The sequence below is a fragment of the Eubacterium oxidoreducens genome, assembly GCF_900104415.1.
GTDB lineage: Bacteria > Bacillota > Clostridia > Lachnospirales > Lachnospiraceae > Eubacterium_C > Eubacterium_C oxidoreducens.
In genome coordinates this window covers 1-57671 of record NZ_FMXR01000020.1, presented here as the reverse complement: position 1 = coordinate 57671, position 57671 = coordinate 1, and the positions used below count along the sequence as shown (strand labels likewise).

At 41.8% G+C, this 57671-nt stretch carries 44 protein-coding genes and 1 pseudogene; 42 read left to right on the top strand and 3 right to left on the bottom strand.

Annotated features, from left to right (window positions below; genetic code table 11):
* Nucleotides 1-326 precede the first annotated feature (326 nt).
* On the bottom strand, nucleotides 327-1244 hold the full coding sequence (locus tag BLS20_RS12195; protein WP_090174647.1) for a LysR family transcriptional regulator: 918 nt from the start codon (nucleotides 1242-1244) through the stop codon (nucleotides 327-329).
* Nucleotides 1245-1500: 256 nt separating this feature from the next.
* Between BLS20_RS12195 and BLS20_RS12190 the strand changes: the two genes are divergently transcribed.
* From BLS20_RS12190 to BLS20_RS12110, 17 genes are all read left to right on the top strand, one after another.
* On the top strand, nucleotides 1501-3558 hold the full coding sequence (locus BLS20_RS12190; protein ID WP_090174646.1) for an FAD-dependent oxidoreductase: 2058 nt from the start codon (nucleotides 1501-1503) through the stop codon (nucleotides 3556-3558).
* Nucleotides 3559-3560: 2 nt separating this feature from the next.
* Nucleotides 3561-3902 (top strand): 4Fe-4S dicluster domain-containing protein, encoded by a 342-nt coding sequence (locus BLS20_RS12185; protein ID WP_090174645.1) that lies wholly within the window; start codon nucleotides 3561-3563, stop codon nucleotides 3900-3902.
* Between the two features lie 14 nt (nucleotides 3903-3916).
* Nucleotides 3917-5230 (top strand): NADH-ubiquinone oxidoreductase-F iron-sulfur binding region domain-containing protein, encoded by a 1314-nt coding sequence (locus tag BLS20_RS12180; RefSeq protein ID WP_176762405.1) that lies wholly within the window; start codon nucleotides 3917-3919, stop codon nucleotides 5228-5230.
* Entirely contained in the window at nucleotides 5227-6582 is a 1356-nt protein-coding gene (locus BLS20_RS12175; RefSeq protein ID WP_090174643.1) for a 2Fe-2S iron-sulfur cluster-binding protein, read from the top strand. The genes BLS20_RS12180 and BLS20_RS12175 overlap by 4 nt, the downstream gene beginning before the upstream one ends.
* 113 nt (nucleotides 6583-6695) lie before the next feature.
* Nucleotides 6696-7217: a TRAP transporter small permease gene (locus tag BLS20_RS12170; protein WP_090174642.1), complete on the top strand. Its 522-nt coding sequence runs from the start codon at nucleotides 6696-6698 to the stop codon at nucleotides 7215-7217.
* Nucleotides 7218-7229: 12 nt separating this feature from the next.
* On the top strand, nucleotides 7230-8576 hold the full coding sequence (locus BLS20_RS12165; protein ID WP_090174641.1) for a TRAP transporter large permease: 1347 nt from the start codon (nucleotides 7230-7232) through the stop codon (nucleotides 8574-8576).
* 65 nt (nucleotides 8577-8641) lie between these two features.
* The gene (locus BLS20_RS12160; protein ID WP_176762404.1) at nucleotides 8642-9718 is read left to right on the top strand and encodes a TRAP transporter substrate-binding protein; all 1077 of its coding nucleotides are present in this window, start codon (nucleotides 8642-8644) and stop codon (nucleotides 9716-9718) included.
* 247 nt (nucleotides 9719-9965) lie between these two features.
* The gene (locus BLS20_RS12155; RefSeq protein ID WP_090174639.1) at nucleotides 9966-10259 is read left to right on the top strand and encodes a hypothetical protein; all 294 of its coding nucleotides are present in this window, start codon (nucleotides 9966-9968) and stop codon (nucleotides 10257-10259) included.
* Nucleotides 10260-10651: 392 nt separating this feature from the next.
* Entirely contained in the window at nucleotides 10652-11803 is a 1152-nt protein-coding gene (locus BLS20_RS12150) for a CapA family protein (protein ID WP_090174638.1), read from the top strand.
* 64 nt (nucleotides 11804-11867) lie between these two features.
* Nucleotides 11868-12515 (top strand): HAD hydrolase-like protein, encoded by a 648-nt coding sequence (locus BLS20_RS12145; protein WP_090174637.1) that lies wholly within the window; start codon nucleotides 11868-11870, stop codon nucleotides 12513-12515.
* A gap of 2 nt (nucleotides 12516-12517) precedes the next feature.
* Nucleotides 12518-13783, top strand: a complete 1266-nt coding sequence (locus BLS20_RS12140) for a M18 family aminopeptidase (RefSeq protein ID WP_090174636.1) — start codon at nucleotides 12518-12520, stop codon at nucleotides 13781-13783.
* 33 nt (nucleotides 13784-13816) lie between these two features.
* Nucleotides 13817-15349, top strand: coding sequence for a 4-alpha-glucanotransferase (gene malQ / locus BLS20_RS12135; RefSeq protein WP_090174635.1), 1533 nt, complete (start codon nucleotides 13817-13819; stop codon nucleotides 15347-15349).
* A 131-nt stretch (nucleotides 15350-15480) separates the two neighbouring features.
* On the top strand, nucleotides 15481-16767 hold the full coding sequence (locus tag BLS20_RS12130; RefSeq protein WP_090174634.1) for an alpha-amylase family glycosyl hydrolase: 1287 nt from the start codon (nucleotides 15481-15483) through the stop codon (nucleotides 16765-16767).
* Between the two features lie 86 nt (nucleotides 16768-16853).
* Nucleotides 16854-17267, top strand: coding sequence for a Fur family transcriptional regulator (locus tag BLS20_RS12125; protein ID WP_176762403.1), 414 nt, complete (start codon nucleotides 16854-16856; stop codon nucleotides 17265-17267).
* Nucleotides 17264-17971, top strand: coding sequence for a metal ABC transporter ATP-binding protein (locus BLS20_RS12120; RefSeq protein ID WP_090174632.1), 708 nt, complete (start codon nucleotides 17264-17266; stop codon nucleotides 17969-17971). Before BLS20_RS12125 ends, BLS20_RS12120 begins: the two co-directional genes overlap by 4 nt.
* 2 nt (nucleotides 17972-17973) lie before the next feature.
* Complete coding sequence (locus BLS20_RS12115; protein ID WP_090174631.1) at nucleotides 17974-18813, top strand: metal ABC transporter permease; 840 nt, start codon at nucleotides 17974-17976, stop codon at nucleotides 18811-18813.
* On the top strand, nucleotides 18810-19790 hold the full coding sequence (locus BLS20_RS12110) for a metal ABC transporter substrate-binding protein (RefSeq protein ID WP_090174630.1): 981 nt from the start codon (nucleotides 18810-18812) through the stop codon (nucleotides 19788-19790). The genes BLS20_RS12115 and BLS20_RS12110 overlap by 4 nt, the downstream gene beginning before the upstream one ends.
* Here the strand turns inward: BLS20_RS12110 and BLS20_RS12105 are convergent.
* Nucleotides 19771-20709: a DMT family transporter gene (locus tag BLS20_RS12105; RefSeq protein ID WP_176762402.1), complete on the bottom strand. Its 939-nt coding sequence runs from the start codon at nucleotides 20707-20709 to the stop codon at nucleotides 19771-19773. The two genes, BLS20_RS12110 and BLS20_RS12105, sit on opposite strands and share 20 nt — an antisense overlap.
* 538 nt (nucleotides 20710-21247) lie before the next feature.
* On the opposite strand from BLS20_RS12105, the gene BLS20_RS12100 reads away from it, so the two are divergent.
* The 9 genes from BLS20_RS12100 to larB all read left to right on the top strand — a co-directional run bounded on the left by BLS20_RS12100 (nucleotide 21248) and on the right by larB (nucleotide 31184).
* On the top strand, nucleotides 21248-22075 hold the full coding sequence (locus BLS20_RS12100) for a formate/nitrite transporter family protein (RefSeq protein ID WP_242870582.1): 828 nt from the start codon (nucleotides 21248-21250) through the stop codon (nucleotides 22073-22075).
* Nucleotides 22076-22222: 147 nt separating this feature from the next.
* The gene (locus BLS20_RS12095) at nucleotides 22223-22771 is read left to right on the top strand and encodes a nucleoside-triphosphatase (RefSeq protein WP_090174628.1); all 549 of its coding nucleotides are present in this window, start codon (nucleotides 22223-22225) and stop codon (nucleotides 22769-22771) included.
* Between the two features lie 49 nt (nucleotides 22772-22820).
* Nucleotides 22821-25415 carry a carbohydrate-binding domain-containing protein gene (locus tag BLS20_RS12090; RefSeq protein WP_090174627.1) on the top strand — a complete coding sequence of 865 codons (2595 nt, stop codon included), beginning with the start codon at nucleotides 22821-22823 and terminating at the stop codon, nucleotides 25413-25415.
* A gap of 275 nt (nucleotides 25416-25690) precedes the next feature.
* Nucleotides 25691-26665, top strand: a complete 975-nt coding sequence (locus tag BLS20_RS12085; protein WP_090174626.1) for a hypothetical protein — start codon at nucleotides 25691-25693, stop codon at nucleotides 26663-26665.
* Entirely contained in the window at nucleotides 26655-27320 is a 666-nt protein-coding gene (locus tag BLS20_RS12080; RefSeq protein WP_090174625.1) for an AIR synthase-related protein, read from the top strand. The genes BLS20_RS12085 and BLS20_RS12080 overlap by 11 nt, the downstream gene beginning before the upstream one ends.
* Nucleotides 27321-28088, top strand: a complete 768-nt coding sequence (locus BLS20_RS12075) for a class I SAM-dependent methyltransferase (RefSeq protein WP_090174624.1) — start codon at nucleotides 27321-27323, stop codon at nucleotides 28086-28088.
* Between the two features lie 10 nt (nucleotides 28089-28098).
* Nucleotides 28099-29283: a nickel pincer cofactor biosynthesis protein LarC gene (gene larC / locus BLS20_RS12070; protein ID WP_090174623.1), complete on the top strand. Its 1185-nt coding sequence runs from the start codon at nucleotides 28099-28101 to the stop codon at nucleotides 29281-29283.
* A complete protein-coding gene (locus BLS20_RS12065; protein ID WP_090174622.1) occupies nucleotides 29270-30406 on the top strand; it encodes an aldo/keto reductase in 1137 nt (378 codons plus the stop codon). The genes larC and BLS20_RS12065 overlap by 14 nt, the downstream gene beginning before the upstream one ends.
* Nucleotides 30407-30419: 13 nt before the next feature.
* Complete coding sequence (gene larB, locus BLS20_RS12060; protein WP_090174621.1) at nucleotides 30420-31184, top strand: nickel pincer cofactor biosynthesis protein LarB; 765 nt, start codon at nucleotides 30420-30422, stop codon at nucleotides 31182-31184.
* 113 nt (nucleotides 31185-31297) lie between these two features.
* Here the strand turns inward: larB and BLS20_RS12055 are convergent, their stop codons facing one another.
* Nucleotides 31298-33829, bottom strand: a complete 2532-nt coding sequence (locus tag BLS20_RS12055) for a hypothetical protein (protein WP_090174620.1) — start codon at nucleotides 33827-33829, stop codon at nucleotides 31298-31300.
* A gap of 188 nt (nucleotides 33830-34017) precedes the next feature.
* On the opposite strand from BLS20_RS12055, the gene BLS20_RS12050 reads away from it, so the two are divergent.
* The 16 genes and pseudogenes from BLS20_RS12050 (at nucleotide 34018) to BLS20_RS11970 (ending at nucleotide 57275) form a co-directional block, all read left to right on the top strand.
* Complete coding sequence (locus BLS20_RS12050; RefSeq protein ID WP_090174619.1) at nucleotides 34018-37038, top strand: DUF6240 domain-containing protein; 3021 nt, start codon at nucleotides 34018-34020, stop codon at nucleotides 37036-37038.
* A 95-nt stretch (nucleotides 37039-37133) separates the two neighbouring features.
* The gene (locus tag BLS20_RS12045) at nucleotides 37134-38216 is read left to right on the top strand and encodes a flagellin N-terminal helical domain-containing protein (protein WP_090174618.1); all 1083 of its coding nucleotides are present in this window, start codon (nucleotides 37134-37136) and stop codon (nucleotides 38214-38216) included.
* Nucleotides 38217-38226: 10 nt separating this feature from the next.
* The gene (locus BLS20_RS12040) at nucleotides 38227-38700 is read left to right on the top strand and encodes a flagellar export chaperone FliS (protein ID WP_090174617.1); all 474 of its coding nucleotides are present in this window, start codon (nucleotides 38227-38229) and stop codon (nucleotides 38698-38700) included.
* Between the two features lie 243 nt (nucleotides 38701-38943).
* Nucleotides 38944-46491: a fibronectin type III domain-containing protein gene (locus BLS20_RS12030; protein WP_143010268.1), complete on the top strand. Its 7548-nt coding sequence runs from the start codon at nucleotides 38944-38946 to the stop codon at nucleotides 46489-46491.
* Between the two features lie 10 nt (nucleotides 46492-46501).
* Entirely contained in the window at nucleotides 46502-47629 is a 1128-nt protein-coding gene (gene srtB, locus BLS20_RS12025) for a class B sortase (protein WP_090174614.1), read from the top strand.
* Nucleotides 47630-47636: 7 nt separating this feature from the next.
* Nucleotides 47637-49322, top strand: coding sequence for a leucine-rich repeat domain-containing protein (locus BLS20_RS12020; protein WP_090174613.1), 1686 nt, complete (start codon nucleotides 47637-47639; stop codon nucleotides 49320-49322).
* Nucleotides 49323-49523: 201 nt separating this feature from the next.
* On the top strand, nucleotides 49524-50225 hold the full coding sequence (locus tag BLS20_RS12015) for a F0F1 ATP synthase subunit A (protein ID WP_090174612.1): 702 nt from the start codon (nucleotides 49524-49526) through the stop codon (nucleotides 50223-50225).
* Between the two features lie 18 nt (nucleotides 50226-50243).
* Nucleotides 50244-50465, top strand: a complete 222-nt coding sequence (atpE, locus tag BLS20_RS12010; protein ID WP_479723614.1) for an ATP synthase F0 subunit C — start codon at nucleotides 50244-50246, stop codon at nucleotides 50463-50465.
* A gap of 37 nt (nucleotides 50466-50502) precedes the next feature.
* Nucleotides 50503-51003, top strand: a complete 501-nt coding sequence (gene atpF / locus BLS20_RS12005; RefSeq protein ID WP_090174610.1) for a F0F1 ATP synthase subunit B — start codon at nucleotides 50503-50505, stop codon at nucleotides 51001-51003.
* On the top strand, nucleotides 50984-51496 hold the full coding sequence (atpH, locus tag BLS20_RS12000) for an ATP synthase F1 subunit delta (RefSeq protein ID WP_176762401.1): 513 nt from the start codon (nucleotides 50984-50986) through the stop codon (nucleotides 51494-51496). Before atpF ends, atpH begins: the two co-directional genes overlap by 20 nt.
* Nucleotides 51497-52999, top strand: coding sequence for a F0F1 ATP synthase subunit alpha (gene atpA / locus BLS20_RS11995; RefSeq protein WP_090174608.1), 1503 nt, complete (start codon nucleotides 51497-51499; stop codon nucleotides 52997-52999).
* A gap of 6 nt (nucleotides 53000-53005) precedes the next feature.
* Nucleotides 53006-53893, top strand: a complete 888-nt coding sequence (atpG, locus tag BLS20_RS11990) for an ATP synthase F1 subunit gamma (protein ID WP_090174607.1) — start codon at nucleotides 53006-53008, stop codon at nucleotides 53891-53893.
* Between the two features lie 16 nt (nucleotides 53894-53909).
* Nucleotides 53910-55301, top strand: a complete 1392-nt coding sequence (atpD, locus tag BLS20_RS11985) for a F0F1 ATP synthase subunit beta (RefSeq protein WP_090174606.1) — start codon at nucleotides 53910-53912, stop codon at nucleotides 55299-55301.
* A gap of 12 nt (nucleotides 55302-55313) precedes the next feature.
* Entirely contained in the window at nucleotides 55314-55727 is a 414-nt protein-coding gene (gene atpC / locus BLS20_RS11980) for an ATP synthase F1 subunit epsilon (protein ID WP_090174605.1), read from the top strand.
* A gap of 84 nt (nucleotides 55728-55811) precedes the next feature.
* Nucleotides 55812-56486 (top strand): carboxymuconolactone decarboxylase family protein, encoded by a 675-nt coding sequence (locus BLS20_RS11975; RefSeq protein WP_090174604.1) that lies wholly within the window; start codon nucleotides 55812-55814, stop codon nucleotides 56484-56486.
* 57 nt (nucleotides 56487-56543) lie between these two features.
* A pseudogene (locus BLS20_RS11970) lies at nucleotides 56544-57275 on the top strand (FadR/GntR family transcriptional regulator).
* Nucleotides 57276-57671 lie beyond the last annotated feature (396 nt).

Below are 57671 nucleotides of genomic sequence, written 5' to 3'. Positions count from 1 at the left end.
TGATATTTTGGGACGTGAAGACACCCTGAATAACCTGATGTTTTCTTTCACCCATCGGTCCTCGAGAGAGGACTTTTTTTATAACCGGCATTCCGGTCTGATCAATACGGCACAGGCAATAACAATGATCCTGTGGTCTGTGACACTAACCGTATAGATGAGCGGCAATTGCCTCGTGATAATGTAAAAAAATATCTGAATTCATGGTATGAATCATCTCCTTTCAGCAAAATCAAAATAAGACGGATTTTGTTTCCGGAGAAAATTGTAGCATAGAAATGAAGCATAAAAATGAAGCATAAAAATGACAGATTACAGTACAGAGGCTATTCCATCATGTCATCTTGTTCATGTGGATTTTTAAACATATTAACTAACGTAGAGGCAGCCAGACTTAAAGGAATATCATTTGAATATAAAATACAAGTAGGGCGTTGAAGCAGTTCTTCATTCTGGATATCTGCTATGAAAAGTTTTCCTTCTTCACATTTTTTGTGAATGTTGGATAGTGGGAGAAAACTGTATCCAAGTCCTGATTCAACAGCATATATTTGCATATTTAAGGTTGGGGCTTCAATGTGTGGCTGGAAGTCAAGATTATATTTGGCATAAAGTCGTTTGTAATATTTGCTCACTTCGTAACTCGGATCAACGAAAATTAAAGGATATTCAGCCAGTTCATAAAGGGAGATAGGTGATTGGGCTAAATGTTTATATTTTGCGCCAACAGTTGCAACACTAGGCATAATATTTAGAGTACGAGTTTTGAGATCTTTACAATCTTCAGGAAAAACACCGTGAACGCCAAAATCAATTTCGCCACTTAAAATCATATCGTGTGTTTCTTGAAAAGAAAGATGTTTCATGATAATGCTTATGCCGGAGTATTTTTGAGTGAATTTTGTGAATTCATCAGAAATAATAAAGGCATTAGCGGCGGCCTCGCTTAGTCCAATTCGTATTGTACCGCGTTCTAGGGAGTTAATCATGTGTATTTCTTCTTCGCCGGAAAGTAACATATTCATACCGGGTTGTACTTTTCGTAAAAGAGCTTCACCGGCGGAAGTTAGGCGAACTCCTTTTACAGAGCGAAAAAAAAGTTGGCAGTTAAGCTGTTCCTCAAGGAGTTGGATTGTTTTGGTAATAGTTGGTGGTGTAAGGCACATGTGTGAAGCAGCCTTGGACATGCTTCCTAGTGTAGCTACGTAATAAAAAGTTTTGTAATATTCCAGATTAACAGACATGATGCGCTCCTTTTGTTAAGTAATATCTAATGCTAGCGGTTGCTTAATTTCAATTAATATAAGCTTATTGGGATATTATAATTAATAATATAAATAGATGCAAGGGAGGTGACTGTGGCTATGCAAAGGGTATTTCTGCGTGATTTATGCAATTATATTGGGAGCTATCTTTTTTAAAAATCTTTAATATTAGATTCTATCTAATATTATCTTAAATTTATTTCAATTTTCCGAATGCTATACAAGTAATATAATAATGATAAATAAAACACAACTAAATGATTATGGAAATATGACATCCAGAATTCTAGGAGTTATTGCAGGCGAAAATACATTTTGTGAAACGGGGAAGCGTATGGATTTTCAAAGAAATAGAGGAAATGAATTTTATGAGTGGCCCTATCCGGTAAAGTACGATAAGACAACGCATGTTTATACAGATGTATTGGTCATTGGGGGAGGACTTGCTGGTGCAAGTGCCGGAATAAGGGCAGCAAAAAGAGGAGTAAAGGTTGCGGTATGTGATAAAGCTCCGATTAAAAAGAGTGGTTGTGGTGGAGCCGGAATGGATCACTGGAATACAGTGCTGGAATGTCCGGGGAGTCCAATTACGACGGAAGAAAATATTGAAAGAAGTAAGGATACGGGATTAAATCATCGGAATTATATAGCAGAAAAAGGAACCTGGGACGCGCTGCTCGAACTTGAAAAATTGGGACTGAATATCCGAGATGACTTGGATGAATTTAAAGGAGCCGCTACACGTGATGAAGAGAGTAAGCTATTGAAAGCATATGACTATAGAGAGATGGTTTCGGTTAAGCTTCACGGTGGAAATTATATAAAGCCGGTTTTGTATGAAGGTCTTATCGATTATGGAGCAGAATTATATGAAAGAATCATGGTTACATCGCTTTTAACAAATCACGGAAAACAGGGAGCCGATGTTGTTGGAGCGACGGGGTTTTCATTGGAAACGGGAGAATTTTATGTATTTCATGCAAAGGCAGTCATCATATCTACCGGATACGCTTGTAGCATGTGGATCTATAACATGGAAATAACCGGAAACAGTTATCGATGGGATCCAAATGAAATTGGAGAAGGGCTTGCGATGGCGTGGATGGCAGGCGCAGATGTTTATAACATGCATAAGGCAGGTAGTACAAAAGGAAATACTCCGTTTGCATGGCCAAGATTTGGTGTTGGGAATCCGGCGAATACATGGTTTCCATGCTCAATGGTTGATAATAACGGAAAGGAAATTCCATGGGAAGATATTCAAGGGAATATTCTAAAAAATGTTCATGACAGGAATTATCCCGCAAAGGGGCAACCGTATATCGGTTCTAAAAAAAGTGATAATATGCCGGGAATCGATCAAGCGAATCTGATTCATAACCTTGCCGAGAAGATTCGAGATGGTGAATATGAATTGCCATTTTGGGCAGATTTAGCCGGAATGCCGGAAGATGAAAGAAGGAGCATTTGGGGTGTAATGATCGGGAATGAAGGAAAGAGCCGATTTACACTTTATGATTTGTATACAAGAAGCGGATTTGACCCGGAAAAAGATATGTTGATGGCACCGATAGAGTTGCCGGAAAATTACATGAAGTTCGGTGCATGGTTTCATGGTGAACCTGACGTAGTAAAGCCATGGCGAACAGAGAATGGGGGACAAGGTGAAATTGCTTGCGATTGGAAATTGATGACAAATGTCCCTGGTCTGTTTGTAGCTGGAGCTTCGGGAGGGCTTGAGGGCTGTAGCTTCGCAGTATCTTCAGGATTTTATGCAGCAGATAGAGCCGCTGATTATGTGAAGGACGCGAATGAGGGTGCTGTGAGTGAGAAACAGCTTGCTGCTGAGAAACAAAGAGTATATGCACCGGTAAAAAGGAATGGAAGAAAAGAAGCTTATATAAGCTGGAAAGAACTGTGGGGTGGAATATGTAGGGTGATGCAGCAGTGCTGCGGAGAATATAAAACAATTCCAATATTAAAGCAGGGGCTTGTGTGGCTTGACAGTATAAAAAATACAGAAGGACAGATGACATATGCACGAAATCCACATGAACTTGCAAGAGTGTTGGAGTGCGATACCAGATTTACGGTGGCATCAATATTTCTAAACGCGTGTATATCCAAGATAGAAAATGAAGAATTTATGATGTCAGGAGATGGATATTTGTTTAATCGATTAGATGGGGACAAGATCTTGACCATAAAGAAAGAGAAAGAATATTGGCTTAAAGGTCAAAATGCACCTTCTTATAAGGAAAATTATTTGAGATATCAAAAAAGGAGCGAATAGAAATGGAAGATAAGTGCTATATTGTACCGAATCCATCGGGGCCTACGCTTGCCGTATCAATAGATGAGGACAAATGTGTGGCGTGCAATTCTTGTGTAAATATATGCAGAATACAAACGCTTTTACCCAATCCGGAAAGAGGAAAACCTCCAATAGTCGCTTATCCGGATGAGTGCTGGTATTGTGCATGTTGCGTAGAAGCCTGTCCAAGAGGAGCGTTAGAGATGCACCTTCCAATTAATCAGAGAATATTTTTTAAAAGAAAAGAAACCGGGGAAGTATTTCGTATAGGTGAGGCAAAATGCCCGAAAAAAGGATACTTTAAGCCGCCTGTGGGATGGTAAGGAGGTAAATGCTCGTGGAACTGATACCAACTCTTATGGAAAAACAAAAACAAAACGGTGGGTATCTTGGAGAAAAAGAGATCTTAGATACAGCCTGTGATTGTAATCTGTCTGTTTCAAAAGTGATTGGAATAGCAAGCTTTTATGAGTTTTTCAACCTAAAAAAGGCTGGAATGCAAACTCATATTGAAAGGATATATGAGAAGAAAACAAAGGGGAACATATTAGATTTTAAAAGAGAAGACGCAAAAAAAGCAAACGAGATTGCAAAAGAAATAGACGTTCTTACTCTTATAGAAAAATCAGGCTTGTGTGGACGTTCCGGTAGTGGTTTTCCAACAGCGAAAAAGTGGGAAATTGTCAGAAATGAAAACGAGATGGAAAAGTATGTTGTCTGTAATGCGGATGAGGGCGAGCCGGGAACCGGAAAAGACAGGATTATTTTAGAAGAAGTACCATATAGTGTTATATGTGGAATGCATATCTGTGCACAAATCATTGGGGCAAAAAAAGGATTTATATACCTAAGAGGTGAGTACGAGGATTTAAAAGAAAAAATAGAGAAAACAATTGAGGAATTTAAATCGGACGGATTTGAAATAATAATTAGACTTGGTCAAGGTGCTTATATATGTGGAGAGGAAACTGCACTTATAGAGAGCCTCGAAAATAAAAGAGGAGAGCCAAGGCTTAAGCCACCGTTCCCAGGAAATAAAGGATACTTAGGAAAACCAACGGTAATAAATAACGTTGAGACATTTGCGAATGTTCCATTAATCGTAACGGAACATAAAAGTTATGAGAAAACTAGATTATTTACGGTGTGTGGGGATGTGATGGAACCGGGAGTATACGAGGAAAAAAGTGGCATATCCTTGGAGCAGTTGTTAATAAGAGCCGGGGGAATGGAGAACCATAGCAAGCCTTACGCCATACAAATAGGAGGCGGAAGTGGAAATATAGTATCCGGTAAGTTTTTGGATTTGAAGTTGAGTGAGGAAGAAACAAAAAAAATAAATATAAGGATTGGAACCGGATCGGTTTATTTTATATCAGATAAAGAAAAGCTTATAAAGACAATTTTGGAGAGACTTTCTTTCTATGTAAAAGAGTCTTGTGGAACGTGTGTCCCTTGTAGGAGTGGTTTATCGCAATTACGAATGCTTGTCATGAAAATAGAGGAAAAAGATTTTGACAATGATGACATCAATAAGATTACGGAATTAATAGGATACATAGAAGATAACAGTAGATGTCCGATGGCCAGAGCCGCAGTAGCTCCGCTTAAGTCAGTGATAAAAAATTTTCCGGAGGTTGTTGGATTATGAACATTGCGATAAATGGACAAAAGATTAAGATATCCGAGGAAAAGACGATTCTGGAAGTTGCAAGAGAAAATGGGATAGGGATTCCGACATTATGTTACATGAAGGAACGAAACAATATAGCAGAGTGTCGTATGTGTGTAGTGGAAATTATGTCAAGACCGGGACTTTATCCGGCATGCTCGACGTACCCATCGGATGGAATGGAAATCTTAACGAATTCTACGAAGGTTATTTCGGCAAGAAGAAAAGCATTGGAATTAATGTTTGCAGATCATGTTACCGATTGCACAAATTGTAGCAAGATGGGGCTGTGTAAACTTAGGGAATATGCTTCGATTTACGGAGTTGATGACCGGTATTATGGGGTTGGGAAAAGGGAGAAATTAAAAGATAACAGTACATCATTTTTGGTTAGAGATAATACAAAATGCATATTATGTCGCAGGTGTGTTGCTATTTGTGAAAAGGAGATAAGAGTTACAGCGATTGGGGTAAATCAAAGATCGACGGCTACCAATGTAGGGTTTGGAATTGAGTTGGCAAAAACGGAATGTATTTCATGCGGAAGATGCATAAAAGTTTGTCCTACAGGTGCACTTAATGTGGCAGATGATACAAAGCGTGTTTGGAAAGCCATATACGATAAGAAAATCAAAACGGTCGCGCTATTATCGGATGAAACAATATCAAATTTTGGAGAATTTGTTGAGGACACAAATCATGATGTAGCAAATAAAATCGTTACGTTACTTAAAAATATAGGAATCGATAAAGTGTATCGATTAAGCGATTTTGACAGCTATTATAAGCAACAGAAAAAAATTGCATTTGAAGAAAAGCGTAAGGATGAAATGATATTGGATGGGATGTGTGAGGGCTTTAAGTATTATTTGGAAACTTACCACAAGGAATTAAAGCGGTTTTTGTTAGAGATTCCTGATAAAAAAACAATGCTTGCTGAATTGCTCAAACGTGATTGCGATATTTTTGTAATCAATATTGATAATTGTGTGGCAAAAAAACGTAGAACGAACGAAAGTATCGATTATCCAATAGACGTATCCATAACGACTCGTGAGCTTTATGAAATATATGTAAGATCATGCGTGTCAACATATACAGCGGCATCTGTTTGGGAGTGTTTATCAGAAAAGGAACCGGATCGATTACCAGATGAATTAACAAAATGTGCACATATTGAAGTAGAAGAGGAACGTGACGTTACGATCATAGACGGATTAGACAGGTTCGAGCAGATTGTCATCAATCATGGACTGCTAAAGTATATGAGAGTAAGGGTTTGTCCTGAAGGTTGCAAGTCAGGAGGAGGTGGTTATTTTATGAAGGAGTAGACGTGGCCTATCTTCGATACGATGAAAAGCATATCTTAGAGAAGGCTCAATAGTTAGAAGAAAAATATGTAGGCTAGGTGCGGAATAAAAAATAAGAAAAGGAGGGGTTGTGAATGCGTTACCCTGAGAAATTGAGAAAAGTTAACAATGTATTAGGGCGAGTCGGGGGAACCATGTGCTTTGTAGTAGCAGCGATGTTTCTGATGGAAGCAATCTTACGTTACATATTTAGAAGTCCCACATCGTGGATGGAAGATTATGCCTGTTATCTGCACTGTTTAGCGTTGTTTATGGGATGTGCATTTACATTTCAGGTACAGGGGCATGTTGGTGTGGATATGTTTAAAAGAATGGCAGATAAAAAGACAGGAGGAGCTAATAATCATAGGGCAGAGAGAACGTTTACAATTATTGGATATTTTCAGACTTTGTTTTTCCTGGCGATTCTCGGTTATTCCACACTCAAAATGTGTATTAATTCGATTCGTTTAGGGAGTATGACAGCAGGAACTTATCCAATTCCTCAGGCGGTTTTATATATTATTATGACAGCCGGATGTGTGATGATGATTATAACAGTAATATTTATAGTTCTGGATTTGATATCTTCAAATGACGAATTTATTGAAAAATAGGAGGAAAATACAATGAATACAATGATGATAGCATTAGTAGTTGTGTTGGTCATCCTGCTTATTTCGATAGCAATAGGAGGACCAATTGCTACAACGCTTGGTTTTACGGCATGTATAGTAACATTGCTTTTCCTCACAACGGGACATTTATCTTTTTTGGGAACAACAATGTACTCTAATGCAATCAGTGCAAATAATGTAATTGTACCTTTGTTTATCATGATGGCAGAATTCATGGCAAAAGGTGGAATCGCAGAAGACTTGTACTACATCATGGCCAAATACCTGCGAAAACTAAAAGGAGGATTGGCAGTTGCAACAACGTTGGCCTGTACTATATTTGCAGCACTTTGTGGCTCCTCACCTGCAACAGCAGCTACAATCGGTAAGGTGTCACTTGATGCGATGAAAAAAAGAGGATACAAGGAACATTTTGCGATTGGAACCGTGGCCGGAGGAGGAACGTTAGGAATTATGATTCCTCCAAGTATTACGCTGGTAATGTATGGAATATTGACGCAGACCTCGATATTAAAACTCTTGATGGCCGGTATATTACCGGGGTTAATGTTAGCGGGATTGATGTGTGCCAGCTCTATTGTACGAGCAAATTTAAATCCGGAATTAATTGGACAGAAAAAACGTGTGAAAGGACAGCCGAAGGAGACGGTTGAACAGATTGAATACGAAAAGTATGATACAACGTTTTTTGAAGATTTTAAAAAGACAGGACCGGCATTGATTCTTATAGTTGTAATCATAGGGGGAATGTATTCCGGTCTTGCGACTGCAACTGAATGTGCCGGACTTGGAGCTATAGCAGCGTTTTTAATTGTTCTTGCAAAAATGAAAATGACGAAGAAGATCTTTGGCGATGCCATGATGTCAACGGTAAAGAGTAGTTCTATGATGATTCTTATGCTTTCAGCAGCGTTGATGCTTACAAATGTAATTGGTCGATTAGGTATTGCAAGTGCACTAGCACAGTTATGTACAGGATTCGGAATTAATAGATGGATTGTTATGATTTTGTTGATTGTACTTTGGTATTTCCTTGGAACAATTATGTCGCCGACAGCAATGGTAACACTTACGATTCCATTTGTGTTTACACCGCTTATGCAATTGGGATTTGATCCAATCTGGTTGGGTATCGTATCCACCCTGTGTGTAGAGGTTGGAATGATTACACCACCGGTAGGAAATAATTTGTTTATCTTGAAACAGACGACCGGATTAGATATGGGAACAATTATAAAAGGAGCATTGCCTCAGATTATGACGTTGACGATCGGTTTAGTAATCTTGTGTGTATTTCCACAGATTGCAACAGTTGTTCCTAGCATGATGGCAAAATAGTATTGATTCGCCAAGAGGTTATGAAGGCGATCAAGATAAAAATCATATTTTTAGGAGGGAAAAAAATGAGGAAAAAAAGTTTTGCAAAGAAGTTAGTTTGTGGGGGCTTAGTTGGTGTTATGGCGATAGGGCTTATGGCATGTTCAAAGGATTCTTCATCAGGCTCAGATACAGCAACGGGAAACGGGGGATCATCAGATATTGCACCGTATCAGTTTAACATCTCTTATGGAGGAACACCTTCTAGTTCAATGGTAGCTGTTATGGAGTTATTGTGTGAAGATTTGACAGAGGCCAGTGGAGGAGCTTTTACTTTTAATCAGTATAATGATAACGACTATAAGGAAAGCCAGGCACTTGATGAGCTCACGAATAATATCGTCGATATTGTTTATTTGGGATCATCTGCAACATCTACAACGATTACAGATGTTGCATATCTTGGAATGCCGGGCTGTTATAGATATACAGATGATGCAAACTCATTTTCAAGTTTTGAAGATGCGGTGGGAGAATCTTTGGCAGATATTTATTCTGATTATGATATTCATTATCTTGGACTCAGAGTTCCTGCAAAGATGGCAATTGTAGGTACCGGAGAGGCTATCACAGACAAAGAAAATCTTCAAGGTAAAATTGTAAGAGTGTCTGGAACCTGGATGGGAAGACTTGCAGAGACAATGAATTTAGCAACTACTGATGTAGGTCTTTCAGAGCTTGCAACTGCATTGCAAAGAAAAACAATTGATTCTTGTATTACAGGAATTGAACAGGTATATTCTCAGATGCTAGGAGAGGTATGTGATTACGCATGTGTACTTCCGGAGACAGATGGTATGGGAGCATTAGTAATGGATGAAGATACATGGAGTAAGCTTGATGAAGCTCAGCAGGCAGCAGTAAATGAAGGCGTTGAAAAGTGGATGTCTGATTGTCTTGCAGTATCGGAAGAATTTTATGATACTTCAATTAAAGCACTTGAAGAATATGATGTAGATATTGAATATTTTACAGATGAGCAATGTGATGATTTTCTTTCAACCGTGGGAGATGTATACGAAGAAATTGACAAAAGTGCGTCAGAAAAGGGAATCGCATTAAAGGAATCAATTCTTAAGTGGAGAGAAGAAAACTTAGAGTAATGTATATATGGATTCTTACCATATGACAAATAAAATATACCATGAAAAAAGAGAAGTAATCGGCTGTTTCCAGCTATTACTTCTCTTTTTTTATGAGCTGATTATTTCACAGCCCCTTTTTCTTTGTGATTCTTAGCAGGTGCCATACGAATTTTGTATGGCACTCATTATATTTAAGGGGAAACAGATGCGATAGATCCGTCCTATAATAAGCCTAGAAACAGCAGAGAAAAGGAGGATCTATAAGATGTATGATATTAAGAAAATCGTGGACGTCAAATTAAATGTGCAGCTTGTATATGTGGCATTGATTCATCAGTATGTGTACGAGGGACCTTGTCGTTTCGGACCGGAGGAATGTTTGACAACGGAATTTGACGAAATGAACCAGGCCGAAATCTTTAAGATGTGGTCCGGCGGAATAGGGGAAGTGCTAAGTAAAGTCTCGGGGGTTAACATGCCCACGCGATGTACGTCAAGATGTCAGATGAATACCTGGTTATATAGCCGGCTTAAAGAAGGAAATATGGTATGCGGATAGTGAATCCTTAATTGTGGAAGGGTCACTGGCGCTACTACAGGAGATTTTGGGGGGGACGAACGAAGAGATTAGGAGTACGAATGCCGGCTATTTCATGCAGAGGCATTTACAAAACATTTTTCTAAGACGCAGTTACAAGGACTATGGTCCGTCATACAAAAGATAAAAGGTAGATGACCACTTATTTGCAGGGTGCTAACAGATAATAGTATAATGCAGATAAGTGGTTTTTATGTATAAGGGAAAGATAAAAAATACAATTCCAAGTTTATGCAGAAAATTAAGGAAAATTTGATTGAAGCTATTGAAGAAAGCACCTAAATAAGATACTATTTGCGGGAACGAAGGTGCCCTTCACGGAGATTAAGCTACTTCTACGAGAGGAACAGATTATGAAAAAGTATGTAAGTATCCCGGTGATGCTATGTCTGGTAGGGACCATGCTGGCCGGATGCGGCTCAACAAATACAGAGAAAACGGAAAATACAAATGAAGCAGAATCAAGTGCGCAGCTGTCGGTGGCAGAGCCGGTCACAGAAGGCGATGGCAGTGAAAGCACTGCGCCGGTTGAAGAACCTAAGGTGCAGACCATTACGATATCTGCAACCGGAGACTGTACGCTCGGACGCGCCCAGATACACGGATATTCCGGTTCCTTTGACGATTACTATGATAGATATGGAGAGACCTACTTTTTTAGCGGCGTAAAAGACATCTTCGAAGCAGATGATTTTACGGTGGTGAATCTAGAGTGTGTGCTGACAACATCTGAGACCGGCGAGGAAAAGGAGTTCATGCTTAAGGGCGACCCGTCCTATACCGGGATTATGACATCGAGCTCGGTGGAAGGTTGTTCCTTTGGAAATAATCACAACATGGACTATGGACAGCAAAGTTTTGACGATACCATTAATGCCTTAAACGAGGCGGGGCTGTCCTATGCGGTCAACGACCAGATCGGTACATATGAGACGGATGAAGGGCTGAAGATCGGATTCGTCTCTTCGAGCCTGTTATCCGGAACGCAGGATCGTGTCGACTATCTGGTAAATGGAATCAACCAGCTGAAGGAAGACGATGCCGACTTAATCATTGCATGTTGTCATTGGGGCGTCGAGCAGGAGCACTATGCCAATGACAACCAGGTGGAACTGGCGCATCAACTGATTGAGGAAGGTGCAGATGTGATTATTGGAAATCACCCACACGTACTGCAAGGGATAGAGTATTATAAGGGCAAATTGATTTGCTATAGTCTTGGAAACTTTTCATTTGGAGGTAATTCCAATCCTACGGATAAGCAAGATGGTATCTTTACGCAGACGTTTACCTATGTAGATGGAAAACTCGATGAAGAGGCGCAGATCGATGCAACATTTATACCATGTACATTGTCAGGAGCTGCAAACTATAATGATTTTTGCCCACAGATTGCAAGTGGAGATACCAAAGCAGCCATTCTGGAAAATATGGCAAAATATTCCGCCGGATATAGCGATCTGTCATTTGATGAAGATGGGAAGATCCTAACGCAGTCGGAGTAATTACTAGAAACGGATAGCAAGACGTAGTATAAGCTGCGCCTGTGTCTGATTTGAGAGGAACAACATGTACGAGACAATATTATTTGATTTAGATGGAACGATTACGGTTTCAGAATATGGAATTATTGATTCTGTAAAATATGCATTGGAAAAGTTTGGAATCGTAGAGCAGGATGAAGAAAGCCTTTTGCGGTTTATCGGGCCGCCGCTGTATTATTCCTTTACACATTTTTATGGAATGAGTCACGAAGATGGGGAACAGGCGGTTGTATATTATCGCGAGATATATGAAAAAGTAAATTACAAAAAGTCGCCGCTTTATGACGGCATTCGAGAAGTCATACAAACACTGTATCAGAATGGAAAAGAACTTTATATTGTTACGGCAAAACCGGTAGACACTTCAAAAGAGGTTCTTAGGTATCATAATTTGCTTCCATATTTTAAGGAAATTTATGGACCGTCAAGGGAAGTGCATACCGTAAATAAAGCAGAGTTAATTGCGAAATTGTTGACGGAGCATAACATAGAAGATAAAAGCAAGGTGATTATGTTAGGAGATCGTCACTATGATGTAAAAGGCGCTTCTGACATAGGAGTGACAGCAGTAGGCGCATTGTATGGGTATGGAAGTCGCGAGGAACTGATAGAAAATGGTGCAGACTTTCTTGTGAAAACACCAAAGGACTTTTTGAAAATCATTGAGGAATAGGTATGAAGAAATTAGAAGCATTTATCAAAGAAGGCGTAAGCGCATATAACTGCGTGGAATATGCTGCAAAAGATTTAGAAAAACAAGGATTTGAAGAGCTTAGGTATGCAAATGAGTGGCATCTTAATGCAGGTGGACGTTATTATATAAAGCATTATGGTGCAAGTCTTTTTGCATTTACGATAGGAAAGAAGAAGGGACGTCTGCGAATGGCCGGTGCACATACCGATGCACCATGTCTATCCATTAAACCAAATGCAGATTTTGTAACAAAGGGGTATGCACAGGTAAATGTAGAAGTCTACGGCGGTCCTATTTTAAATACCTGGTTTGACAGACCGCTCGGCGTGGCCGGAAGAGTAGTTTTAAAAAGTAAGGATGTATTTCAGCCTAAGATGGTGGTGTACCGGAGTAAAAAGCCGCTTTTGATTCTGCCTAATCTTGCCATTCATATGAATCGGGATGTGAACAAGGGCGTGGAAATAAAAAACCAGACGGACCTTATGCTTATTGCCGGACTGCTTGAAGAAGAAGGGCAGGATACGGCATACTTTATGGACTGTATTGCAAAAGATCTAAAAGTGAACAAGGATGAAATTCTAGACTTTGAGCTGACGACATTTATCTGGGAAGAGGCAATGTATGTAGGACCTAGAGAGGAGTTGTACTCCGCACCAAGACTCGATAACCAGACATCGGTAGCAGCACTTGTAGAAGCGATAGAAGAGGCAGTTTGCGAAGAAGGCATGAATATAATCGGACTCTATGACCATGAGGAGATAGGAAGCAGATCGAAGCAAGGAGCCGGAACACATTTTACGTATGAATTGATACTAAGAATTCTGGAAAATGTTGGCTATTCGATGGACGAAATACGGCGTTATCTATATAATATGATGTTGCTTTCTGTGGATGTGGCGCATGCACTGCATCCGAATAACATCGGCAAAATGGATATCACGACGCAGCCGGTATTGGGCAAAGGAGTATGCGTAAAGCAGGCATGTTCACAGTCTTATGCAACAGATGCTGAGGCAATTGCCATTTTCATTGGATTGTGCGAGAAGAACAAAATTGCTTATCAGCGCTTCGTGAATCGTTCCGATGTCAGAGGCGGAGGAACGATAGGCGCTATTTTGTCATCGCTTCTTCCGGTTAAGACGGTGGATCTTGGCATACCATTGCTTGCGATGCATTCGGCAAGGGAACTGATGGGAAGTAAAGACCAACAAGAACTTACAAAAGTGGTTACATGCTTTTTTGAATAAGGGGCAAAGGAAAGAAGGAGTCATAATAATTAGATGAGAAAAAGTTGCGGAGTATTGCTTCCGGTGGCATCGCTTCCGGGACCGTACGGAATTGGATGCTTTTCAAAAGAAGCTTATGAATGGATAGATTTTCTAGAAGAAACAGGTCAAAAATATTGGCAGATTCTTCCGCTTTGCCAGACTGGCTATGGAGATTCGCCATATCAAAGTTCTTCTACGTTTGCCGGAAATGTATATTTTATTGATCCTAAGGAGCTAATCAGGCTTGGATATCTAACGGAAGAAGAAGCTGGCACCTATGATTTTGGCGGGCAGCACGGATATGTGGATTATGACAAGATTTACAAGGGACGCTTTGCAATGCTTAAGGCAGCCTATCACAATAGTCCCTACGCGAAAGCGCCAAAGAAGAAATGGACCGCACAAGAATATGATGCTGACCGAAAAGCCTTTGAAGAATATGTACGCGATAATTGGGCTTGGATAGTGGATTACGCTTTCTACAGTGCCATCAAAGATGCACAAAAAGGAAAGCCGTTTGCAGCATGGCCAAAGGAACTGCGATTTCGTGAAGATAAGGCAATGCGTGTGGCTTTTGAAAAATATCAAGATGAGATACGATTTTATGAATATCTTCAATACGAATTTGACCGTGAGTGGACAAACCTAAAATCCTATGCAAATAAAAAAGGAATTAGGATTATTGGAGATCTACCTATTTATGTGGCATATGACAGTGCAGATACCTGGGCCAATCCAGAGCTGTTTCAATTAGATGAAGAGGGGAATCCGACCGGTGTAGCAGGTTGTCCGCCGGATAGTTTTGCTACAAAAGGACAGTTATGGGGCAACCCCTTATATAATTGGGAAGAACATCATCTTACGGAGTATCGCTGGTGGATAGCGCGCATCCGTCAAAATCTCAGGCGGTATGATGTGATTCGCATTGATCACTTCCGGGGATTTGAATCTTATTATTCTGTTCCGTATGGGGACGAGGATGCAACGGCCGGAGAATGGAAAAAAGGTCCGGGAAAAGAACTGTTTAAGGTGGCGCAGATGACACTTGGCAACATGCCAATCATAGCAGAGGATTTGGGATTGATTACGCCGCAGGTGCGTGAACTTTTGGATGCGACCGGCTATCCGGGCATGAAAGTGATGCAATTTGGCTATGGAGAGTATCTAAATAATGACTACCTTCCACAGTATTATCCGGAGAACTGTATTGCTTATACCGGAACCCATGACAATGATACACTGGTAGGCTGGTATAGGAAATGTTCTAGAAAGGCAAAGCAAACGATTCGACGTTCGTTACAACTTGAAACAAAAGAGGATGCCATAAAGGCGCTGCTTGATGCGCTGTTTGCAAGTAAGGCCAAGGTGGTAATTGTTCCGATGCAGGATTATCTAAAGATCGGAGAAGAAGCCAGACTGAATATGCCATCCACGCTGGGGGGATTAAATTGGCGTTGGAGGATGAATCAACAGAAATTGACAGATAAGGTAAAAAACGAGATGTTAGAGCTTGCAAAAGAATATGAGCGTGTCAGGGTATCTTGATGGTAAAATCGAATATCTTCTAAAAAAAGCTTGAAAAAGACATTAGAAAAATAGAGTAGGTGTGTTAAACTACTATAAAAGAGCGAGTCTTGACTGGAATAGAGTGAAAAAGGGGTTAAAGAGGGAATAATATGGCAAAGACAACAGATATAGGATTGAGAAACTGCATGATTTACTGCGTCTTCGTAAGGAATTATGGACGCGTTGGTAATTTTCAAGAGGTCAAAAAAGATCTTGCCAGGATTCAGGATCTAGGAACGGATATCATCTGGTTTTTACCGATTCATCCAATCGGACAGATTGGACGAAAGGGAATGCTCGGAAGTCCATATGCGGTGCGTGATTATCGGGCGATTAATCCGGAATATGGAACTTTGAATGATTTTCAGCAGATAGTGGATGAGATTCATGAGCGCGGTATGAAGTGTATGATAGATATTGTATTTGATCATACGGCCAAAGATAGCGAGATGCTTCGCAATCATCCGCAGTGGTTTGTTCAGAATTCTGATGGGGAGCCAATTTCGCGCAATCCGGAGTGGACGGATGTCGTCGAACTTGATTTCTCGAATCTGGAGCTGTGGGATGAACTGATTGAAATCTTAAAGTTCTGGGCAGGATATGTAGACGGATTTCGGTGTAATCGAGCTTATGCAATTCCATTAGAGTTTTGGATGCGCGCAAGAAAAGAAGTTGAAAGTGTACGCAAGGAGTGTATCTGGCTTGCGCAGTCCGGAGAAGGAGAAGACATCATGACTCTTCGGGCGAAGGGACAGACAGCATTATCAGATGGCGAACTTTATGAAGTATTTGATATGTGTTTTGACTATGACCTCGCGCATTCGATTCGTGGCTTGCATGAAGGACGATTTCCGCTAGATGCGGTTACAAATCCGTTGCAGATGCAAGAAAGCAAATATCCGAATAATTATGTCAAGTTACATGCACTTGAAGACCATGATCGTCCAAGGGCGGCATTTAATTATCCGGATAGAAGAGTGCTCGAGAACATGACGGCATTTAGCTTTTTTGCAAAAGGTGCAGTGATGATTAGTAACGGACAGGAAAAGAGCGATCCACATCGTCCGAGTTTATTTGACAAGGATGATGTTAGCTGGCGTCATAATGATATGAGCGCATTTATTAAGCAGCTAAAAAGAATTAAGAGTGAGGAAATCTTCCGGGAAGGTTCATTTTTCGTAAAGGCAGTGAAAAAAGAGTACATTTATGCGACTTATGAACAAGGTAACAAAAGATGCCTTGGCGTGTTCTCCATAATGGGTCGCATTGGAACGATTCCAACGACACTAGAAGACGGAACTTATATTAATCGGATTTCGAGAAGAAGTGTTGAAGTATGCGCCGGACAGCTTTTGTTTGAAGGCGAGCCGATTATAATCGATTATCAAATAGGTTAAATTGCAAATCACTTGCAATTTTTGAAAATATGGTGTATAAAGAGAAATGCAAATTGTTTGCATTTCTTTTTTTAAGGAGAATTATCGTGAAAGAATATCGTACGAAGATAAAGGATTATATAAAAGAATATATGCAGCTTCATCCGGATGAGCGTTTTTGTGCGGCAGAGATTCATGAGTATCTAAAGACATGCTCAAAGTCGGTAAATCTAACGACCGTTTATCGGAATCTGGAGAAGATGACGGAGGCAGGTGAACTTGCCAAGACAAAGAATCCGCAGGATGATTGTACTTATTTTCAGGTTCTTGATACGGCAAGACATTGTGAGCAGCATTTGCATATGCGCTGTCTTAGATGTGGCAAGATGGTTCATCTCGAAGATGAATATATGCAGCAGTTTTATGAATATGTGCGGGAAAAGACAAGGTTTGAATTGGACTGTACCGCATCTTTGTTAAATGGAATGTGTAAAGATTGTATCAAGAGGAATGGGTCATGAGTTATATTACGGCGAAAAATCTCTCCATCGGTTATGAGGATGGAGTTGTTACAAAGGATCTTAATTTTACCATTAACCCGGGAGAATATTTGTGTGTCGTTGGAGAAAACGGTACCGGTAAATCAACACTGATGAAGACGTTATTAAAGCTGATAAAGCCGCTGAAAGGAAGTCTGATTTACGATAGTCGCATGGAAGAAGGCGAGATTGGGTATTTGCCGCAGCAAAGTCTTGTTCAAAAAGATTTTCCGGCAAGTGTTTGGGAGATTGTGCTTTCCGGTAATATGACGCATTTTTCCCATCATTTCTTTTATGGGAAAGAACAAAGGAAAAATGCTTTGGACAATATGAAACGACTGGAAATAGAAGATTTGAAAAAGAAAAGTTATGCCCATCTGTCCGGAGGTCAAAAGCAAAGGGTACTTTTGGCAAGGGCGCTGTGTGCATCATCGAAGATACTGGTCCTTGATGAGCCGGTTACCGGTCTTGATCCAAAGGTGACGCAAGAATTGTATAATCTGCTTGCAAAACTGAATCGGGAAGGACTTACAATTGTTATGGTATCTCATGATGTGGATATGGCATTATCCTATGCAACCCATATTCTGCATGTGGGAAAGACACAGCTGTATTTTGGACCGGCAAAGGATTATAAGAAGTCAAAAGCAGCCAGGATTTTCTTAAAATCAAAGGAGAAAGAGTAGACATGTCACAATTAGCTTATTATATGCAATATTCATTTGTTATATATGCATTGATTGTAGGTGCGCTGATTGCACTGTGCAGTTCACTAATGGGAGTTACGCTTGTTCTTAAGCGTTATTCGTTTATCGGAGATGGTCTTTCACATGTGGCATTTGGAGCACTTGCGGTTGCATCGGTGTTAAAACTCACCCATAATACATGGCTTACCATGCCGGTTACCCTCGTGGCAGCCATTTTATTGCTTCGGGCAGGAACGCATGCCAAGATAAAGGGAGATGCTGCGATTGCGATGATTTCCGTAGGGGCACTTGCAGTGGGTTATATGCTGATGAGTACCGGAAGCGGATCGGAAAATGTATCCGGAGATGTCTGCAGCACTTTATTTGGGTCGACTTCCATATTAACGTTAACAAGCGCAGAAGTCATTAGCTGTGCAATCTTTTCGGCAATCTTTATCGTATTATACATTCTGTTTTACAACAAAATATTTGCGGTAACATTTGATGAAGACTTTGCAAAAGCGTCCGGGACAAAACCGGAACGGATTAATCTTTTGATTGCAATCTTAATCGCAATTATCATTGTAGTAGGAATGTCGCTTGTGGGTTCGCTTTTGATTTCGGCATTAATCATATTTCCGGCATTAGCGGCAATGCGTTTATTCTTCAGTTTTAAGATGGTAATCATTGCATCCGCGATTATTTCGCTTGTCAGTGCGCTTGTAGGAATGCTGATTTCCATCATGCTTCAGACACCACTAGGAGCAACCATAGTAATTGCGCAGATTGTAGCATTTGCAATCTGTTATGTGATTGGATTATTAAGGACGAAAAGATCATGATAAGAAAGAAAATAATAGTGATAATGACAGCCTGCATGTTGGTTATGTCTGTGCTTTTGGGTGGATGCAGCAGCGTGCAGTCGCAAACGGATCCTGACAAAATCCAGATTACGGCAACGCTGTTTCCACAATACGACTGGCTTCGCCAGATTGTTGGAGAAGAAAATGAATATATCAGTCTACATTTGATTAATGATTCCGGAACCGATCTTCATAGTTATCAGCCGACGGTTCAGGATGTTGCGCTGATGTCGGAATCGGATCTGCTTGTATACACAGGCGGAGAGTCAGAAGAGTGGGTTTTAGATATGCAAAAAGAAGCGGCAAATGAAGATCTTCAGATCGTATCTTTGCTGGATGTTCTAGGTGAAGATGCAGTGGAGGAAGAAGAGGTCGGCGAAGAGGCGAAGATGAGTCATAGTCATGTGGAAGAAGAACTTGAATATGATGAGCATGTCTGGTTGTCGGTAAAAAATGCAGCCATGTATGTGGAGTATTTATGTGAACTGGTTAAGGAACTGGATCCGGCACATGCAGCGATGTATGAAGCAAATGCAAATGCTTATATAAAGCAGTTATCGGAGCTTGATGCACAATATGAAAATGTGGTATCCCAAGCGTCAAATGATACGCTGGTTTTCGCGGATCGTTTTCCATTTCGCTATCTGGTTGAAGATTATGGACTAAGTTATTATGCAGCTTATTCCGGATGCAGTGCAGATACGCAGGTGACATTTGAGACGATTACATTGCTAGCGAAGTATATGGATGAGAGCAATGCAAATGCAATTTTGGTACTGGATAATGCGGACTTATCCCTGGCACGAACAGTGCTAAAATATACAGATTATCCGAATCGGGAAATTCTTACGATGAAATCCCTGCAATCTGCGACAAAGCAGCAGATTGCGGAAGGACTAAACTATCTGGATGTGATGGAGGAGAACCTGGCGGTGCTTAAGAAGGCACTTGGCTAGGTTCTTCTTTTGGTGGAGCATCCGGTTTTAACAAGATGCACAAGGCTACAATGGTAATCACCAGCCCGATGCCGATGATGACGGTTGGGATCTCCTGATAAAAAAACATACCAAGGACGGCCGCGGTAACCGGTTCTGCACCGGAGGCAATGATGGTGGCAAGTCCCGTATCCATATGATGAAAAGAAGACACTAAAAGCAGATAGGGAACAGCCGATGATAATAACGCATGAATAATTAAGATTGCGCTATGAGGGAAAGGATCTGAGGCCATATAATGAAGGACACTGTTCCAATTGGTAAATGGAATGCAGGCAATCAGGATAACCACTTGTGAATAGAAAGTAATGGTCAGCGAGGTATATCCATCATTTGTCACGACTTTACTGCAGATGCTGTATACACCATAAAAGAAAGCGCTCAAAAGCCCGATAAAGACGCCAAGAAGCGTGACATTTACGCTGGAATTGTCGCCGACAATTCCACTTGCCAAAACGCAGCCGAATATGGCAAAGACCATGCACAACACTTTCTTGGTGGTAATTTTCTCACGAAAGAAGATGGCAGCCAAAATCAGAGTAAAGATGGGTGCAAGACATAATAAGATGGCAGCAAGTGACATGGTCATGACGCTAATTGTGTAATTATAGCAGACATTTAAGGCAAAAGAGCCAACAAAGCCGGCCAAAATAATAAACACAAGATCCTTAAGATGTCGTATTTTTAACCGCTCTTTATTATAAATAAGAATTCCAATCAGCAAAATGAGAACGGCGAAGACGGTTCTTCCACCCAAAATTGATACATTACTAAGCCCGTGATCTCCCAGGTTTCGTACAAAAAGACCGGTAAGGCCCCAGCAGATTCCTGCAAGAAGTGGCATGAAGATTGCAAACTTTTTCATATTCTTTGATACCATACCTTTTATTTTTTTCTGTTTTACTATAGAAGAAAGGAAAAATATAGTCAATAAGAAACACACCATTTGGTTCCTTGATTACCGATTGGTTTGTAGCAAAACAAACAAAAATGAAATTCTTTTCGCCGGTTGAAAGCTTGATAAATGTTAGTTTTGTCAAAAGTCAACGGATAATTGATAAATAAATAACGAAAAAATTGTCGATAACATTTTGGAAACCCCCATGAATCTAAGGTAAATTGTATTGAAAAGAAGATACAAAATGAGCAAATTACATTAGAAATTAGAGCGATATGCAATATGCACAAACAAAAGACCACAAAGAATTGCCAAAAAGTTATCAATGTTGCATTTGAAGGTTAAGACCATATAATAGGGACTGTAGGAAAATTGAACTTATAAAAATACAAACGGCTTATATGGGTTTTCTATTTAATACATAGATGGGCTAAGTTGATGGCACACAAGAATAGGGAAAAGCATAAATAGAAACCTGTTTAGCAATATAAAGTATTAATAAGTAGGAGGTTGGAAAATTATGATTAATTCACCAGCAGAAGTGGCAAAAAATTATGTTGCTATCGGTAAAGGAAAGGCAAACTTAAGCATCGCAAAGATGATTTTCTTAGGACTCTTGGCAGGTATGTTCATTGGTTTTGCAGCAGTAGGAGCAACAACAGTAGGATCAACAGTTGATAATGCTTCACTTGCAAAGTTCTTAGGAGCAGTTGTATTCCCTGGCGGTCTTGCAATGGTATTAATTGCAGGTTCCGAATTATTTACAGGTAACTGTCTGTTAATCATTCCTTTATTACAAAAAGAAATTACGGTTGGACAGATGATTAAGAACTGGGTATTTGTTTGGATTGGTAACTTAGCTGGAGGTATCTTGGTATCTTTAATTACCGTAGGTGGACATCAGGCAAATTTATTCTCTAATCAGCTGGCAGTATCTTATATTTCAACAGCAGTAGCAAAGACATCTATGACATTCGGAGATGCTTTCATGAAAGGTATCGGATGTAACTTCTTAGTATGTATTGCTGTTTGGATGGCATTTGCAGCGAAGTCCGTAGGCGGAAAGATTATTGGTCTTTATTTCCCGATTATGCTTTTCGTATTAGAAGGTTTTGAGCATAGTGTTGCGAATATGCAGTACATCTCAATCGGTCTTCTTTGTAAATTAAATGATACATGGGCACAGGCAGCAACAGACGCAGGTGTTGATTTTTCGAATCTGACGTGGGGTGCTATGTTTGGTAAGAACCTATTGCCGGTATCACTCGGTAACATTGTCGGTGGTTTGGTTCTTGTTGGACTGATTTACTGGGGATGCTACTTAAAAGGAACAAAGAAAGAAGCATAACTCCTATAATTAAAGAGGAAAATCCGTCGCATTATTTGCGGCGGATTTTTTGTTTACAGCAATTGATAAGCGTTATGCATTCATAATATAAAGGTTCTAGTAAAATGATAGGAAAGATAGTATCATAATTATTACGAGGTTAAAGAAATGAAGCAAGACGTGAAACATATATTTTTGACAGGGGAAAAGCAGGTTGGAAAGTCAACAGCACTAGGAAAGGTTTTAGAAACACTTTGCGAACAGGGATATCGCGTGGGGGGATTTCAGACCTTACCATTTTCCATTCACAACAAAAGACGAGGTTTTTATATGCACTCTCTGATGGAGAGGGAAAACGATGTAAATGATATTCCGATCGCACTTTGCTTTCATACGGCGAACGGAATGCGAAGAATGGGAATTACGGAGACTTTTGATTGCTTTGGGGCAGATCTGCTTCGGGAGGCGCTTACAGATGCCGACATTATTTGGATGGATGAACTAGGTCGGCTTGAGAAAGAGGCAACACAATTTAACCAGGCAGTTGTAGAGTGCCTGAATCGTGGCAAACACATAGTCGGAGTCCTACAGAAAACCAATCGCGAATTTCTGCAGGAAATAGCATCTCGTGAGGACGTCATGGTTTTGGAAGTTACAATTGAAAACAGGAATGAAATAGCAAAGAAGGTTTTAGAGGCATTAGGGGAAATGTTATAAAATCGAGGGATGAGAGGTTGTCATGTAGTAACAAAAAAGGAGGAAACGTATGAAAAACGTTAGGAAATTGTTCGCATTGGCACTCGCAGTGGTGGTAGTAGCCGGCTTTACACCAATGATGAACACGCAGGCTGCAACCGGGAAAGTAAATACGACAAAGTATACCATCTCTAAAAAAGCAGGCACCTATAAGGACAAGGTCACTATCAAGATTAAGGCAAAGAAGGGTTATAAAATCTATTATACGACCGGTTCTAAAAAGCTTACGACCAAAAAGGTAATAAAAAGTGGTAAGACGAAGAAACTGACATTTACCAAAACAACAAAATTGAAGATTTATGCGGTGAAATCTTCAAAAAAGGTTACAAATAGAAAGCTAAAAACTACGAAGGTGAAGAAGGCGACAAAGACGTATAAGTATACGATTAAGAAGTCTTCAAGCACTACGGATTCTTCATCCAGCACCAGTGATGATACGACAACAGATGATACTACGACGGATGATACAGAGACGGATGATATTACGACAGATGATACGACCGGAACAACGGAAAATTATCTGACGGTTGGAACTATTACAGAGTCTGTAGATCTTGAGTCGGTAGCGGATACAACCGATGATAATATGACGATTGCAACAAGTGATGAGATAAGGACAATTACAATCACAGCAGCAGGCACCTATGAATTAACAGGAGGATCTTTAAGTAATCCGTTGACCGGAATTGAGATTACATCCGACGTTGAAGTGACGTTGGTATTAAATGATTTATATATTGATAACAGTTCTTTTGAGGGAAATAATCCGGTCATTCAGACTAGTGCGAATACCACTATTGTATTAAGAGGAGATTCGATAATAAAAGGGTATGGCACGTATACGAATACTTCCGAGCCGGCAAGTGGAGTTATCTATCAAAGTGCAAAAAAATATTCGCTTATTCTTGGGGCAGATATAGAGGATAAAGACGCCTCTCTTTCTGTAATTGATGCAATTGACGTAACTACGGATTTTGGAGATTATGACCCCACTGATGGGATCACAACCAAGGGAGGATTAACCATCAACAGTGGAGCGATTAGCATTACTTCAAACGGTGATTGTCTGAAGGGAACAAACAGCGGCATTACAGTGGCAGGTGGAGAGTTGACGTTAACGTCGAATCTTGGTGGAGCTCTTAAATCAAAGAGTAGTAATATCACCATTACCGATGGAACGATTACAACAAATGGCACCTACGATGATGGAATAAATGCTAAGAGTGGAACTGCAACAATCTCGGGAGGAACCGTAACAATCAGCAATTGCTATGGTGATGGAATTCAGGCAGAAAATGTTGATATTTCCGGAGGAACGATTAATATTGAAACGTTATATCAGTATGCAGCAACGAATTTTTACGCATCTAACAGTATTTCAAGTACTGCGAATGCATTAAGTGAATCCGGTGATACCAAAACAGAAACGATAAATTATGACACAGGAAGTCATAAAGGCATTAAGGCCGGAACAAAGGCGAAGACATATTCTTACACATCGGTAGAAGATGGTTCTGACTATACGGCAGGGACACAATATACGAAAGAGGCATCCGGCAGTTTAACCATCAGTGGCGGAACCATTACAATCGATACCACGCAGACCGGTGTTAAGGCGAATTCTCTTAGTACAAGTGGTTATTCTGCAACCGGAACCGGGGTTTATATCATCGGTTCACCGGAGTGTGCCATTCAGGCAAATAATTCCGGGTCGATTAGTGGCGGAACATTGACACTTGCCGCAGCGGATGAGGGAATTACTGCAGCGAATGACTTATCCATTAGTGGAGATACAATGGTCAAAGTGACAACAGCATATGAAGGCATAGAAGCAAAAGCAATTACAATCGGTAACGGATCAGATAGCCCACAGGTTCGAGTCTATTCAAACGATGATGGAATTAATGCATCCTCTAAGACGCTGGTTTATACGTATGAAGATGAAACGGAAGAAACTTATGTGAAGAAAAGTACATCACAAGATGGCAATTCATTAACCATTAATAGTGGTTATGTGAATGTAACAATCGGTGCAGACCAGACGCATTCGGTAACGGTACCAAATGGATCAAGCACTAAGACGATCACATATTCATCGGATGGAGATGGTCTTGATTGTAATGGAAGTTTGTATATATATGGAGGAACGACCATTGTATACGGGGTAGGTGCAAGTACATCAAACTCTCCGATTGATAAGGATGATGATTTTGTTCTTGAATCAGGTGCAACTGTATTGACACTTGGTTCAAGTTCGATGCAAGGAGACGGTACGCCAACAACGGTAAATCAGGCTTACATTTCGAGTAGCAGTCAGACAGGTGGCCCAGGTTCGAGTGGACATGGCGGCCAAAGCTCATCTTCTGTGTCTATTTCATCAGGTGCGGCAGTAGCAATCCTAAGTGGTTCAACAACCTTGATAGCAGTGAAGGCACCAATGAGCGCAAGCAGCGTATTTTACTCATCACCAAGCCTTACAAATGGAAGTTCTTATACGCTTTCCACAGGTGGAACGTTATCAAGCCAGTATACAGATTATACCTATGATTATTACAATGGATATACCGGAGGTACAAGCAGTACATCGCTGACGGCAAAACAATAAGATAACAATAAAACGATTTAACTCAGTCGGAGCTTGTACCCCGACTGAGTTAAACGCTCCGCGAGGATGCGCACGGATTCGGACAGGAATTTGTCTGCTGAAGCAGACCCGAATCCGGCGCGCAAGACTCGCGAGCGAGTCTTGACGACCCCTCCTTACCGGACGAAAAAGCTGCCCGGCAAGGAGGGTTATTTTGATGGGAGAATATAGAGTAGATATGCTATAATAAGAGATAAGAATGAATAAACACAGCGAATGAAAAAGGGGAATGATGGATGTCCAAAGTTGAGAAGATTTTATATGTGGCAGACGCAGATGCCGCTAACAATAACAAGATGCTAGATGAGGCACTTAAGCTGTTTCAAGAGATGGGGATTCGTTCCTTTGACGATCCAAAGGGAAGTGTTGTAGCCTGGTATGAATGCAAGGAAATGGTCGGTGACTTCGAGCCGGGGACACGTCTTTTGGTTGTAAACGTAGATGACGATGAGATCTTAGATGAAGAGGATTTATTTACGGGAGCCGTAGAACTAGGCGATGAGGACGAAATGCTGTTTGCCGAATTGCCGGAAGAAGAGGAAGAATTCATCGAGGAGTTCACGCTGGCGTCATTAGATGAAGAGGAAGAACTCTTTGATGCTATTGCAGAAGGATTGGTGACAAGAACACCGATTTCTATTAAGGCATATCCGGATTATTTAAGAAATTATGTAGAAAAATTCTGGGCAAATATCCTATCGCAAACAAAGGGATTTACCTATACAAGTTTAGAGGACAATGAATGGGATGTTGTATTGCAGATCATACGCGACGAAGCGAAAAACATCAATCGTTGTTTCGCACTGCAGCAGGTTGAGACAGAAGATGAAGACTTTGTGCGCTATCAGCTGCTTTTGGATGGCGTAAGTCTTGGAACAGCACTGAAAAAAGAGGATACGACCATGCTGATTTGGCGGTCACTTGACAGTGAATATGAGAAAAATGAATTCTGCAAGGAGCTAAACTGGTCAGGCAAATTAAAGGATGGACTGATTGCGGAGATTGAAGAAGAGATTGAGTTAACCTTAGAGACGATTCGCGAGGAGAAAGACTATGCGCTCTTCTTAAGCGAGATGGGCGAGTTAGAGTCTAAGCTGTATCGCGTACAAAAAGAATATGGAGTTAGTCCAAAGCGAGATATGTTCAAAGCATTGGCTGCAAACCAGGTGGATTTGATCAAGGAAATATTGGCGTTTAAGAATGGACGATAGAGAAAAAAACAGAGCCCTTCGAGCCAAAACACTAAAAAAATTCTTAGAAATAACAGATAAAACGCACGCAAATCAAACGCTTTGGGAGATTGTGACAGCACAAAAGAAAAATAAGAGGATAGAGCCATTAAGTGCCGGAGATGAACTAGTGCTGGTAGGGAATATAGGATATGCGGCAACGGTCTATCTGGCTAAGTACAAGAAAGAAGAATTAGAAACAAGAATTCATCCAAGGGTTGTATCAAGGGGCTTGAAGATGGAAGCAAAACCCCTGCCCAAACATTTGGAAATTGCGGCAATCTATGAAGTAACAGAAGGCGGTTTAAATAAGAGTCTTAACGAATTGGCAAAGGATTACCAAAAAGGCTTTTGGATAGATGCAAGGCGGGTGATGATTCGACAAGAAACGGTAGAATTTTGCGAATTTTATGATTTGCATCCGTGGGATTTGTTATCAAAGGATTGCTATCTGCTTGTAACAAAACGGGCGATGAAGGTTGTGGATGCCTGTAAAAAAGCCGGTTTGATCTGTAATAAAATCGGTCATCTGACGCCGGATAATAAGAAAGTGATTTGTCGGGCCGGGGAAGAGAGCCTGCTTAATCGGGCACGGCCGGATGCATTACTAACGGTATTAAAAAAGGATTTTGAATAGATGACAAACCTAGAAGAGTATTACAACAAATTTAATGAAGAAAAAAGATTAAACTCACGCCATGGACAGATTGAGTATCGCATTTCCATGGATTTTATCCATCAGTACCTTAAGCCGGGGGATAAGATTGCGGATATTGGGGCGGCGACCGGGCGCTACAGCATACCTTTGTTTGAAGAAGGCTATGATGTAACAGCGGTAGAACCGGTACAGCATAATCTTGGAAGACTACAAAAGAAATGTCCTCAGATTACGGCATTTAAAGGAAATGCGTTGAAATTAAAACGACTTGCAGATAATAGTTTTGATGCGGTGATATTCTTTGGACCTATGTATCATTTGATTGGACATGAGCAAAAGATGCAGGCTCTCTTAGAGGCAAAGCGCATCACGAAGCCGGGCGGACATATTTTTGTAGCATATATAATGAACGAATATAGCGTAATTACATACGCATTTAAGGAAAGACATATCTTAGAATGCATGGAAGAAGGACGTTTTGATGAGGATTTTCAGACGGTGCCCAAACCGGATGATTTATATGATTATGTGCGACTTGAAGAGATCAATCGAATCAAGGAGGAGGCCGGGCTATTACGTAAGACGATTCTCTCGCCGGATGGAGCTGCTAACTATATGCGGCCTTTTTTGAACCAGCTAACGCAGGAGGAATTTGAACAATTTATCAGATATCAGCGAAGTGTTTGTGAGAGACCGGAGCTTCTTGGAGCAGGCGCGCATATTGTTGATATTCTTTGTAAGGAATAGGTGAAAGTAAGTGAGGACATTATATCTTGAGTGTAAGATGGGCGCTGCTGGAGATATGCTGACAGCCGCATTGCTAGAGCTGTTGCCGGATCGGGAAAGCATCTTAAGGACACTAAATGAACTGCACATCCCAAACGTGACCTATGAGGCTAAGAGCGTTGTTAAAAGTGGCATTACCGGAACGCAGATGCATGTTTTGGTGGACGGCGTACAAGAAGGGCACCATCATGAGCATCACCATCATCACAGTGGCCTGCATGAAATCGAGCACATTCTATCGCATATGAAAGTGAGCGAGAAGGTGAAGCAGGATGCGGCAAAGGTCTATCAACTGATTGCCGAAGCAGAATCGCAGGTACACAATGAACCGGTGACACAAATCCATTTTCATGAAGTAGGAATGTTAGATGCAGTGGCCGATGTTGTGGCTGTATGTTATTTGATGGAGCAGCTTGGAGCTGAGAAAGTCGTGGTCTCGCCGATACATGTCGGTAGCGGACAGGTACGTTGTGCGCATGGAGTACTGCCGGTACCGGCGCCCGCAACGGCATATATTTTAAAAGATGTGCCAATATATGGCGGACAGATAGAGGGCGAATTGTGTACGCCAACCGGTGCAGCGCTGATCAAATACTATGCCGATGAATTTGGACCAATGCCCATTATGAAAGTAAAAGAGATTGGTTATGGCATGGGTTCAAAAGACTTTTCACAGGTGAATTGTCTTCGCGCAATGCTTGGGGTGACGTCAGAGCAGATGCATAAGCGGATTGAGCTTGACTGCAATATGGACGATATGACAGGAGAAGAGATTGCTTATGCGATGGAACGCTTATTTGAAGCGGGAGTCAATGAAGTATTTACGTCACCGGTTGGCATGAAAAAGTCGAGGCCGGGAGTAAATCTTACCGTAATCTGTGAAGAAAATAAGAAAGAGATGATATTAGAAACCATTTTCCAACACACGACAACCATCGGTGTTCGGGAAAAGAGTATTAAAAGATATGTATTGGAACGAACAATCACACAAGAACAGACCAAATACGGCCCAATACGCTGTAAGGAATCTCATGGATATGGAATCTCAAAGAAAAAATATGAATTTGATGATGTAGCGGATGTGGCACAAAAAGAGGGAAAGACTATTCGTGAAATTCGGGAAGAATTAAGGAGGAATCAAGATGATTTACAGTAAGTTTCAGGATATTCAGATTTCCAAGCTTGGATTTGGAGCCATGAGATTGCCGAAAAATTCTAAGAACGATGAAGATATTAATCAAGAGGCCGTGCAGGAGATGGTAGATTATGCCATGGCGCATGGTGTAAATTATTATGATACGGCTTGGGGATATCATAATGGTCAATCAGAGATTGCACTTGGTAAGGCACTTAAGAAGCATCCGCGTGAGAACTTTTATCTGGCTTCGAAGTTCCCGGGATATGACCTGTCTAACATGCCAAAGGTGAAGGAAATCTTCGAAAAACAACTTGAAAAATGTCAGGTAGAGTATTTTGATTTTTATCTGATTCATAATGTCTGTGAGATGAATATAGAAGAATATCTCAATCCAAAGTATGGAATCTATGAATACTTGATGGAGCAAAAGAAAAATGGCCGCATCAAGCATCTTGGTTTTTCCGCACACGGTGATTTGGATGTAATTAATCGTTTTTTAGAAGCTTATGGGGAAGGAATGGAGTTTGGCCAGCTGCAGATTAATTATATTGATTGGACATTTCAAAATGCCAAGGCAAAGACCAGGCTTTTATCGAGCCATAATCTACCGGTAATTGTTATGGAACCGGTGCGAGGCGGAATGCTTGCAAAACTTGCACCGCAATATGAAGAACAGCTGAAACGTTTCCGTCCGGATGAGGAGATTGTAGCCTGGGCGTTTCGGTTTTTGCAGACACTTCCGGAAGTATTTGTCACGTTATCCGGTATGTCGAATCTAGAACAGGTGAAGGCGAATATCGCAACTTACGAGAAGAATCTTCCACTTACGCAGAATGAGAAAATGACATTACAAGCTGTTGTAAAAGACATGCTTTCCAAAGAAATACTGCCATGTACAGCTTGTCGTTATTGTACAAACTATTGTCCAAAGAGCTTGGAGATTCCGGAGCTTTTGGCAATGTACAATGAGCATAAATTTACAAAAGGTGGTTTTTTGGCGGGAATGCGCTTGCAGACATTTGATAAGGACAAAAGGCCGGATGCCTGTATCGCTTGTAGAAAATGTGAGGTAGTCTGTCCGCAGAATATTAAAATATCAGAAGCAATGGCAGATTTTGCACAGATGATGTCTGAGTCATGATAAGGAATAAGGCATGGATGTAAAAAAATTACTAGATCAGGTCGCGGAAGGAACAGTCAGTTCGAAAGAGGCTTATGAACAACTAAAAAAAGCCGACCAGGCGCAGGTTCATCTTGACTATGCGCGAAAGGAGCGGTGTGGTTTTGCAGAAGTTGTCTTTTGTAGTGGAAAGTCTAAGGAAGATCTTGTGAGAATCTATCAGGAGATTTATGACTTAGAAGGCGAGGTTCTTGGAACTCGAGCAACAAAGGCGCAGTATGAGGCGGTAAAAGCACAGTTACCGCAGGTGAGCTATGATGAAGTCTCTCATATCTTAAAAATTGAAAAGGCAAATAAGGAAAGAACCGGACTGGTTGCAATCTGTACAGCAGGAACCGCAGATATTCCGGTGGCGCAGGAGGCTGCATTGACGGCGGAGTTTTTTGGAGTCAAGGTAGATCGCATATATGATGTGGGAGTAAGTGGCATTCATCGCCTGCTAGAACGAGCAGAGCGGATACAGCAGGCCAATTGTGTCATTGCGATAGCCGGAATGGAAGGTGCTCTTGCAAGCGTGATCGGAGGTCTTGTGAAAAATCCGGTAATTGCAGTTCCCACTTCGGTCGGTTATGGTGCAAGTATGCACGGACTGTCAGCGCTTCTTACTATGATTAATTCCTGTGCAAACGGGGTCGCGGTAGTAAATATTGATAATGGATACGGAGCAGGGTATCTAGCTGCGCAGATAAATCGTCTTGCAGATAATGACGTTGGGAAGGAACAGATAAGAGATGAATAAAGGACAACATATCGTTTTGCTGATTGTAGCAGGATTGTGCTTGATCGGATATCTTGTTTTGGGAAAATAAATAGAGGGTAGCACACCGGTTTTGCGGGGGCTACCCTCTATTTTCATTCAACAAAGCGATATGTGAGGAATTGATTTCCTGCATTACTTAGTTTCTTAGAAAGATCATCCAGCTCCATAGATTTAGAAGAATTGCTGTCAGGATCATAATAATACACCGTATCAGAAGAAGAATAACCGGTAAGAAGGATATAGCTGTTTTTTCCGGTATTGGCCAGAACACATCTGCCGGTGCTAAGGAAATAAAGCATTTCTTCAAGTTCGCATCCGGACACATCCAAAGCTTGGGCTCCATCTATGGAGGAGGTGATGATATCTGCAGCAGTTCCGCCGTTATCTAGATAATTATCAAGGCTCATCCCTTCGTTGGCAACTTCTAGCATAGCATCAAGGCAGCGAGCCAAAGAAGAAGTATTGCCGTCGGTATAGGAGATACTGTCAATTAATTCAGAAACACTCGTAGAGCGCGAACGTTTCCAGATGTAATTAAGATTTTGGTCAACCACAACGCCCATATTATCATTAGCAGCGGCAATGGCAGTAGCAGCACCCGCAGACATTGCAATGACTTCTCCGCGAGCATAAGTGTAAAATACGCTTTGGTCAAGATCCAAAGAGATGGTAACATCAGGATTATTAGCAAGCAGATACTTTGGTGTCAGAAGCTGTGTGGTAGTTTCTAAAAGCTCGTCAGGAAAGCTCAATTGCACCTGAGTTTCATACTCATCTGTGACGGTTGTATTAAGAACAATACGGTCAGCGGAATCTTCTTCGTTATTCAAGATCGTTTCCTGCCCTTTTGAAACAAAGGTGCCATTTTTCTTGACTGCCTGATTCAGGTAAATGGTTTCGCCGTCAACATAAGCAGAAGTTGTATAATAGTTTGATTTAGAATAGCTCTTCAGGGTATTTAGCTCCATATCACAGATGTTGACCTGATACATGCCATAGCTGATATTGCCGGCAGCATCCGTCTGAATATCGGAGGCACGGGCCATTCCATAGATTAAATCGTCGTTCATAAAGCATAACGGCAGGATATATTCACCATCTTCAGCCGCAATCGTCTGCGTACTTTGGTCGGCAAGATTAAGAATGGTAATAGCGGTAGGATCGTCCGTATCGCAGTAGGCAAGATATTGGCCGGCATCAGAAGCAGCAAAATATCCTTCGCTGATGTCTTCAAGAAGAACTTTGGAGGTTCCCTGGGTTAGATCTACCTGATATACTTTGCCTTGCATCATGCAGTAGAACATATCATCCGAACTAACATAAAGCAGCTGACCAAGAGCTTCCTTTAGCGTCTGATATGATTGGGTAAATGGCAAAAATCCAACCTCTTCGATGGAATTAGAAGAGCAGTTGTAATGATAAATGCAGATGCCAACCTGCCCTTCATGGTCGCCGCGGTTCATATATCCATAGACAACAAAATCCGCATCTCCGCTCTCTGAGATACTAATCAGACGGATGTCGTGTTGGTCATAATTTTCGCGCACATCAATTCCCTCATTACTTTGGAAAGAGAAGATCTGACAAAGTCGATTGTCAGAAGCGTTGTAGCCCCATAGCTCACCATTTTGTACAAAGATAGCATGGGTGCCGGTTTCATTAGACAGATAATCAACGTCGCTACTACGAATGCCAAGCTGAAGCAGATTAGAAGAGATAGAAGAAGTCTCGCCATCAAAGAGCTGCTCCATATCACGCTCATAATCGAGCAGATAAATGCGATCAGAGGCATAACGAAGCCGGAAATACTCATCCACATCATAATAGATGGTGGCACCGCTGTCGGTCGATTCCGTCATGACATAATGCAGGGTTACGATGGAATACTGACCGGTAATTTCTTTTACGGAAATGGTTTCGGTATTCAGCTGACTGCCGGTAAAGTTCGCCCATGCCACCTGTTCAAGGGAAGAATGAATCGTTACCTTGGCAAGCGTTGAATTGTCGCCGGTATTGTCAGGCTCAATATAAGAAGCCAGTTCAGAATATTTCGTATCATCAAGACTGTAAGAATGGAACATCTTGGCAAAGTCAACGCACGCAGCCACCTCACTTGTGTCAGATGGCATAATTCGCGTGTAATAGTACACCTCTTTTTGGTCGGTCTGCATAGTGAAGATAAGCTGGTATTCCGTATCATTCTCGAGAACATTTCCAAGATTAAGACTTCCGGCAATCTTACCGGAGCTTGGCGAAGATAAGGAAGCAGTTCCACTGTCAACTAACTGAGAAGTGTCAAGAGAGCGAAGCTCATAGGAGACACCTTCAATATCTTCAGAGTAGGTGGTAATCGTAAAGTCAAGTTCATTGTTGGAGGTGACAGGAAGAATGGTGTCGCGCATGTAGCGGGCATCCATCTGTGTCGTGTAGCCATGCAGTTCATTGATGGAGGTATCCTCAAGTTGCATGGAAATCAAAGGTAAAGATGCCGAAGACATCTCGCTGGTCAAATCTTCTGTTTCATGGTTCGTAATAATGCTAAATATGATAATGGCAGCGAAAAAAATGATAATTAAAATCAGTGCTTTTTTAAGCCATTGCTTTACTTCTGCTCGAATTCTCATAAATCTATTCCTTTTATATCGATAAATCGTAATTTTCTCAAATATTATAATAGTAGCAAGGGGGCAAAAAAGCAAGGAAAGAACAGAGTCTAAAGTTTTAAAAATAATCAGCCGACATAAACTGTAGAAAATGGATTTGCAAGGATGCAAAATAACAGACAAGGATGCCACGTTTTTGGGAGCGCATTATGAAAATAGATGGATTAAATACCGTAGGAACGGGCGAAATAAATACCGCAAATTCGCAGATGACGATACAAGAGGCGACAAAGAAACACGCCGGCAGTGTCATCTGGCAGCCAAACCAAAATTATATCAGTGGACAGGGTATGCTTTCGGACAATTATACACAGGCAAAGTCCATAGAAGAATTTGTCCAGGAAGTAGAAGGAGCAGATCTTTTTGAAAATGCGTCCATGAATTATGTGGCAGATACCATGACGACGGCAGAATATAAAGAAGCACTGGATGCAGGATATTCTCTGTTAAAGGACGAGCCACAGGCAGTTCTTACAGTAACAGACAAAATACAGATTGAAATGGCTAAGGGCGGCAGTGACATGACGTACTTTGGAGATGACATACCGCTTGAGGCATTAGAAGAGGTTGTGGGAAGTGCGGCGTACGCAAGCCAGATTCAAGATGCGTTTAAAGGCGCCGGACTGACGATGACCGAGAATAATGAGCAGGGCATAAAGGAAGCGCTGACTATGGCTGCGGAAGTGGCAGCCGGCGGGGAAGAAATCAGTGAAAAGGCGATTGCCTATCTGGTTAAGCAAAGTCTATCTCCAACATTGGAAAATGTTTATAAAGCAACCTTTAGCTCTGTTTCTTATACCCAAAATACCGTAGAGATTGATGGGCAGGTTACTTCGATGCTGCAAGATCTGGTAAGGGAATCTGCAAGAGAGGATGCGAGTGCTCTTGAAGATGCAGCCTGGATGTTAAAGCAGGAAGTACCGCTTACAACGCAGAACTTGGAATATGTAAAAGAATTAAAAGACATAACCGTATTTCAGACGGTCGGAGAAGTTGTAGATGCATCTTTGGATGCGATTGCACTTGGGGGAAAGGCAACCAACGCAATGCTTGTGCAAGATAATGCTCTTTTGGAGCAGGCGAAGGCGGCTATGGCAACAGTAGAAGCGGCAACAGAGGCACAGATTCAGTATTTAGAGCAAAACAATGAGCCGCTGACAATAGAAAACCTTTCGAAACTGCAAGAGGGTCAGTATGCCGATTTTGATGAGCAGACATTGATTCTTAGTGACTATGATCAGGTAAAGGCACATAGACAATTAGAAGAGATTCGTCTAAGTATGACAGTGGAAGCAAATTATGCGTTGCTTAAAAAAGGTATTCAGCTTGAGACACAAGAGTTGTCAAAAGTCGTAGAAGAACTCAAAAAGACCGAGCAGCAGATGGATGCAGCAAGGTTAAGTGGAAACGGAATAGAGCCTACACCGGAGAATCTTGATACGTATCGAAATGCGACAGATACGTTGTCATATATTAAGGATTCCGCAGCGGCGGTAATTGGTCATCGGGAAATTATGACACAGACACTTGCGCAGGTTAAGCAGACAGCAGAATCTGTTAATGCTGCTTATGCAAAAGCGGAAAGCCGGTATGAGACTGTCATGACAGCACCGAGGGCAGATATGGGAGATTCCATTACAAAGGCCTTTCGCAATGTGGATGCAATCTTAGCTGAGTTGGATCTTGAGAGCACACCGCAAAATGAGAGAGCCGTCCGTATTCTTGGCTATAACAGTATGGAAATCACACAGGAGAATATTTCGGCTGTTAAAGTTACAGACGCGAAGGTACAGCTGATGCTTGATAGGATGAAACCGTCGGTGGTCATGGAAATGATTAGGTCCGGGGATAATCCATTGACAAAGACGGTGGATGAGTTAAATGAGTTGGCTGCAGATATCTTGCAGGATGCAGAAAATGAAACGGCGCAAAAGTATTCCGAATATTTGTGGAAAGTACAGCAGCAAGGGGAAATGACTGATGCACAAAGAGACAGCTATGTTGGAATCTATCGTCTGTTAAATCAGATTTCCAATCAAGATGGCATGCTGACCGGAACTTTGATGCAACAAGGCGCCGCACTTACAATGGAAAATTATCTAATGGCATCAAGAAGTATGAAAAAACAAGGCAGTGAAGTTACCATAGATGACAATTTTGGAGAAGTAGAGACATCCGCGGCCATCACCAATTCGATATCGGCGCAGATTGAAAGTGGCTACCAGGAACTTGCGGCCAAGCAGGCATTTAGCCAACTTCAAAACAATGGTCCGGCCATCTTAGAAGGGGTGGCAAATCCGATGACATTGACGCCGGAGCAACTTTTAGCACAGATGAAAATGCAGGAGAGTGAGACGCAAAATGCCGATTACTCCTACGAAGAAGAGCAGCTTGCACAGGCGAAAGAATGTGCACAGATGGAAGAAGGCGTATACCGATTGCTAGACCGATATGAACTTCCAAAGACGATGTATCATCTGCAAGCGGCTCATTTGATTCGCCAAAGAAACGGTAAAGTATTTTCGCAGTTGTTTGAAAGTACCGGACTTGAAGCAGATGCATTAGAAGAAGTCAAGCAGCAGATTCTAGAAGAATTTGGGGAAGCGATGAAGACGCCTGAAGATATGGCAAAAGCGCAAGAACATCTTGCAGATGTAGCAGAAGAAGCTATGAGTACAGAGATGGAGAATAATGAAGCAACATCTATGAGCATTCGCCAGATTAAGATGCTGAATCAGGCAATCAAATTGGGGACGAAAATGTCATCAGAAGAAAATTATGCGGTACCGGTGCTTGTAAACGGTCAGATGACAAAGGTTCAGCTTAAGATTGTACGTGCAAGCGAAGAGAGGGGCAAAGTAGCAGTATCCTTTGCGGACGAAGTCTTTGGAGAAGTGGCAGGTACATTCAAGGTGACTTCCGGCAAGATTGCCGGTCAGATTGCCGTGGAAAATGAAGCGTCCAAAGAATGGATGGAGAAGGTGCTAGAACAATTTGCAGACAGTCTTGATACAGATTGCACATTGCAGACCGTTGTATCTTCTAAGATTGACAGTGATGCCATCTTAGATAGCGCAGGAGAAAACGATCTTGCACTTAAGGATCATGAAGTTTTGACAAGCTCGCTGTACAGACTTGCAAAAAGCTTTTTAGAAGCCGTAAGAGACTAAACAATCCGGCCATAACGGCCGATAATAGTAACACAAAACAAAACACGGATGGAACAATATGCACGGAAGCATAGAAAGAACAGAAGGTATTACATATGCAAATTAATCATAACATGTCAGCAGTAACCGCAAACAATCACCTTAAGAGAACAGAAGATGCAGTCACGGCATCGATTGAAAGACTCTCTTCAGGACTTCGCATCAATCATGCTTCCGATGATGCAGCAGGCATCGCAATTTCGAACAAAATGCATGCACAGATTAAGGCACTTGATCAGGCATCAAGAAACGCTTCCGATGGAACGAGCGTGATTGAGACAGCAGATGGTGCTCTTAATGAAGTGACTTCTATGATTCAACGAATGCGAGAGCTTGCTGTTCAGGCTGCAAATGACACGAATACGACAACGGATTTAGAGGCTATTCAGGTTGAGATTACGGCGCTGAAGGCGGAGATTGATCGTGTTTCTACGGATACAGAATTTAATACCATGACCTTGCTGGATGGAACTTTGGAACGGAGAACATATTCTTCGGATTCTTCTGTTGTGAGCAATATCACGGTAGCAGATGATGTACAGGTTGGTACTTATCAGATTGTGGTAAATGATGTCACCACAGATGGAACCACTGACGCTTCCATAACGCTTGGAGCCGGATTCAGCGATACGGCGGAGTGGACAGCATCAGGAAATTATATCACCATTACGGATGAAAATGGTTTTGAAATGAGCATGACAGTTAAAAAGGCCGGAAGTACAGCGACTTTGGAAGTGACAGACCTTGGACAGATGACACTCCAGATAGGAGCAAATGAAGGTCAGGATGTGGATGTTTCGATTCCAAGAATCGACACACAGAGTCTTCATATTGACGAGATTGATGTGACCATAGAAGAAGGAGCAGGCGAAGCAATTGCGTTATTAGATGAGGCATTGGCAAAGGTCAGTGCGACACGTTCAAAACTTGGTGCTTATGAGAATCGACTTGATTATTCGGTAAGTTCACTAGATGCATTTGAAGAAAATATGGAATCTGCAGTATCGCGAATCGAAGATGTCGATATGGCAGAAGAAATGTCGGAATATACAAAGCAAAATGTGCTCTCGCAGGCGGCAACTTCAGTGCTTTCACAGGCAAATGAAATTCCGCAACAGGTACTTCAGTTATTGCAGTAGGAGGTAGCATATGCAGGCACATGTAAAGCAGGATTTTACCAGACGGATATCGAAGGCGAATAAGACGGAGCTGGTAGAGATTATATTTGATATCTGTTTTGCCTATATGGAAGAAGCCAAAGCAGCCAAAGAGGCACAGGAACATAATGCCTTTAAGGATGCTGTGCGTGGTGCAACAAGAACCGTACAACAGCTAAAGGCCAATTTGAATTTTGAGTATCCGATTGCAGCGCAGTTATATCGGCTGTATCAATTTGCCTTAGAACGCTTGTCGGTATCGATGTATCGTTATGATTTGAGTGGAATCGAAGAGGCGAAGGTAGTACTAAGACCGATTAAGGAGGCATTTGCTGAATTGGCAAGGCAAGATAGTTCCGGGCCTATGATGCATAATACACAAAAGGTATATGCAGGGATGACGTATGGACGAAACGAACTTTCTGAGAATTTAATCGGAGATATTAATAGAGGATTTTTAGCGTGATTATAAGGGAAAAGCCGAATAAAAAGGTTTTTCCCTTTTTTTCGCGAAAAAGGTTAAGGAAAAATCTACAGTTTCCGATAAATGTAGATATAGGGCAAGTAGGCCTGCTTTTGGTGTACCTAAATAGTGTCGTTTTAGTTGATAAACTAGGAAAAAAGTGCCAAAATATAAAGTAGATACATAGGCAAAAAACGGGAGGAATCCCTGGAAATAAAGATCTCACAAGGATGCGAGGTAAAGGTTATGAGGAAGATAGTTAGTAAACGAATAATAGCAGTAGTGCTAACACTTGGAATGGTGTTTGGGATGAATGGAACAACATCGCTTGTCACGGCACAGGCAGATACGACGGATGCGACGTATACCTATGATGTTGGTGAAGACGTTGAAGAGACCATAACAATAGCAAGTGGAGGAAGCATTGCCAGCATAATTACAGCAGAGCAAAACAGTTCGACTTTGACGACGGAAGAATGGCTGACGCAAGAGATTCAGTCGATTGTTATTCCACGTGTATTAACATCAAAGTCTATTAGCTATTCGGTTCAGGTATATACCGATCTTACAGGAAACGATCCGGATAGTGGAACTGCTGCACTTGATACACTGGTAACAGGAACCTGTTCGTCCGGCGGATCAACGACCGTTGAGATAAACGGCGGAAGAGTAAAGGTTGGAGAAAAATGTGCAATTGTAGTGACACTAAGTAGTAGTGACGGTTCCACGATTAAAGTGCTGGCAAATGATACGGCCGGAGAGACGGATTGCTATTATAAGGATGGAGCAGCGGCAAGCTGGGCAGAGCTAGAGGATGCTTCCGGTGTCGATCTTGATTTTGACCAAATGGCAGTTACGACAATTGGAGTACTTTCCGATATCAGTGAAGCCACAGTAACCATTGATTCGGATGCCATGAAGAAAGCATATACCGGTGGGGATGTGAGATTGGACGCATCGGATTATACGGTTACGTTCGGAGGAAGTAATATTCCGCTTACGTCAGATGATTATACGATATCGTATTCGAATAATGTGGAAGTTGGAGACGACGCAACCATAACCTTTACGGGAAGTAATTACTTTGATAATGACACTTCGGTATCGGCAACGTATAAGATTCGATATGATTTAAGCAGTGGATTGACACTTACACCAAATTCCACGCTGACCTATACCGGCAGTGCGATTACCTTGACATCCGGAACCTATACGCTTACTTATACGAATTCCGGTTATAGTGCGACACTGACAGAGTCCGGTGGAGGCGCGGTCGGAGATTATTATCTGGAGAATTATACGAATAATATCAATGCCGGAACGAATACCGCATCTGTGGATGTTGTAGCAGAAGAGTCCTCTTCCTTGTATATGGGAACAGGAACTGTGAATTATTCGATTGCTGCGAAACCGATTAGCGAGACAACCGTAGCGGCGATTGCGGATAAGACTTGGACAGGACGTTCGATTACCGGGCTGGATGATGAGATTATTTTGACAGATGGGGGCTATACGCTGGAGCAAGGAACGGATTATACCATTATGGGATACTATAACAATATTAATCCAAGTACGAGCGGTTCCCCGGCTACGATAACAATCGCGGGTTGTAATAATTACAATGGAACCACGATAGCAACTTTTATTATTAATGATAGCGACGGAGATTTGAAAGTTGAGCTTGCAGATTCCACCGCAACTTATACCTATACGGGTCTGCCAATCAAGCCGGAGATAGTCGTTTACGCATCAAACTGGGAGACCCAGTATGGAAGCGGAGCAAGAGTAGATGTAGGCAATTCTTATTCAACGGTATACAGTAACAATGTTGATGCCGGTTCTACGGCAACAATCACGGTAACCGGATCAGATGGATCAAATTGGGAAGGACAGACAGCAACCACGAACTTTACGATTCTTAGAAAGAATCTTACAGATGCGGATACCGATGAGTCTAGCATTGAAGTTACCATCAACAGCACACATACCTATGATGGAAGTGCGCAAAATGATGTTGACCTGGATGTGACATACAGCTATACGTATTCCGATGGCAGTGGTGGTACGCATACGCAGGTAAATGAACTTGAGGAAGGAACGGATTATACCATCAGCGGATATTCCAATAATGTCAATGCCGGTACGGCAACGGTAATGATTTCCGGAACCGGAAATTATACCGGTATGTTGACAAAGACATTTACCATTCATCAAAAATCGATTTCAGATGCTACCGTATCGGTAGCAGATATTGCACAGCAGCCATTTAACCCGAATGGCTCTGTCGAAGTGAATCCGGTAATTACCGATTCTGAGACAGGTGCTACATTGGTGCAAGGTACGGACTATACGCTTAGCTTTGAGAATAATGACCAGATTGGAACAGCAACGATTACGATTACAGGTATTGGCAATTATACCGGAAGTCGTACCAAGACATTTAATATAGGTTCAAGATCCATTAACACAGGAGAGAATTCGGATATTACGGTAAGCTTTGCAAGTGGTAATTATCATGGCTATTCTGCATATTCGGCTGTGGCAGCCAATCTTCCGGCGCCAAGCGTGGTCGTAAAGGACGGCAGTGTTACCTTGACGGAGGGCGTTGACTATAGCGTCTCCTATCCAAACAATACAACGGTAGGAACAAAGCACGTGTTAATTACCGGTATGGGTAATTATATCAATCAGGATGAAAGCTTAGAATATGAAATACTGTATAATCTTGACGAAGTTAAGAATGCAGCTACTTATGCCATGTACGATCTTACTTACACAGGAGAAGATCTTATTGATGAAGTAGATGGTGAGATTGTGATTGAAGAGCAAGATGAAAGTGGAAATACCGTCACAACCAGATTGACCAAGGATGTGGACTATACACTTGAAGTTTATCCAAGTAACACATCGAATACGCAGTTATCTTCGATTACAGAGGCAGGTACTTATTATGTGAAGGTAATTCCGACCAGTACCAGTAAGTATTTCCTAAACCTTTATACGACTAAGAGACATCCGCTTACAGTAAGTCAGATTTCTTTAAATGATTATACGCCGACGGCATATGTGACAAATACCTACACCGGAATGGAGATTCCATTTGAAGATCTTGATTACAGTTTGATATTTAGAGACAGTAGTCAAAATGAAATCGATCTTGTAGAGGGCGAAGACTATACCGTGGCAGGTGTGTATGCAGATGCACAAGGAACTATTGCAGCTACTGTAAAGAATGCGGTGGATTCGGATGGTAATAGCGTAACCTATTATCTAAAAGTGGTGGGTACGAATAATGTCCTTGGAATCGTTTATGTGCCATTTACGATAAACAAGAAAAATATTGGTTCCGCGTCGATTACGGTAATGAGTATCAATACGGTATTATATGAAGATACCAAGACGACGTTCTATCCGGATACCGATCCGGTGGTAAAGGATACGTTATCAGATGGAAGTGTTGTGATTCTAGAAGAAGGAAGCAATACCGAGGTCAAGGATTATACAACGGCATATGCCAATATCAATAAGGTTGGAATCGCGAAAATCACCTTTACAGGAACCGGTAATTATACCGGCACCAGAATTGCTTATTACAGAATCAGCTACGATATTAAGCTAGGAGCAATCTATATTAAGGGTGATCCGATTGAAGATCCGGGTGATGGCTCTCATTATTGGAGCGTCGATACGGAAGATACAGATCTCACCTATACCTATACAGGTAGTCCGGTTATGTTGGGAACGATTGATTTGGATGATCAAACCGGAGATCTGGAAGTTCGTTATGACTATGACAGCTCCAATACCGGTTCAGCAAATGATAATACATCACAACTGAATGGTCAGGAGATCACGACCGGAGAAGAAGAAATTGATGAAAACTCTGATTATCTGGTAGATTATACAGCGAATACAGATCTTGCATCACCGGGTGTGAAGGAAGTTACGATTCGAGGCGTGAATAATTTTACCGGAAGCAAGAAGATATACTACCGTGTAGTTGGTAAGCTTACCAATGCGACCGTAACTTATACTTCGCAGGTGGCATACAAGTCAACCGGAGCATATCCTACAGATGTAGAAGTCAAGGTAGGAGATGAAAGCTTAATTGAAGGAATTGATTATGAAATTACGTATCATAACAATCTGACGGTTGGTTATAATACGGCCTATATGACGATTACAGGTATTGGTAATTTTGATGGCACATTGACCAAGAAATATTCAATCGGCTATGATCTTGGTTCGACAAGCGCACCGATGACGATGTTCTCAGAGATTGCAAGTCGTGCATATAGCGGTACCGCAGTGACGGTAGATGATGTGGTGGTCACTTATGGAGACGAAGATAATTATGAGACATTGGTAGAAGATGTCAATTATACGGTTTCTTATGAAGACAACACACAAGCAGGCATTGCCAAATATGTGATTACGGCAATTATGAGCGCAGACAGCTTCTATGTGGGAACGGCTTATACAACATTTATTATCAGCCGTTCGATTACAGGAGCGCAGATTGCAGATATCGCACCGCAGGCTTATACGGGATCAGAAGTAACCCTCGATGCGGATGATTTGTCCGTGACATTTGAAGGTGACACCTTAGTACTCGGGGAAGACTTTACCTTGACTTATGAGAATAATATTGAGGTAGGAGAAGCTACGGTTACGCTAGTAGGAACAGGTGGTTATCTAGAAGAAATCAGTACGACGTTCCCGATTCGCTACGATCTGGGAGATGGTAACTTAACGGGTACGATAGCGGATGCCGAATATACCGGCGAAGAGATTGTGCCGCAGATACAGACGCTTAGTTATACGAATGGAGAGGTCATCAGCGCTGATTTGTTAAATGACAGTTCTTATGCGGATGATTATGCGATTTCATACGGAGAGAATACAGAGATAGGATTGGGGCAGATTCTGGTAACGGCAGCCGATACCTCGGATGTATTTATGGGAACCGGAGCGCTGTCGTTTACAATCACACCTAAGAATATTAACTCGTCTTTGGTATCCATAACGGCTCCGGTGCAGACCTGGGATCACGGGGCATATCTTGAGCCGGTGCCGGTTGTCAAGGATGATACTACAGTGCTGGTAGAAGGCACGGATTATTATGTGGTATATGATGAGACGGCTGAGGATTATTCTTATGCGAACAACATAGAGCCTGGAACTGCTACGATAACGATTTACGGTATGGGCAATTATACCGGAAGCAAGATGGGTACGTTTACGATACAAGACAGTAGCGGAGATTTGGCAGCAGAATTTGTTGATGAATTTGAAGATGGAACAACGCCGTCTTATGAATATGCGGGAGATCCGATAGAGCCGCAGCTTAATATCTATGCTAATAGTTTTGCAAAATCCGGAATCGAAGTTGAGGAAGGAACGGATTATGAAATTACATACAGTGATAATCTGAATGTAGGAACTGCAACGATTCATATTACCGGTCTGGGAGAATATGAAGGTCAAATCATTGATCTCACATTTGAAATTACGCAGCTTGATATCTCCAAGGCAACCATTAGCGGAGTGGATGATCAGATCTATACCGAACAGGCGGTAACGCCGGATCATATCGTGATATCTGTTGGAAGCACAGTGCTTGTGGAAGATGAAGACTATACGTTGCATTACGGCGGCAATAATGTAGACGTCGATAAGGACGCTGCCTGGGTTAAAATTCAGGCACTGGATGATAGAAATGTAACCGGACAGACAACCGAGTACTATTCGATTGGATATGATATTTCCGAGATTAGTGTGACGATTGCAGCAGGACAAGAAACCTATACTTACGATCGCACAGCCCATGAGCCGCAAGTAGTTGTAGTTGGTGGAGCGATTGCTGGAGGTGTAACGTTAGAAGAAGGTGTTGATTATGAAGTTACCTATGAAAATAACGTTGATGCCGGAGGCTATAGTGGAGATACGGATACCGATACGCTCCCGACGATCGTTGTAACCGGTACCGGAACCGGAAAGTGTTATGTAGGTAGCAAAGAAGTGACATTTACAATTAACCCGGCGCAGCTAAAAGACGTTACAACACAAAGAATCGCCAATCAGGAATATACCGGTTCGCCTCTTGAGCCGGGGCTTATGATGAGCTACGCAGGAGAAGCACTTGTAGAGGGAATAGATTATACGCTTACCTATGCAGAGGATCATACCAATGTTGGAACCGTACTGGTAACAGCTACCGGTACCGGTAATTTCACCGGAACGTATAAAACCAATTATACAATTGAACCGCGTTCTCTTACGAATGAAGAAATCAGCGCGCAGCTTAAGGATGCACAGAAGGCACAGGTAGAGTATAAAGGCTCTGCGTATAAGCCGTCAGTAGTTGTAACGGATGCGTTAAACTTGATAAACGGTGAGCCGGATACGCTGGAAAAAGGTATCGATTATACGGTAAAATACAGTAATAATGTCAATGCCGGACAGGCAACCATCACCATCACGGGAATGGGGTCTTATACGGATAGCATTACGCTAAACTTTGATATCTACGGATCACTGATTGATGATGCAACCTATACCTATGAGGAAGAATATGCATATACCGGTTCGGCAATAGAACCGAATCTGGTTGTGGAATGCGCAGGTAATATACTCGTAAAGGATCAGGATTATACGGTGACTTACACAAATAATGTCAATGTCGGAACCGCGACTATGACGATTGAAGCCGTAAATGGTTCACATTATTGGTATAACGTGACGAAGACATTTGAAATTAAAAACAGTATTTCCGGAATCTATGTAGATCCTAATTCTTATGCGCCATCTTATGTTTATACAGGAAGCGCAATTACGCCGGATGTGGAAGTGTATACGGATTCCGGCATGACGACGCAGCTTGTTAAGAATACGGACTATACGGTGACTTATGAGGATAATGTATCGGTATCCGCAAGCAGCGATAAGCGAGGCAAGATTATCATCAAGGGTACAGGTAGTTATACCGGAGTAAAGACGATACGCTTTTACATTACGCAAAGAAGTGTTAATACACTGACGTTCTCCGATGTGTCCGACGCGATTTATAACGGAAAGGCGAAGACGCCGACCGTAACTGTAAGCAATGGAACCAATAAGCTAAAGAACGGAACCGATTATGTCGTATCTTACCAAAACAACACAAAGTGCGGTACGGCAATCGTAACAGTAAAAGGAAGCGGTAATTATACCGGAAGTAATATACTTAGATTCCAGATTACACCGGATACGGTCAAAAACGTGAAAGTTAAGTCGACAACGTCTTCTACAATGACGCTAAGCTGGTCCAAAGTAACCGGTGCAAGCGGCTATGAGGTGTGGACATCGGATAACAAGACAAAGCTTGGAACGGTAAGTGCGAAGACGACGTTAAAGCTTACGAATCTAAAAGCCAAGAAGTATTATAAAGTAACGGTTCGCGCATATGTTCTGCAAAACGGAGTAAAATCATATGGTGCTTCATCTACGGAAGTGGCTGCGACAACGTTGCCAAAGACACCGACTCTTAGCGTAGCGACATCGACCTCGAAGGGAAAGGTTACACTGAAATGGTCGAAGGTTTCTTGCAAGGGTTATGTGATATATGTAGCTTCCAAGAAAAAGGGTACCTACAAAAAATTAAAAACAATTTCAAAATCCGGGGTATTAAGTTATACTGATACTAAGGGGACATCCGGCAAGAAGAGATATTACAAGATTCGTGCATATGCCAAGGTAAATGGCAAGACGGTTTATAGTAGTTACTCTTCTGTCAGGACAGTAAAAGTAAAGTAGATTTAGCACTATGGAAGAAAAGTACAAAATCGGTCAGTATGAATTTGATACTTATGAGGAATATTTAGATGGATTGGATGATGTCAAGAAGATCAAAGGCATCATCCATGAAGTCGATATTTATGATGAAGATGCATCCTTGCGTCTTTATAAGCTGCTTAGAAGCAACAAGATTACATTTAAAACGAAGGTTGGCAACGGCTTTTTTGTTTATGTGTCAGATATTGTAGCGAATCATTCGCATGAACTTTCTTTGACACAATATACACAGCGACTGGAAAATCCACAAAACAGTAAGGGCCGGGTGATTGCAGGCGTGCTGCTGATTATAATTGCGGCGGTATGTGCAATTACATTTGCCATACAAAAACATAGAAGTGATGTCAATACACAGAATTTGACGAATCTTCAAGAAGAACATGAAACTGCGGTCAGCAAATACGCAGAAAGTTACGTATCGCCTTTTGCAACAGAAGAAGAGACGACGACGGAAGAAGAAACCACACAAGAGACGACGGATGAGCCGCAACAGACCCAAGAAGAGATTGACCCATCGACACTTACGATACTTCCGGAGTTTGAGAGTATTTATGAGCAAAATAACGATTTGATAGGATGGCTTGAGATTGACGGAACACAGATTAATTACCCGGTTATGCAGATTGTGGGAGACAATTCTTACTATCTCAAGCATAGTTTTGAAAAGACAAAAGACAATAACGGTTCGTTATTCTTAGATGGACGAAATGATTTTGTAAATCGAGATACGAATCTTATTATATATGGGCATAATATGCGAAGTGGAGCCATGTTTGGAACACTGAAGAATTATCTTGAGGAATCTTTTTATAAAGAACATAAAGAAATTACATTTGATACGATTTATGAAAAGCAAACCTATAAGGTGGTTGGCGTTGGACTTTCTGAAGTGTCTTATCAGGATGATTCGGGATTTCGGTATTATGATTTTATCAATGCACAAGATGAAGCAGACTTTAATAAGATTGTGAAGAAGTTAAATAAGCTTTCAGTTTATGGAGATTTAGACATTTCATATGGTGATCAGCTTATTACGCTGTCAACATGCAACAGCTATGTGGAGGACGGCAGGTTATTTGTGATTGCCAAGAGGGAGTGAACGAAAGATGAAACAAAGAAAGAAAATTATAGCATGGGTTTTGGCTTTTGCCATGGTCGTTGCAGTCGCGGCGCCGGCTTCCCAGGCAATTGTTGCAAAGGGCAGCAGTGTAACGGCTGATGAGACGGAACAAGAATTTGTCATAACGGATGGTGTATTAACGGCCTATAATGGAACCGGGGGAGCAGTATCCATTCCGTCCGGTGTTACGAAAGTGGCGGCATCTGCATTTTCGGGGAATCCATCGATTACAAGCGTATCATTTGCATCCTCGGTGAAGACGATTGCAGCGGGTGCATTTTCGAATTGTACCAATCTGTCATCGGTTAGCATTCCGTCTACGATTACATCGGTTGGAAGCAGTGCATTTGCAGGATGTAGTTCCTTGTCATCGGTAAGCTACAGTTCATCGAGCTTTCCGGCATCGGTCTTCTCGGGGTGTACTTCCTTGTCGAGCTTTACAGTTCCATCCGGAGCAGGCTCGATTCCATCGGGAGCATTTGCAAATTGTTCGAACTTAACATCCGTTAATCTCGGATCGGTTTCTTCAATTGACTTTAGCGCATTTTCCGGATGTACGAATCTGACATCCATCAGTGTATCGGGAAGTTATTCTTCCTCAGATGGTTGCGTGTATTCCGGCAATAAGCTGCTTTACGTACCGCGAGGAAAGACGAGCGTATCTATAAAGTCGGGAACAACGACGATTGCGTCGGGCGCATTTACAGGATGTACCATGACATCGCTTAAGATTCCAAGCAGTGTCAAGACGATTGAGTCAGGTGCTTTTTCAAGCAGTAGCATCGGAACTGTGACAATTCCTTCTTCCGTAACATCAATCGGTGCGCAGTCCGGTTGGGAAGTCAACCTTATCCGGGGAAAATCAAAAAGTGCAGCAAATAAATACGCGAACAATAATAATATTCCATTTGAAGCAATCGATTCTTCGTCAGATGAGGAGGATTCTTCCTCGGATGAGGAGGAAAGCGAAAGCTCAGGTTCTTCTTCCGGTAGTTCCGGAAGTTCAGCAAGTACATCGGGAAGTTTAGATCCGTCATCACCGAATTATTATGGTGTAGAAGTGATTTCGGGAATTGATGATACGATCGAAACCAAGACAATACAAGTAGCAGACGATCAGGAACCGTTTACAAGAAAAGAAATGAAACAGTATATCCGCTGGAACAAGAATTACAACATCAGTTTTGAAACAGAGGATGGAATTATGGTGAAGTTTGCCAAGGGTTCTATGTCTTTGGTGGATGATGTTGATGAATACGATATGCGTGTGAATCTTATCTTGAAATACAAAAAGCGTACCGTCGATGCACAGGAGATGAATTCCAAGAATTTTGCGTTTGAGTTGGATTATTATTATGAAGGAGAACTTCCGGCTACCGCTTATGTCTATGTTCCGATTGGAACCAAATATGCGGGTGAGACGCTTTACTATTATATGTGCGAGGACGATCAGCTTGAGAATATTTCTTATGGAACGGTCTCGGAAGATGGTTATCTTGTTGTCAGCCAAAACCATTGTTCTAATTATGTAGGGCTTAGTGAAGGAATCCATGTAAAGGATGGAACACCTACAACTGCAGATGGTTTTGATATTCGTTATTTACTGATAATTGCGGTTGCAGCAGTAGGCGGATATTTGTTGATAATTCGAAGAAATGGTAAAAGTGCATAAGGGTATAGTAGAAATATACCTAAAAAAATCTGTTTAAACTGCACAAAAACTGTCGATTTTGTCATAGAATTAAAAAAATAAAAGGACTATAATAATGGTTATCACGAAGGCGTGGTAGCCATTATTTTTTTGATTGGAGCATAACCATTACAGAAGTAATTCGGCAAGAAGACGCACTCGTGTTTTGTTTTATGCAAGGAGGTGAGAAATACGGAGGAACTGATTTCGGATTTGACAGAGCAGCTTAACTGTGGAACAGCGTTTACAATCCCGTTGTTTGGAGGGCTTGAAATATCAGAATCCGTTGTGGTCACATGGGGAATCATGGCCTTTTGGATTATATTTTCCATATGTATAACACGTAATCTAAGGGTGCATAATCCGTCGAAACGGCAGATTATATTAGAAGCATGTTTCTTGAAAATTCAAGGTATGTTCGATGAAATTGTTGGGAAGAACGGTAGGCGTTACATTCCGTATCTGATGGCAGTTATGCTGTACATTGGAACAGCCAACATATTGGGAATATTTGGATTTAAACCACCAACGAAGGATCTTAGCGTTACGATTGCATTGGCAGTGATGAGTATTGTACTTGTTGAGTATTCTGGAATTCACAAGAAAGGTGTGAAAGGATGGCTCAAAGGATTTACCGAGCCGGTTGCGATCATTACGCCAATTAATATAATCGAATTGTTTATACGACCGTTTTCGCTATGTTTGCGATTGTTTGGTAATGTCATCGGAGCATTTGTAATTATGGAACTGATTAAAGCAGTCGTTCCGATTGCAGTACCGGTAGCGGCAAGTTTATATTTTGATATTTTTGACGGCTTTATACAAGCATACGTGTTTGTATTTTTAACTTCTCTATATATTAGAGAAATGGTAGTAGATGAATAGAAAAAGGAGAGATTAATTATGTCATTAGTAGCATTAGGAGCTGGAATTGCAGCACTTACAGGAATTGGAGCAGGAGTAGGAATTGGAATTGCAACATCGAAAGCGGTAGAAGCGATTGCACGTCAGCCGGAAGCAGAAAGCAAGATTTCCAAGAACTTGATTTTAGGTTGTGCACTTGCGGAGGCAACAGCCATCTATGGACTCGTAGTCGCAATTATGATTATGTTCTTTGTACAGTAATCATCTCATCATAGCAAGGAAAGGAGGGTGACATACGATGCTTCGTATAGATGCCAATATCATATGGACAATCGTGAACCTGATAATTTTTTTCCTTCTGATTCGTATCTTTTTGTTTAAACCGATTATGAAAGTCATCAAAGAACGTGAAGAACTCATACAAGGACAGTTTGATGAAGCACAAAAAGCCCAGACACAGGCGGATGCGTTAAAGATGCAGTATGAGGATGCGTTGCATGATGCGAAAGAAGAGTCCGCACAGATCATTGAAAGTGCCAGAGTCAGAGCAAAAGCACAATCTGAGGAGATTGTGGCAAATGCACATGAGCAGGCGGATAAAATGATGAAACAGACACAGGCAGATGTCGAACGGCGCAAAGAGCAGGCGCTTAGCGAGGTGGAAGGACAGATTGCATCCTTAGCGGTTACGGCTGCAATGAAAATTATGACAGAAGCAACCGGCGAACAGACGGATGAGGAGATATATCAGAAATATTTGAATAAAGTAGGTGAAATCAGTGACACAAGCAGTAATTAATTATGCTACAGTCCTGTTTGAAGCCAAAACGCCAATCGAAGAGATCAAACAAGCGCATAAATTGTGCGAAGATTATGAGCAGGTAAAAAAGATTTTATCGTCACCGGCGGTACATTTTGAAGAGAAGAAACGTCTCGTGGAGAAGTTGTTTCCAGAGAGTGCACGCGCACTTATGGCAACTTTGTGCAAGAATGGATCGCTAGCGTTATTACCGGAGATTGTCTCGGCTTATCAAAGTCTTATTTTCAAACAAGACGATGTACTAGAGGCGACTTTTTATTACGTAACGAAACCGACGCAAGAAAGAATCGATGAACTAAAAGATAATCTTTGCAAGAAGTATCACAAGACGGATGTCAGTTTTACATTTATACAGGAACCGGAATTGGTTGGAGGATTTATGATTCGAATTGGCAATCGGGAATATGATTATTCACTAAGCCGCCAGATCACTAAGATGAGGCAGGTATTAAATAGGACGGAGGTGAAGTAATTGGCTGCAATTAAAGCGGAAGAAGTTCTTGCATTACTAAAGCAGGAAATTGAAAGCTATGAATTCGAGGCTCATACGCAGGAGACAGGAAGTGTCATCTGGGTAGGAGATGGAATTGCAACTATTTACGGACTAGATGAGGTCATGTACGGCGAAATCGTGGTATTTGAAAACGGTGTCAAAGGCATGGTACAAGATCTTAAGAGAAATTCTGTCGGATGTCTCTTGTTCGGAAGAGATACCGGCATTAAAGAGGGAACGAAAGTTACCCGTACAAAGAAAAAAGCAGGAATTCCGGTAGGGCAGGATTATATCGGAAGAGTTATCAATGCCCTTGGTGAGCCGATTGATGGAAAAGGCGACATCAAGGAAGAAGGATATCGTCCGATTGAACATGAGGCGCCGGGAATTGTGGAGAGAAAGTCAGTTTCGGTACCGCTTGAGACAGGAATCTTATCCATTGATTCGATGTTTCCAATCGGAAGAGGACAACGAGAACTGATTATCGGAGATCGTCAGACCGGAAAGACATCGATTGCTACGGATACCATTATCAACCAGAAAGGAAAGGATGTTATCTGTATTTATGTAGCAATTGGTCAGAAAGCATCGACGATTGCAAAGGTGTTAGCAACACTTACAAAGCATGATGCTATGGAATACACGACGATAGTAGCAGCAACGGCATCCGATCCGGCTCCGCTTCAGTATATTGTGCCGTATTCGGCAACAGCGCTCGCAGAGCATTTTATGGAGCAGGGAAAGGATGTGCTGGTAATCTATGATGATTTGTCCAAGCATGCCGTTGCATATCGTGCATTGTCTCTTTTGCTTGAGCGTTCTCCGGGACGTGAGGCTTATCCGGGTGATGTCTTTTATTTGCATTCAAGGTTGTTAGAGCGTTCTGCACGTTTGTCAGATGAAAAAGGAGGAGGATCCATATCCGCACTTCCGATTATTGAGACGCAGGCAGGTGATGTGTCAGCATATATTCCGACAAATGTAATCTCAATTACAGACGGACAGATTTTCCTAGAGACAAATCTGTTCAATTCCGGAATGAGACCGGCGGTCAATGTAGGTCTTTCGGTATCACGTGTAGGAGGAGCAGCGCAGACCAAAGCCATGAAAAAAGCAGCCGGTTCACTGCGAATTGATCTTGCTCAATATCGTGAGATGGAAGTATTTACGCAGTTTAGTTCAGACCTTGATGAGGCGACCAAGCAGCAATTGGCTTACGGAGCAGGTCTTATGGAGCTTCTTAAGCAGCCGCTATGTAAGCCTTTGTCAATGCCAGAGCAGGTAATTACCCTTTGGGCTGCAACGCATAAAGCGTTTTTGGAGTATCCGGTAGCGGAAATTAAGAAAAAGCAGTCGGAGATGCTGCAGTATTTTGCAGACGTTCATCCGGAAATAGAACAAGAACTTGAACAGACGAAAGAGCTTTCCGATGAACTATCCGATCAGATTCTCGCAATCGTGAAAGAATTTAAAAACAGGTGATAGCATATGGCAGGATCAAAAGAAATCCAAAATAGAATGAGAAGCATTCGGGATACGATGAAAATCACGAATGCAATGTATATGATTTCATCTTCAAAAATGAAGAAAGCCAAGGCTGCGCTTGAAAGAACAGAGCCGTTTTTTGTGGAACAGCAAAATGCAGTGGCGTCTATTCTAGAAGACATTCCACAGCTTGATAGTGTATTTTTTACCAGAGGAGCGGGAATCGAAGCTAAGGAGCTTCGTCGGGCGTATATTGTTGTTACCGCAGATAAGGGGCTTGCCGGAGCATATAATCATAATGTGCTTAAGATGACAGAAAAGCTGTTGCTGCAGGGCGAGAAAAACAAGCTTTATGTAGTAGGAGAAACCGGGCGGCAGTATTTTGCAAGACGTGGGATTGATATGGATGCGACGTTCAATTATACCGTTCAAAGTCCGACGCTGCATCGTTCTCGTATTATTGCCGATAAGGTGATGGAAGACTTTAACCTGAATCTTGTCGATGAATTTTACATTGTCTATACCAAAATGATAAATGCATTTAAGATGGAACCGCAGATGTGGAAACTTCTTCCGCTGGTTCGAACAGATTTTGAGCTGGAGGAAGACAGTGCTTATGAAGAGACATTTGAATATCATCCATCGGTAGATGCCGTACTTGAACATCTTGTTCCGGATATCATAAGCGGTTATATCTACGGTGCATTGGTTGAGTCGTATGCTTGCGAGCAAAATTCACGAATGATAGCTATGCAGTCGGCAACGGACAGCGCGCATGAAATGCTTCACGAGCTTGAGATGGAATATAATCGCAGCCGACAGGCCGCAATCACACAGGAGATTACGGAAGTCATTGCCGGTGCGAAATCACAGAAAAATAAAAATAGTTAGAGAGGAGACAAGTTAATTGAATACAGGAAAAATTGTGCAGGTTATGGGACCTGTTGTAGACGTAGAGTTTGCAGATCATGATCTTCCGGCAATTAAGGATGCTCTCACGCTTATCAATGACGGAAAAAAGTGCGTGATGGAAGTAGCACAGCATATCGGGAATGATACCGTGCGCTGTATCTTACTTGCATCAAGCGAAGGTTTATATAAGGGAATGGAAGTTACCGCAACCGGAAGCGGGATTGAAGTGCCGGTTGGCGAACAGACACTCGGTCGACTTTTCAATGTTTTGGGCGAAACCATTGATGGAAAAGAAGCCATAAAGGATGCCGATTTGTGGAAAATCCATCGTGAGGCGCCATCTTTTGAGGAACAAAGTCCGGTTGTAGAGGTGCTTGAGACAGGAATCAAAGTGATTGACCTTCTCGCCCCTTATGCAAAAGGCGGTAAGATTGGTCTGTTTGGTGGCGCCGGTGTTGGTAAGACGGTTCTGATTCAGGAACTGATTCGAAACATTGCTACAGAGCATGGTGGCTATTCGATCTTTACCGGTGTTGGAGAGCGTTCGCGAGAGGGTAATGATCTATGGACCGAGATGAGCGAGTCTGGTGTAATTGAGAAGACGGCTCTGGTATTCGGACAAATGAATGAGCCACCGGGAGCTCGTATGCGAGTGGCACAGACCGGTCTTACGATGGCGGAGTACTTTAGAGATGAGAAAAAGCAGGACGTTTTGTTGTTTATCGATAACATTTTCCGTTTTGTGCAGGCCGGATCGGAAGTATCTGCTCTTTTGGGTCGTATGCCATCAGCGGTTGGTTATCAGCCGACATTGGCAAATGAGCTAGGAGAACTTCAAGAGAGAATCGCTTCGACAAAGGAAGGTTCTGTTACATCCGTACAGGCAATCTATGTCCCTGCGGACGACCTTACAGACCCGGCGCCGGCAACAACATTTGCCCACTTAGACGCGACAACCGTACTTTCTCGTAAGATTGTAGAAAAGGGAATCTATCCGGCAGTTGATCCGCTAGAATCCAATTCGAGAATTCTTGAACCGGATGTAGTTGGCGAAGAGCATTATGAAGTTGCAAGAAAGGTACAAGAGATTCTGCAAAAGTATCGGGAGTTGCAGGACATTATTGCGATTCTTGGTATGGAAGAGCTTGCAGAGGAAGATAAGATGGTCGTGCATCGTGCGCGTAGAATTGAGCGTTATCTGTCACAGCCGTTCTTTGTTGGGGAACAGTTTACCGGTATTCCCGGCAAATACGTACCGCTTAAGGAAACGATTCGTGGTTTTAAAGCAATCATTGATGGGGAGATGGATGAATATCCGGAAAATGCATTCTTCAATGTAGGTACAATTGATGAAGTGAAGGAAAAGGCAAATGCCTTGGCAGACTAAGGAGGACCGCTTATGGAAAACTTTGATTTAAAAGTGATTGCCGCGAACAAGATTTTCTTTGACGGAGATGCGGTTTCACTTGTTCTTCCGGCAATTGACGGACAGATAGAAATTTTGGCGCATCATGAGCCGTATATTATAGCGGTGGATCCGGGCGAAGTGGTGGTCAAGGATTCTGACATGGAGAATCACGTAGGCGTATGTGGCCGTGGTTTTGCCAAGATTGGAATGGACAATCATGTAGAACTCATTGTGGATACATTAGAGAAACCGGAAGAAATTGATATTCGAAGAGCGCAAGAAGCTTTCGATCGTGCAAAGGAGCAATTGAGACAAAAGCAGAGCCAGCAGCAGTATTTTCAGTCTAAGGCTGCAATGGCGCGCGCAATGAGTCGTATTCGTGAGGCTCATAAGTATAAAAGATAGCGAAGTATCTTGAACTCTGATTTGTTTGGCGGTAAAATGTATGAAAAATTATTTAACGATATAGATTTACAGGGAGGCTGTTTTATGGCTGAGAAAATTAAACAAACCGCCGGACAAGAGCAATTAGGACAGTTCGCACCGGATTTTGCACATTTTAATGATGATGTATTATTCGGTGAGAACTGGAATAATGCAGATATCAGTGTCAAGACACGCGCGGCAATTACCGTTGTTGCACTGATTTCTTCGGGGATTACAGATGATTCTTTGAAATATCATCTGGAAAATGCCAAAAGATACGGTGTCACACAAAGGGAAATTGCAGCAATTATTACCCATATTGCATTCTACGTTGGTTGGCCAAAAGCCTGGGCGGCTTTTCATCTTGCAAAAGAGATTTGGGACTTGGACGAGGATGGTTTTGAAACGAGTGAATGCTTTGAGATTAGTGATGACGCAAACGCGACAGAAGCATACACATTTCATGCGATTTTGGAATTTGGACTTGGTGATTTTACAGATACGGAATATATCTGTAAGGTGTCAAAGGCCGAGCTTAAGCTGATTCAACAGGCAAAAGAGCAAAAGATCGCATTCGATGAGGATGATAATTGTAAGGCGTTATATGCTAGAATCCGCCAGGAGATTTATGATCAGGAAGAAGAGCGCTATCTCGACATGGTGTATGATGATGAGAGCGGTTATGATGACGAGGAAGTAGTTCCATTTGATGAAATCATCTTTTATATCTCTTTTTAGGCGAGATTTTGGCAAGGGGAGTTCACAAAATAATATTAGATATCAATAAAAGGGCGTATGAGAGAAAAGTATCCATATATTGAGAAAATGCATGAGGTTGGAGATAACAGGCCGGCAGATGCGATTTATGAACAACTAAAAAAATTAGTGATAAGTGGTGATATTGCAGTTGGCAGCCGTCTTCCATCTGAGCGTAAAATGATGGAAGTATTTAGCAGAAGTCGTTCTACAATTCGGGAAGCTTTAAGGCTTCTAGAAAAGGACGGCTATATTGAGCGCGTTTCTAGAAGCAGCGGAGCGGTGGTAAAAGAACCCGGAGTGGAAGGCGTTGTAGAGTCATTAGAATCGATCATCCAAATGAATGGTATAGACATTGCAGATGTGCTGGAGTTTCGTTTAATAACAGAAACAAGGGCAGCTGCTGCGGCGGCAGAGTATAGAAGCGAAGAAGAGTTAAGTAAAATGAAAGATATTCTTCTTGAATCAAGACTGGCCAAAGGCGATGCAGATAGATTTGCAGACTGTGATCTTCGCTTTCATTTATCCATAGCAGAAGCATCCAAGAACCGGATGTTTCAGATTATGCTGCTGGTATGTCGCCATATCATGGCATAGAGACTTTCGGTTGTTTTTGAATCGGGTGACAGAGAAGATAATAGCGACCGCTATAATTATATTATGGATACACATCAACGTATTTTAGACGCGATTGAACAGCAGGACGCGAAGGAAGCTTATCGAATTATGGAAGGGCACCTTTTGAGTGCCCAAGAAGAGCTTCTTTTATAATCTTGATATCAAAAAAGCTGCCGCATAATGCGACAGCTTTTTTTAGATTGTGCGCCTAGCGGCGCACGTTTCTAACGGGTTCAAGTCCCGAATCCGCCCGGTAGTGGGAAGGATATAGCCGAAGGCAAGGGTGTCCGCCGCGAGGTGGAATCTGAAGGAAGCTGGATGTGGGGAACACACTAACCCACGGGCAAATCTCTGGTCTGACGAACAGAAATCTCATACGAGGTTATGCATGAGGGTAAGGCTGCAATCCAAGTCGAAGCCCAATAACTACACGGAATCATGCATGATAAATGAGGCAGATGGATGGAGAGGAAGAAACGTGTGGTACCTAGGGAGGTCTGTGTGAAATGCTCTGAAAGGAGTAACCACCGTACAAGGAAACGAGGCGGT

What these genes read in the sequence shown, in the direction of transcription:
- BLS20_RS12195 (WP_090174647.1), bottom strand. Translation starts at nt 1,244, where the DNA reads ATGTCTGTTAATCTGGAATATTACAAAACTTTTTATTACGTAGCTACA.
- BLS20_RS12190 (WP_090174646.1), top strand. Translation starts at nt 1,501, where the DNA reads ATGATAAATAAAACACAACTAAATGATTATGGAAATATGACATCCAGA.
- BLS20_RS12185 (WP_090174645.1), top strand. Translation starts at nt 3,561, where the DNA reads ATGGAAGATAAGTGCTATATTGTACCGAATCCATCGGGGCCTACGCTT.
- BLS20_RS12175 (WP_090174643.1), top strand. Translation starts at nt 5,227, where the DNA reads ATGAACATTGCGATAAATGGACAAAAGATTAAGATATCCGAGGAAAAG.
- BLS20_RS12170 (WP_090174642.1), top strand. Translation starts at nt 6,696, where the DNA reads ATGCGTTACCCTGAGAAATTGAGAAAAGTTAACAATGTATTAGGGCGA.
- BLS20_RS12165 (WP_090174641.1), top strand. Translation starts at nt 7,230, where the DNA reads ATGAATACAATGATGATAGCATTAGTAGTTGTGTTGGTCATCCTGCTT.
- BLS20_RS12160 (WP_176762404.1), top strand. Translation starts at nt 8,642, where the DNA reads ATGAGGAAAAAAAGTTTTGCAAAGAAGTTAGTTTGTGGGGGCTTAGTT.
- BLS20_RS12155 (WP_090174639.1), top strand. Translation starts at nt 9,966, where the DNA reads ATGTATGATATTAAGAAAATCGTGGACGTCAAATTAAATGTGCAGCTT.
- BLS20_RS12150 (WP_090174638.1), top strand. Translation starts at nt 10,652, where the DNA reads ATGAAAAAGTATGTAAGTATCCCGGTGATGCTATGTCTGGTAGGGACC.
- BLS20_RS12145 (WP_090174637.1), top strand. Translation starts at nt 11,868, where the DNA reads ATGTACGAGACAATATTATTTGATTTAGATGGAACGATTACGGTTTCA.
- BLS20_RS12140 (WP_090174636.1), top strand. Translation starts at nt 12,518, where the DNA reads ATGAAGAAATTAGAAGCATTTATCAAAGAAGGCGTAAGCGCATATAAC.
- malQ (WP_090174635.1), top strand. Translation starts at nt 13,817, where the DNA reads ATGAGAAAAAGTTGCGGAGTATTGCTTCCGGTGGCATCGCTTCCGGGA.
- BLS20_RS12130 (WP_090174634.1), top strand. Translation starts at nt 15,481, where the DNA reads ATGGCAAAGACAACAGATATAGGATTGAGAAACTGCATGATTTACTGC.
- BLS20_RS12120 (WP_090174632.1), top strand. Translation starts at nt 17,264, where the DNA reads ATGAGTTATATTACGGCGAAAAATCTCTCCATCGGTTATGAGGATGGA.
- BLS20_RS12115 (WP_090174631.1), top strand. Translation starts at nt 17,974, where the DNA reads ATGTCACAATTAGCTTATTATATGCAATATTCATTTGTTATATATGCA.
- BLS20_RS12110 (WP_090174630.1), top strand. Translation starts at nt 18,810, where the DNA reads ATGATAAGAAAGAAAATAATAGTGATAATGACAGCCTGCATGTTGGTT.
- BLS20_RS12105 (WP_176762402.1), bottom strand. Translation starts at nt 20,709, where the DNA reads ATGGTATCAAAGAATATGAAAAAGTTTGCAATCTTCATGCCACTTCTT.
- BLS20_RS12100 (WP_242870582.1), top strand. Translation starts at nt 21,248, where the DNA reads ATGATTAATTCACCAGCAGAAGTGGCAAAAAATTATGTTGCTATCGGT.
- BLS20_RS12095 (WP_090174628.1), top strand. Translation starts at nt 22,223, where the DNA reads ATGAAGCAAGACGTGAAACATATATTTTTGACAGGGGAAAAGCAGGTT.
- BLS20_RS12090 (WP_090174627.1), top strand. Translation starts at nt 22,821, where the DNA reads ATGAAAAACGTTAGGAAATTGTTCGCATTGGCACTCGCAGTGGTGGTA.
- BLS20_RS12085 (WP_090174626.1), top strand. Translation starts at nt 25,691, where the DNA reads ATGTCCAAAGTTGAGAAGATTTTATATGTGGCAGACGCAGATGCCGCT.
- BLS20_RS12080 (WP_090174625.1), top strand. Translation starts at nt 26,655, where the DNA reads ATGGACGATAGAGAAAAAAACAGAGCCCTTCGAGCCAAAACACTAAAA.
- BLS20_RS12075 (WP_090174624.1), top strand. Translation starts at nt 27,321, where the DNA reads ATGACAAACCTAGAAGAGTATTACAACAAATTTAATGAAGAAAAAAGA.
- BLS20_RS12065 (WP_090174622.1), top strand. Translation starts at nt 29,270, where the DNA reads ATGATTTACAGTAAGTTTCAGGATATTCAGATTTCCAAGCTTGGATTT.
- larB (WP_090174621.1), top strand. Translation starts at nt 30,420, where the DNA reads ATGGATGTAAAAAAATTACTAGATCAGGTCGCGGAAGGAACAGTCAGT.
- BLS20_RS12055 (WP_090174620.1), bottom strand. Translation starts at nt 33,829, where the DNA reads ATGAGAATTCGAGCAGAAGTAAAGCAATGGCTTAAAAAAGCACTGATT.
- BLS20_RS12050 (WP_090174619.1), top strand. Translation starts at nt 34,018, where the DNA reads ATGAAAATAGATGGATTAAATACCGTAGGAACGGGCGAAATAAATACC.
- BLS20_RS12045 (WP_090174618.1), top strand. Translation starts at nt 37,134, where the DNA reads ATGCAAATTAATCATAACATGTCAGCAGTAACCGCAAACAATCACCTT.
- BLS20_RS12040 (WP_090174617.1), top strand. Translation starts at nt 38,227, where the DNA reads ATGCAGGCACATGTAAAGCAGGATTTTACCAGACGGATATCGAAGGCG.
- BLS20_RS12030 (WP_143010268.1), top strand. Translation starts at nt 38,944, where the DNA reads ATGAGGAAGATAGTTAGTAAACGAATAATAGCAGTAGTGCTAACACTT.
- srtB (WP_090174614.1), top strand. Translation starts at nt 46,502, where the DNA reads ATGGAAGAAAAGTACAAAATCGGTCAGTATGAATTTGATACTTATGAG.
- BLS20_RS12020 (WP_090174613.1), top strand. Translation starts at nt 47,637, where the DNA reads ATGAAACAAAGAAAGAAAATTATAGCATGGGTTTTGGCTTTTGCCATG.
- atpE (WP_479723614.1), top strand. Translation starts at nt 50,244, where the DNA reads ATGTCATTAGTAGCATTAGGAGCTGGAATTGCAGCACTTACAGGAATT.
- atpF (WP_090174610.1), top strand. Translation starts at nt 50,503, where the DNA reads ATGCTTCGTATAGATGCCAATATCATATGGACAATCGTGAACCTGATA.
- atpG (WP_090174607.1), top strand. Translation starts at nt 53,006, where the DNA reads ATGGCAGGATCAAAAGAAATCCAAAATAGAATGAGAAGCATTCGGGAT.
- atpC (WP_090174605.1), top strand. Translation starts at nt 55,314, where the DNA reads ATGGAAAACTTTGATTTAAAAGTGATTGCCGCGAACAAGATTTTCTTT.
- BLS20_RS11975 (WP_090174604.1), top strand. Translation starts at nt 55,812, where the DNA reads ATGGCTGAGAAAATTAAACAAACCGCCGGACAAGAGCAATTAGGACAG.